Below are 55953 nucleotides of genomic sequence, written 5' to 3' on the forward strand. Positions count from 1 at the left end.
CCTGGCCGGCGTTGTCGCCGTCTGCCTTGCCGGCACCGGTCAGCAGCTTCGCGCCCTTGGACTTGGCCGCCTCGTTCGCGCCTTCCTTCATCTTCACGAAGAAGGGGTTGGTCTCGGTCTTCGTGATCAGGCCGATGATCGGCTGGTCGGCGGCCTGCGCCGCGGGTCCGGCCACCAGCAGGGCGGCAGCGGCGGTGATCGACGAGAGGATCGGCAGGGTCTTCAGGCGCATGGCTTGTCTCCGTTGTGGTGTGGTGAGGTGGCGTATCGGGAACGCGCCGCAAAGTATGGACAGCGGCGTTTAATAAATCAAGTTGATTGATTAATGGAAAACCCTGTAGCCTCCGCGTCCCGCTGGCGGGCAAGCTGGCGTCTTACCTCCTGGAGCGTTCGATGTTCGTGGTGTGTGGCGAAGCCTTGATGGATGTGTTCTCGACCGGCTCGACGCCGACCGGCATCAGCCTGGATGCGCGCATCGGCGGCTCGCCGTTCAACGTCGCGGTCGGGCTGGCGCGGCTGGCGCAGCCGGTGGCGTTCTTCGGCGGCGTGTCGAGCGGCTTCCTCGGCGAGCGGCTGGTGGCGGCGATGCAGGCGGAGCGCGTCGACACGCGGGCGCTGCACGTCAGCAGCGCGCCGACGACGCTGGGCCTGGTCGGGCTCGATGCGGCCGGCGTGCCGTCGTATGCGTTCTACGGGCATGGCGCGGCCGACCGCGAAGTGCCGGTCGAGGCGCTGCAGCGCGTGCCAACCGATGCGACGGTGATCCACGTCGGCTCGTTCAACACCGTCGTCGAGCCGGTGGCCGGCACATTGCGCACGCTGGTCGAGCGCGAACATCGCCGCTGCCTGATCTCGTACGACCCGAACATCCGGCTGAACGTCGAACCCGATGTCGGGCGCTGGCGCGAGCAGTTGCAGTGGATGCTGCCGCGCACGCACCTGCTGAAAGTCAGCGACGAGGACCTGGCGCTGCTGTATCCGGGGGTCGAGCACGAGGCATTGGCGAGGCAGTGGCTGGCGGCCGGCGTCGCGCTGGTGGTGGTGACGCGCGGGGCCCAGGGGGCGATCGGCTGGACCGCGTCGGCGCAGGCCGAGGCAAAGCCGGTGGTGGTGACGGTGATCGACACCGTCGGTGCCGGCGACACCTTCCAGGCGGCGTTGCTGACCTGGCTGGCCGAGCGCGACGCGCTGAACGGCGCGGCGATTGCGGCGCTGGCGTCGGCGCAGCTGGGGCAGGCGCTGGACTTCGCGGCGAAGGCCGCGGCGATCACCTGCTCGCGGCGTGGGGCGGACCTGCCCCGGCGGGATGAACTCTAGAAGCTGAATCCCGGAAGCCGCTGCGCTGCTTCCGGGCCACGGGCATCACACCACGCATCCCCGCGCATCGACCGGCCACACGCCTTCGACGACGCCCTCCGCCAGGCCACCCCTCACCGCGACATAGCGGTCATGCAGGTTGACCGTCGGATCGCAATGTCCCGGCACCAGCCACACGGTGTCGCCCAGCGCCGGCAGCGCATCGCGCCCCGGGTGCAGGATGCCGTGCTCGTCGCCGCCGTTCGCGAACACCAGCTCGCGCTGCCAGGTGCGAGGCAGCCCGCTGTCGATGGCATGCGACTTGTGGCCGGCGTCGACCACCGCATGCGACGCGCCGCGGCTGACCACCTGGCTCTTGACGAACAGCGCGTGCTCGAACACCGGCGCGCCCGGCGTCGGCTGGTTGTCGGCGTAGTCGCGGTCCATGAACAGGTAGCTGCCGGCCTGCAGCTCGCCGCAGACGCCATTGGCCGCCTCGAACGCGAAGCTGCCGGTGCCGGCACCGGTCACCAGCGGGCAGGCGATGCCGGCTGCCGTCACCGACGCCTGCGCGGCCCGCGTCAGCGCGACCGCATGGCGGATCGCCGCCGCGCGCTCGTCGGCGTTGCGCAGGTGCTGGGCCTTGCCGTGGTACGCCTGCAGCCCGGCGAAGCGCAGCCCGTGCGACACCACCTGGTGCGCGAGCGCGCCGGCCGCGGTCGGCGCGACGCCGCAGCGGCCCTGGCCAACGTCGATCTCGACGAACACGTCGAGCGCGCTGCCGGCCGCCTTCAACGCGAGCGCGAGGCGGTCGATGCCGAGCGGCGAATCGACCGCGATCGCGAGCCGGATCCGCCCGGCCAGCGCGGCCACCCGCGCCAGCTTGGCCGCATCGACGATCTCGTTGCTGATGTAGATGTCGCCGACACCGCCGGCCGCGAGCGCCTCGGCCTCCGACAGCTTCTGCACGCAGACGCCGACCGCGCCGGCGGCGATCTGCAGCGCGGCGATGTGAGCGCTCTTGTGCATCTTCGCGTGCGGGCGCAGCTTCAGCCGGTGCTCGCGCGCGAACGTGGCCATGCGCGCCAGGTTGCGCTCCATCGCGTCGAGGTCGATCACCAGCGCCGGCGTCGCAACCGCCGTGACCGGGTCGCCGACCCGTACCCCCGTCATGCCGCGTGGCCCACGCGGTCGGGGATCGCCTGGCCGGTCGCGTTGCCGGGGTCGTCCAGCGCCGGCGCCTCGACGCCGTCGAAATGGTGCGTGTCGTTCCAGCCGACCAGCGTGAAGCCCTCGGGCGTGTAGAGAAGCCGGTTGATGCTCGCATTGCCGAGCTGCCACGAGCGCGGTGCCTGCAGGTCGATGCGGGCGGCGGCGCGGTACAGGCAGTCCATCACGCCGCCGTGCGCGACGATCGCGATGCTGCGGCCGAGGTGCGCCTCGGCCAGCCGCGTCACGGCGCCGACGCAGCGCGCCGACAGCTGCCGCAGGTTCTCGCCGCCTTCGGGGCCGTACTCGGGGTCGCGCTGGCGCCAGCGCAGGCTCTGCTCGGGCCAGCGCGCCTCGATCTCGGCGAAGGTCCAGCCTTCGAAGAGGCCGAAGCTGCGCTCGCGCAGGCCGGCGTCGGCCTGCACCGGCAGCCCGTGCGGCCGCGCGACCGCCTGCGCGGTCTCGAGGGCGCGCTGCAGGTCGCTCGCGAACACCAGGTCGATCTGCTCGTGCGCCAGCGCGGCGCCGAGGCGCCCGGCCTGCCAGCGGCCCTTGTCGTTCAGCGGAATGTCGGTGTGGCCCTGGATGCGGCCATCGACATTCCACGCAGTCTCGCCGTGGCGGATCGCGAGGATGCGGGTCAGTTGCATGGGATCGGTGGCAGGGGCATCAGGCCAGGCGCCGGTTCAGCGTGTAGGTGCCGGACAGCGTGGCCTCGGCCAGCACATGGCGGGCGATCGCGTCGCGCACCTGCGCGCCGGTGAACACGTCGTCGACCGGCGCGCGGTCGATGTCCAGCGCATACAGCGTGAACACGTAGTGGTGCACCAGCGAATCGTTGAACGGCGGGAACGGGCCGTCGTAGCCGAAATACCGGCCGGCCCGCTCGGCGTCGCCGGCGAACCAGCCGGTGTAGTCGTTCAGGCCGTGCCGCGCGCCGTGCAGCGTCTGCGGGCCCGGCTTGCCGCGCGGGGTGAAGCCGCGGCTGAACTCGCCTTCGGCGATGGCCGACAGGCTGGCCGGCAGGTCGACCATCACCCAGTGGAAGAAGTCGACCCGCGGCAGGTCGCTCGGCACCTCGCGGTCGGGCTGGTTCACGTCGTCGCCGCGGCTGGGCACGTCGAAGTCGTGGCAGATCAGCGCCAGCGACTGCGTGCCGGCCGGAACCTCGCTCCAGGCCAGGTGCGGGTTCAGGTTGTCGGAGAAGCCGACACCGGCGCTGCCGTCCAGCCGCCCGGCGGCATGGCGGGCCGGGATGCGGTCCCCGTTGATCCAGCTGTCACTCCACAGTTTCATCGCTGTTCCCTTTCGAACCGCACTCAGACACCCCAGGTGATCTCGGCGTCGGCCGATTGCGAGCGCTTCATCATCTCGACCAGCGGCCAGGCGCGCTGGCGCAGGTTCACGCCGTCGGCCGGCGGCAGCTTCTTGCCGGCGGCCGCGGCCTCCTGCTCGGCCGCCTTGCGCGCCGCCTCGTCCTGCGCGATGGCAGCTTCCAGCGCGCCGATCGCGCCTGGCATCTGCGCCGGCTCGATGATGCCGGTCGCGCCCGGCGTCTTGCCGATCAGGCGCAGCACCTGGTCACCGTTCGGGCCCATCATGATCACGTCGCCGGCCGCCTTCGATTTGAACTTGTAGATCATCGGTACATGTACTCGCGGTTGAACGGGAACCCGGATTGTGCGCCGCGCATCGGGCCGCTGGCCGGATCGCCGTCCGGCCGCGCGGCCAGCATCTGGAACAGCGAGATCCAGCCCTGCTCGAAGCACATCGCGCTGCCGGCGAGGTAGAGCCGGTAGGCGCGCACCACCGATTCGCCGGTCAGCTCGCGCGCCTTGTCGAGCTGCTTCTCGAGCGCGGCGCTCCAGGCCCACAGCGTGCGCGCGTAGTGCGGGCGCAGGTTCTCGGCATCGAGCGGCTCGAGCTGCGATTCGCTCATCACCTTCAGCACGTGCGACATGTGCAGCAGCTCGCCGCCGGGGAAGATGTAGCGCTCGATGAAGTCGCCCATGCCGGCGCCGAGCTGGTCGTTGCGCGTGCTGCCGGCGGTGATGCCGTGGTTCATCAGCAGCCCGCCCGGCTTCAGCAGCCGGCGGATCTTGTCGAAGTAGGCCGGCAGCTGCACATGGCCGACGTGCTCGAACATGCCGACCGACGCGATCTTGTCGAAGGGCTCGTCTTCGGGCAGCTCGCGGTAGTCACGCAGCTCCATCGTGACGCGCCCGCGCAGCCCGCAGCGCTCGATCAGCTGGGTCACGTGGGCATGCTGGTTCTTCGACAGCGTGATGCCGTGCGCCCGCACGCCGTAGTGCTGCGCGGCCCACATCAGCAGCCCGCCCCAGCCGGCGCCGATGTCGAGGAAGCGCTCGCCGTCGCGCAGCATCAGCTTGCGGCAGATGTGGTCGAGCTTGGCCTCCTGCGCCTTCGCGAGCGACAGGCTGCCCTCGCGGAAATACGCGCAGGAGTAGACCTTGCGCGGGTCCAGCCACAGCGCGTAGAAATCGTCCGAGACGTCGTAGTGGAACTGGACCTGCTGGGCGTCGGATTCGGTGCTGTGGCGCGCCCGCGATCGCGCGGCCCGCGTGATGGTGCGCCACCAGGCGAGCGGTGCGCCGCTGGCCTCCGACTTGGTCGGGTCGTCGTCGATCAGCTGGGCGGCGATGGCCATCAGGTCGCGCACCGTGCCGTCGAAATCGAGCCGGCCCTCGACATAGTCCTGCGCAACCCGGCCGACCTGGCCGCCGGCGATGTGCACCAGCGGCGACAGCTCGTTGAGCCGTATCGTCACCGTCGGCTGCGCATGGCCGAGCCGTTGTCCGCCGGGCAGCACCACCGCCATCGGCACACCCAGCGCTTCGACGCGCTGCTCCAGCGTTCGTTCAAGAGGGCTCATCGGGATCCTCCGGGATCCCCAAAATGTAGGGAAAAAACAAACGCCTCGCAGCGTGCGGACTTTTCTGTCCGGCACAACATCCGTCGAAGCGTGTCAGTTCATGTCACGCGGGGTGGACCAGCCGCACGCTGCGGGGCACCGGCGAGCCGTGGCCGATGCGGCCTTCGAAGCTGCCGTGGTCGAGCGCCGGCGCGAACAGGAAGCCCTGGAATTCGTCGCAACCGGCGTCGTGCAGGAACTGCCGCTGCGCCTCCGTCTCGACGCCCTCGGCGATCACGCGCAGGTTCAGCGCCCGGCCGAGCTGGATGATCGCGTTGACGATCGCGACATCGCTGGTGTCGTCGGGCAGGTTCTTGATGAAGCTGCGGTCGATCTTCAGCCGCGCGATCGGGAAGCGCTTCAGGTAGCCCAGGCTCGAATAGCCGGTGCCGAAGTCGTCGATCGCCATCTGCACGCCGAGCTGCTCCAGCGCCTGCAGCCGCTGCAGGGCGCCGGCCGCGTCGTGGATCAGGATCGATTCGGTGAGCTCCAGCTCGAGCAGCCGGGCCGGCAGGCTCGCGCCCTTCAACGCGTCGGCCACGCGGTCGATGAAGTCGGGCTGCTGGAACTGCAGCGCCGAGACGTTGATCGACACCGGCATCTCCAGCCCGTTGGCGCGCCACGCGGCGGCCTGCCGCACTGCCTGCGCCAGCACCCAGTCGCCGATCGGGATGATGAAGCCGCTCTCCTCGGCCACCGGGATGAACTCGCCCGGCGAAACCTCGCCGAGCACCGGGTCGCGCCAGCGGATCAGCGCTTCGGCGCCGATCACCTGGCCGCTCTTCAGGTCGATCTGCGGCTGGTAGTGCAGGCGGAACTGGCCGCTCGCCAGCGCCTGGCGCATCGCATGGTCGATCTGCATCGGCGAGTTGTCGGAGCGCTCGCCGGCATCGCCGCGCGGCTGGTGGAAGCGGAAGCTCGCCCGTCCCGCCTCCTTCATGCGGTGCATCGCGGCGTCGGCGCGGCGCATCAGGTCGTCGGCGCTGTCGCCGTCGGCCGGGCACAGCGCGATGCCGATGCTGCAGGTGACGGTGAAGCTGACGCTGTCGAGCGTGAACGGCCGCGCCATCGCGTCGATCACGCGACGCGCGGTGGCTTCGGCGGTCGCGGCATCGGCCTGGTGCACCAGCAGCACGAACTCGTCGCCGCCCAGCCGCGCAACCGTGTCGACGTTGCGCAGGCTGGCCTTGATGCGGTCGGTGACCTCCAGCAGCACGCGGTCGCCGAAGCCCAGCCCGAGCGTGTCGTTGATCTGCTTGAAGCGGTCGATGTTCAGCACCATCAGCGCGAACGGGTTGCCGCCGCGCTGCGCCATCGCGAGCGCGAACTCGATGCGGTCGGCCAGCAGCCGCCGGTTCGGCAGGCCGGTCAGCGCATCGGTGTGCGACAGCTCCTCGATGCGCGCACTGGCGGCGAGCTTCTCGGTGATGTCGCGGAACGAGAACACGCGGCCGATCGGGTGGCCGCGGGTGCACTGCGGCAGCGTCAGCCGCTCCAGCACGCGGCCGGAATGCAGCGTGAAGACGTCGCTGGTCTGCAGCATCGTCGCTTCCTGGATGGCGGCCAGGCGGCGCTCGTAGTCGGCGCCGTCGACGACACTGCGGCGCATCCAGTCGCGCACCGCTTCGTCGTCGCGCCGGGCCAGCACGTCCTCGGGCAGCGCCCACAGCCCGGCGAAGCGGTGGTTGAAGCTGCGGATGTGGCCCGACAGGTCGGTCACCAGGATGCCGTCGGCGGTCGATTCGAGCGTCGCGCGCAGTTCGGCCAGGCGGGTTTCGAGTTCTTCCTCGGCGGCGCGCTGCGCGCTGCGATCGCGGCAGGTCACCAGGAACAGGCCGTCGCCGATGCGGCTGACGCGGCGCGTCACCGGCAGCAGCCGGCCGCCGGCATCGCGCACCAGCGTGTCGGAGACGATCTGGTCGACCAGCCCGGCCGACGCCTCGCTCCAGAACACCAGGTCTTCAGGTGTCGCGCACAGCTCGGTGGCGCCGCGTCCGCACAGCGACGCGGCGTCGACGCCGAACAGGGTGCCGGCCGCGGCATTCGCCGCGCGGATCCGCAGGCTGCCGGCATCGACCAGCCACACCGCCTCGAGCAGGCCATCGATCAGGTCCTGCATCGGGCCGGCGACCGTCATGCAACGGCCTCGGCGTCCGCGGTGTCCGGCACCTGCTCCGGTTCGAAGAAATAGGCCACGCGGGCACGCGGCGACAGGTAGATCAGCGAGGCCGTCGGCAGCTGCTGCGGCTTCAGGCTGCGGCGGATGCCCAGGCGCGGGGTCTGCTCCAGGTCGAGCATCAGCGCTTCGTCGCGCGGCACCTTCGGGTCGTGCACCAGCACGCGCGGCTTCAGCGGCCGGGTCGAGTTGACCGACACCACCATCGCATAGCGGTCGTCGGTCAGCTGCACCGTCGAGCCGGGCGGGTAGACGCCCATCATGCGGATGAAGGCGCCGAGGATCGCGGTGTCGAACTTGGCCTTGCTCTGCGCGAACAGCGTCGACAGCGCCTCGTGCGGTGTCAGTGCGCGCGACGGCACGTGCGGGTTGCACAGGTTGTCGTAGCGGTTCACCAGCGAGACGATGCGGGCCGCCGTCGTCATGCGGTCGCTGTTGAGCTTGAGCGGAAAGCCGCTGCCGTCGGCATGCTCGTGGTGCTGCGCGATCACCAGCGTCGCGCCCGGTTGCAGGTCCATCTTGCGGGCCAGCGTCACGCCGTGCGTCACGTGCTCCTGGTAAAACTGCGTCTCGGCGCTGGTGAAATGTTCTTCGCGGTGGCGAACGCGGTCCGGGATCTCGATCTTGCCGACGTCGTGCAGCAGCGCGCCGACACCCAGGTCCATCATCTCGGCCTGAGACAGGCCGAAGGTCTTGCCCATCAGCAGCGAGATCACCGCGACGTTGACCGAATGCATCGACGCCTTGTCGCCGATGCCGTCGCTCAGCAGGCGGATGCACAGGTCCTGTGCCGCCAGCATCTTGTCGACGAAGGCCCGGCTCAGCGCCTCGGTGTTCTCGCGCGCCTGCTGCGGCTTCGACGTCACCAGGTCGAGCGACTGCTTGCAGGCCTTGGTGGCTTCGGCGAACTGGCGCTCGCAGACCGCGAGCGAGGCGCGCTCGGCCGCCAGCGCTTCGCGCAGGCGGCGGCGTTCGCCGGCTTCAGGCGATTCGGCGGGAGCGGTCGGTGCAGCAGGCGGGACCGGCGCGGCGGCCGCATCGGCGGCGGCCGCGGGCATCGGCGGCGGGTCGCTCTTGTCCGGGCTCCAGCGCACACGCGGCAGCCCGAGGCTGCGGATCGTCGCGATCTGGTCGGCTGTCGTCAGCTTGAAGCTGCTGAGCGGAAAGGGGTGTGCCATCCAACCGACGTCGAGATGGACGAACATCCCGATGCGCAGTTCCTGGACCTCGATGACCAAAGGGGAGATGGCTTCTTTCATGCGGATGGCGGGCAGCCTCGGACAAGGGTTGCGCGCCGGGTGGCGGGCTTGCGAGGTTTTTCGGCGGCCGGGTGCCTTGACTTGAAGTTCATTATCCCGAGGGACACATGTCCTCACACCTGCTAACTCTGACAGGAAATGGGGGCCGCGGATCGTCTTCCGTGACTTTTACCGCTCTATTCGCGTCGACAGCACGATGGCGGAGGTGGTTCGCTCGACCCCTTCGAGCGCGCCGATGCGGTCGATCAACGCGTCGAGTTCGCCGATCGACTGCGCCGCGACGATCGCGATCAGGTCGAACGGCCCGCTGACCGAATGCAGCACCCGCACCTCGGCGATCTTGCGCAGCGCCGCCTCGATCGCGGCGCTCTGCCGCGGCGCCACGGTGATCAGCACGTGGGCGCGCACCAGCGCGGCTTCGAGTTCGTCGGGCACGACGATCGTGTAGCCGGCGACGACCCGCTGTCGCTCCAGCCGCTCCAGCCGGCTTTGCACCGTGGTGCGCGACAGCGCGAGGCGCCGCGCCAGCTCGGCGGTGGAGGCGCGGGCGTTCTCGCGCAGCAGCGCGAGCAGCGCATGGTCGGTCTTGTCGAGGATGTGTTTGGGCATTTCGTCGGCAGTTGTCGGCGATATGCCGGAATGTGCACTGCGTTTCGTTGAAATTCAAGCTGCCTTTTGATCTCAGTCTCTCGACAATCGCCGTCACTCTCCACAGCACGCGAGGCGGCAATGAAAGACATCCTGGTGATCGGCGGCGGCAAGATCGGCTCCGTCGTGGGGGCCTTGCTGGCCTCGCCTTCTCTTGACAAGTCCGGCGGCGGCGAGCGCTACACGGTGACGGTGGCGGACCGGTCGGCGCCGCAGCTGGCGGACATCGCCACCGAGATGGCCAACATGCCCGGCCTGTCGACGCTGGTGCTCGACGTCAACGATGCCGAGCAATTGCGCCGAGCGCTGCGCGGCCGCTTCGCGGTGCTGAGCGCAGCGCCCTACCACCTGACGGCCAAGGTGGCGCAGGCCGCGCGCGATATCGGCGTGCACTACCTCGACCTCACCGAGGACGTGGCCAGCACCCGGCGCATCCGCGAGCTGGCGGTCGGCGCCGGCACCGCCTTCATCCCGCAGTGCGGGCTGGCACCGGGCTTCATCTCGATCGTCGCGGCCGACCTGGCGCGCGGCTTCGACTCCCTCGACAGCGTGCGCATGCGCGTCGGCGCGCTGCCGGCCTACCCGAGCAACGCGCTGAACTACAACCTGACCTGGAGCACCGAGGGCGTCATCAACGAATACTGCGAGCCCTGCGAGGCGATCGTCGACGGCGTGCAGCGCGAGGTGCCGGCCCTCGAGGAACGCGAGGAGTTCTCGCTCGACGGCGTGCTGTACGAGGCCTTCAACACCTCCGGCGGCCTCGGCACGCTGTGCGAGACGCTGGCCGGCAAGGTGCGCACGCTGAACTACCGCACCATCCGCTACCCGGGCCACGCCGCGATCATGAAGGCGCTGCTGCACGACCTGCGGCTGAAGGACCGGCGCGACGTGCTGAAGGACATCCTGGAGCAGGCGGTGCCGACGACGATGCAGGACGTGGTGATCGTGTTCGTCACCGTCTCCGGCATGAAGGATGGCCGGCTGGTGCAGAACACCTACGCGCGCAAGACCTATGCGCATGTGCTGGCCGGGCGGATGCGCAGCGCGATCCAGATCACCACCGCCAGCAGCCTGTGCGCGATCCTCGACATGCTGGCGAGCGGCCAGCTGCCGCAGCAGGGCTTCGTGCGCCAGGAAGACGTGAAGCTGGCCGATTTCCTGGCCAATCGCTTCGGCCGCGTCTACGCGATGGACGAGATGGCCAAGGCAGCCTGATCGCCCGCCCCGAGGCGCTGCGCGCCTCCCCCTCGAGGGGGCGCCGCCAGAGGTCCGGCAAAGCCGGCCCCCACGGCCGCCGCTTGAAGGTGCCCGGGCGTTGCCGGGCTTTGGGCTGAGCTTTACAATGTTCCAATAAAGAACCACCGTTCGTTAAAAGAACTTTTAACGTCGTTGGCCTTCATGAGGAACGCAATGATCAACAAGCTCTGCGATTCGGTGCAGGACGCGCTGGCCGGCGTGGCCGACGGCGCGACGGTGATGATCGGCGGCTTCGGCGGCGCCGGTCAGCCGGGCGAGTTGATCGACGCGCTGATCGCGCAGGGCGCGCGCGACCTGACCATCGTCAACAACAACGCCGGCAACGGCGAGACGGGGCTGGCGGCGCTGCTCGCGACCGGGCGGGTGCGCAAGATCATCTGCAGCTTTCCGCGCCAGGCCGATTCGCAGGTGTTCGACGGCCTGTACCGCAGCGGCCGCATCGAGCTCGAGCTGGTGCCGCAGGGCAACCTGGCCGAGCGCATCCGCGCGGCCGGTGCCGGCATCGGCGGCTTCTTCACGCCGACCGGCTATGGCACCGAGCTTGCTCGCGGCAAGGAAACGCGCGAGATCGACGGCCGCATGCACGTGCTCGAATCGCCGATCCATGCCGACGTGGCGCTGATCAAGGCCGAGCGCGGCGACCGCTGGGGCAATCTGGTCTACCGCAAGACCGCGCGCAACTTCGGGCCGATCATGGCGATGGCGGCGAAGCTCAGCATCGCGTCGGTGCACGAGGTGGTGGCGCTCGGCGAGCTCGACCCGGAGCACATCGTGACGCCGGGGATCTTCGTGCAGCGGGTCGTGCAGGTGCCGCGCAGCAGCACCGGTCCGGCCGGCTTCAAGCAGGCGGCGTGACAGGCAAAGTGACGGCGATGCAAAAGCTGAATCGAGACCAGATGGCCGCCCGCGTCGCGCGCGACATCCCCGAGGGTGCGTACGTGAACCTCGGCATCGGCCTGCCGACGCTGGTGGCCAACCACCTGCCGCGCGAGCGCGAGGTCTTCCTGCACAGTGAGAACGGCCTGCTCGGCATGGGCCCGGCGCCGGCCGCCGGCGACGAAGATTTCGACCTGATCAATGCCGGCAAGCAGCCGGTGACGCTGCTGGCCGGCGGCGCGTTCTTCCACCATGCCGACAGCTTCGCGATGATGCGCGGCGGCCACCTCGACATCTGCGTGCTCGGTGCGTTCCAGGTGTCGGTGCGCGGCGACCTGGCCAACTGGCACACCGGCGCGCCCGATGCGATCCCCGCGGTCGGCGGCGCGATGGACCTGGCGATCGGCGCGAAGCGCACCTTCGTGATGATGGAGCACCTCACCAAGGCCGGCGAGAGCAAGATCGTCGCCGACTGCAGCTACCCGCTGACCGGCGTGGCCTGCGTCAGCCGCATCTACACCGACCTGGCCGTCATCGACGTGACAGCCGCCGGGCTGAAGGTGGTGGAGACTTTCCACGGCCTGCCCTTCGATGAACTGCAGCGGTTGAGCGGCGTGCCGCTGATCGCCTGAAAGACTCGCAATGCGCCCTGAATCGTTTGACGCGGAGACGGCCGAGCGCCGGGCCGCTCCCAAGCCGGCCGGCATCCCCTCGGGGGATCGGCCGATGTACTCATCAGGCGAGGGGCTGTCATGACCGAAGCATTCATCTGCGATGCGATCCGCACGCCGTTCGGCCGCTACGGCGGCGCGCTGTCGTCGGTGCGCACCGACGACCTCGGCGCGATCCCGCTGAAGGCCTTGATGGCGCGCAACACCGGGGTCGACTGGGAAGCGGTCGACGACGTGCTGTTCGGCTGCGCGAACCAGGCCGGCGAGGACAACCGCAACGTCGCGCGCATGTCGGCGTTGCTCGCCGGCTTGCCGATCGGCGTGCCGGGCATGACGATCAACCGGCTGTGCGGTTCGGGCATGGATGCGGTGGGCACGGCGGCACGCGCGATCCGCAGCGGCGAGGCCGGCCTGATGATCGCCGGCGGTGTCGAGAGCATGAGCCGCGCGCCGTTCGTGATGCCGAAAGCCGACAGCGCGTTCAGCCGCAGCACCGCGATCCACGACACCACCATCGGCTGGCGCTTCGTCAACCGGCTGATGAAGGAGATGCACGGCGTCGATTCGATGCCGGAGACGGCCGAGAACGTGGCCGCCGATTTCGGCATCGAGCGCGACGCGCAGGACCGCATGGCGCTGGCGTCGCAGCGCAAGGCGGTCGCAGCGCAGCAGGCGGGCTTCTTCGATGCCGAGATCACGCCGGTGACGATCGCGCAGAAGAAGGGCGATGCGCTGGTCGTGACGCGCGACGAGCACCCGCGCGAGACCTCGCTGGAGGCCTTGGCGAAGCTGAAGGGCGTGGTGCGCCCGGATGGCACGGTGACGGCCGGCAATGCGTCGGGCGTGAACGACGGGGCGTGCGCGCTGCTGCTGTCGAGCGAGGCCGCGGCGCAGCGCCATGGCCTGACGCCCCGGGCACGCGTGCTCGGCATGGCGACGGCCGGCGTGCCGCCGCGCATCATGGGCATGGGCCCGGCGCCGGCGACGCGGCGGGTGCTCGCGCTGACCGGACTGACGCTTGCGCAGATCGACGTGATCGAGCTGAACGAGGCGTTCGCGGCCCAAGGCCTCGCGGTGCTGCGCGACCTCGGCCTGCAGGACGACGATGCCCGCGTCAACCCGAACGGCGGCGCGATCGCGCTCGGCCACCCGCTGGGCGCCAGCGGCGCGCGGCTGCTGACGACCGCGGTGAACCAGTTGCACCGCAGCGGCGGCCGCTACGCGCTGTGCACGATGTGCATCGGCGTGGGCCAGGGAATTGCGGTGGTGGTCGAGCGGGTCTGATGTCCGTTCGCGCTGAGCAGGGACTGAGCTTGTCGAACGACAAGCTCAGTCCGAACGGTTTTCTTGCCTGGACCGCCAGCGCGGCCACAGCAGGTTCAACGCCAGCCCCGCCATCACCAGTCCCGCGGCGACCAGCTTCCACGCCGGCAGCGATTCCCCGAGCCACCAGGACGAGGCGCCCATGCCGAACACCGGCACCAGCAGCGCCATCGGCGTGATGGTCGCGGCCGGGTGGCGCGCGAGCAGCCAGCCCCACGCCGCATAGCCGAACAGCGTGTTGCCGACCGATTGCCACAGCACCGAGGCCCAGGTCACCGCATCGGCCTGGCGCAGGCCGGCCTCGATCGCCGCGCCGCCTTCGAACCACCACGACAGCAGGAACAGCGGCGGCACCGCGGCGGCGCTGCTCCACACCACGTAGGCGAGCATGTTCACGCGGCCGGCGGCGCGGCTGACGATGTTGCCGCCGGCCCACGACAGTGCGGCGAACAGCACCATCAGCACGCCGGCCACCGTGGTGTCGCCGCCGGTGTGCGAACCGCCGGCGTGTGAACCGATGACGACGATGCCGGCCGCCGCCAGCCCCAGCGCGGCCCACTGGAACGGCCGCACCACCTCGCCGCTGCCGCGCATCGCGAGGCCGATCGTGAAGAACACCTGCGTCTGCACGACCAGCGACGCGAGCCCCGGCGTGATGTGCCCGCGCATCGCGAGGTACAGCACGCCGAACTGGCCGACGCCGATCAGCAGCCCGTAGGCCGCGAGGTTGCGCCACGGCACCGCCGGGCGCGGCAGGAAGAACACCGCCGGCAGCAGCGCGAACGCGAAGCGCAGCGCGGCGAACAGCAGCGGCGGCAGGTGTGCGAGCCCGAGCTTGATGACGACGAAGTTGGTGCCCCAGACCGCGACCACCAGCAGCGCCAGAAAGAAGTGCCGCGCCGGCAGCGGCGCACTCATGCCAGCACCACGCGATTGCGCCCGGCGCCCTTCGCGGCGCGCAGCGCCTGGTCGGCCCGCGCGATGGTGTCGGCCACCGACTCGCCGGCCCGGTGCTCGGTGACGCCGGCCGAGAAGCTGACGTGGATCGGCGGCCCCTGCGCGTCGATCTGCATCGCGAAGATGCGCTCGCGCAGCCGCTCGAGCCCGAGCCGCGCGAGCGAAGCGCGGGTGTCCGACAGCAGCAGCAGGAACTGCTCACCCTGCCAGCGCCCGAGCAGGTCGGAGATGCGGATCACGTTCAGCGCCTCGCGGGCGAAGCGTTTCAGCAGCCGGTCGCCGAACTCGTGGCCCTGCAGGTCGTTGATCTTGCGGAAGCCGTCGAGGTCGATCATCGCGAGGCAGAAGGTGTAGCCGGAGCGCACGCCGCGCTGGCGTTCCTGCTCCATCAGTTCCTGCATGTGGCGGCGGTTGATCAGGCCGGTCATCTCGTCGCGGGTGGCCAGGTCCTGGATGCGCGCGAGCGCGGTCGACAGCTCCTTCTTCTGCCGCCGCATCCGTTCGCGCAGCCGGCTGAGCTGCCCGGCCAGCACCGCGATCGCCGGCACCATGATCGCGATCATGATGAAGTGCCCCCACTCGACGGCCGGCTCGTAGGTGGCCGGGTCGTGCCAGGCCATCGCGGCCATCGTCGCGCCGAACAGCGCCACCGCGAACAGCGCGATGCGCATCACCTGCGACGGCGGCAGCGCGTACATGCTGAACATGAAGATCACCATCAGGATGGGGAAGGCCCCACCGCGGCCTGCGCCGGCCAGCGCGTAGCCGGCGGCGCCGCAGACGATCGCGAACACCATCTGCGGCCGCGTCAGCGCCGGGTCGGGCAGCTTCAGGTTGACCCCGCTGCGGATCACGCCGAAGAAGATCGCGAAACCGCCGACGAGCACCACGCTCCACAACGCCACCGGCCACGCCGGCGCGAGGCTGGCGAACACCAGGTACTGCATGTTGAAAACGCTGCCAAGCACCAGCAGCATCGCGACGCCGCATTGCACGAGCCGCAAGCGCTGCTTGGGTTCGGTGCCGAACACGCGGTCGGCGAGGGAAACGAGGACGGTCCGCACGGGGCGAGAGGTTAGCAGCCTCGCGGCTGCCGGCCTGCCGGCCGCGCGATCAGGCGTTCCAGCGGGTCAGTGCCAGCGCGCCGAGCATGGTGCCGTCGATGGCCGCGTCGCCGACCTGGCAGCGGTGCGCGGGCAGGCACTGCGCCAGCAGCGCGAGGTACGTCGCATTGCGTGCGAGCGGCCCTTCGACGACCACCGGCGACGGCCCGGACAAGGCCTGCACGCGTTCGGCCGTCATCGCGGCGCAGTACCGCGCGGCCAGCGTGGCGCGCTGCACCGGCGCGAGCCGCTGCGGCGCGTGCGAGGTGATGTCGTCGTCGCCGCAGACGACGCGCGGCCCGCTGCCATCGGCCGACGGCCGCGCCTCGATGCCCGCATCGGCCAGCGCCGGCAGGCACGCCAGGTCCGCTGCGTCCGGATCGGCGCCGGCACACAGGGCCGCGTGGTCGCGCCCGCCCATGAACCGCGCAGTCGGCACCGGGTCCTGCGCGACCGACACATTGGCCAGCATGTCGGCCGACAGGTCGAGGCGATCGACCTGGCCGCCGCAGGCCATCACCACGGTCCAGGTGCCCGAGGTCACCAGCGTCATCGCCGGCGAGCGCCGCAGGTGGCGTGCGAGGCAGGCGTTGCTGTCGTGCACGCCGGCATGCACGAGGCAGTCGGTCGGCAGCCCGAGGCGCTGCGCCAGTTCCGGTCGCACCGGGCCCAGCACCTCCCAGGCCGAGCGCAGCGGCGCAAAGCGCCGGTCCCAGCCTTCGGCGCGCGCGAGGCGCGACCAGTGGCGCGTCACCGGGGCCCACAGATGCGTGTGGCATCCCAGCGAACTCGATTCGCTCGCCGCGACGCCGCTCAGGCGCCAGGCCCAGTACTGCGGGTACGGCAGCAAGGTGCTTGCCCGTGCAAATTCGCGCGGGCATTCGCGCGCCAGCCAGTACCAGGGCCGGGCCGCGTTGAGCCCCATCGGCAGATGCGGCGACAGCGTTTCGCGCAGGTCGCCCACGGCGTCGGCGTAGGCATCCCGTTGACTCGCATAGGCATCGAACTCGTAGTCGACGATCGGCAGCACCAGCCCGTTCGCATCGATGGCCGCGAAGGCGGCGCCGTGCGTGCTGGTGATGAGGCGATCGACACGGAACTCCACCGCCAGCGACGCGAGGCTGTTCCACAGCCACGCCTCGATGCCGTCGGTGTCCAGTGCGGCATAGCCGATGGGGCTTTGGACGCTGGCGTTGTCGCGGGTCCGGACGGCGAGGACCTTGTCGCTCGCATCGAGGGCACACAGCTTGACGTGGGTCTTGCCGATGTCGAGCACGACGGCGACGGACGGTTTCATCTCGACCGTCCTCACCCCAGGTGAAACATGGGTGCCAACGCCACGACCCGAGGCGCCAGCGACGGCTCGACCTCCATCAGCTCGGCCATGTGGGCCCACCAGCGCTTCATGACCGGATGCGACGGCAGCTCATCCATCCGGTGATCCACGGGACGGCGCAACACCGCGAACAGCGCCAGGCTCTCCTCGTCGAGAAAGATGCTGTAGTCGCGCACGCCGGCCTCATGCAGCAGCGCGGCCAGCTCCGGCCACAGCGCATCGTGCCGCCGCTTGTACTCCGCCGCGCACCCCGGCTTCAGCGTCATCCGGAACGCGACCTGCTCCATCACAGCAGCACCCGCGGGCCGCGCAGCAGCCGCGGCATCACCATCGAGACGATCAACAGGATGCCGACGATCATCGCCATCACGATGCCCGAGACGTTCGCCATGCCGAGCGCGAAGGTGAACAAGCCCAGCAGCAACACCGCCAGCAGCACGCCGACGATGCTGCCGCGGCCGCCTTCGATCGCGACGCCGCCGAGGATCACCATCGTCACCGCGTCCAGCTCCCAGCCGAGCGCGATGTTCGGCCGCGTGCTGCCGATGCGGCCAGTCAGCAGCACCGCCGCCAGCGCCGCCATCAGGCCGGCGAACACGAACAGCGCGAAGCGGTGGCGGTCGACCTCGATGCCAGAGAAGCGCGAGGCCACCGGGTTCGCGCCGATCGCCACCAGGCGGCGACCGGTCACGGTGCGGTGCAGCAGCACCGCGACGCCCGCCGCCATCAGCAGCAGGATCGCGAACTCGATCGGCACGATCAGCCACGGCAGGCCGACCAGGTCGCCCAGGTAGCCGTTGCCCAGCACCGACAGCGCGTCGGGGTAGCCAGTGATCGCCTGGTCGCCGAGCACCACCAGCGCGATCCCGCGGTACAGCGACAGGCTGCCGATGGTGACGACGATCGACGGCAGGCGCCAGGCAGTGACGAGCCAGCCGTTCAACGCGCCGGCCGCCGCCCCGGTGCCGAACGCGGCCAGCAGCATCAGCGGCAGGCCGGCGCCGGCCTTCATCGCCAAGCCCATCGCCAGCGAGCACAGCGACAGCGTCGCGGCGATCGACAGGTCGATCTCGCCGGCCATGATCAACAGCGCCATCGCGAGGGCCAGCAAGCCCTTCTCGCTGAAGTTGAAGCTGCTGTCGGCCAGCGCGTACGGCGTCATGAAGCCGTCGATGCCGAGGCCGAAGCCGGCCAGCAGCAACACCAGCAGCGCGAGCAGCAGCCGCTCCCACGTTCCGAATGCATGGGTCATGACAGCCCCTCGTCCGATGAAATACCTCGGCCGGTCCCCCGAGGGGACCCGGTCCGGCTTGGGGCGGCCCGGCGCTCGGACCGGATCATGCGGGCACCTCGCGTCGCTCCAGGATCTGCCGGCCGCTGCGCCGCTGCGCACCGGCGTTCACCGCGACCGACACCAGGATCACCACGCCGGCAATCGCCTGCTGCCAGAACGGCGAGACCTGGATCACCGGCAACGCGCCATTGACGACGCCGATGAACAGCACGCCGAGCACCGCGCCGGCGACGCTGCCGACCCCGCCACCGATGCTGACGCCGCCGATCACGCAGGCGGCGATCACCGTCAGCTCGTAGCCGGCCGCCAGTTCGGTGAACGCGATCGCATAGCGGCCGACCCACAGCAGCCCGGCCAGGCCGGCCAGCGCGCCCGACATCGCATACACCAGCAGCAGGCGCCGCCGCAGCGGGATGCCGACATACGCCGCCGCGGTCGGGTTGCCGCCCAGCGCGTAAAGCTCGCGTCCCTCGCGGCGCCAGCGCAGGAACACGGCCATCGCGAGCACCACCGCCGCGGCGATCCACACCAGCGCCGGCAGGCCGGCCCATTGCTCGCGCGGCAGGCCCTTGATGACCGGGTGGATCTGGTGGTCGGAGATCCACGCGCCGTGGCTCGCGACGAAGATCGCGCCGCGGTAGGCCGACAAGGTGCCGAGCGTCACGACGATCGGCGGCAGCTCGAAGAACGTGATCAGCCAGCCGTTGACGAGGCCGAGCAGCGTGCCGATCGCGACCGCCAGCAGCAGCAGCGGCACGACGCCCAGCTGCGGCAGCGCCCGCCCGGCCAGCGCGCACAGCATGCCGGTCAGCGCCAGGTTCGATGCGGCCGACAGGTCGACGCCGCGCGTCAGCAGCACCAGCATCTGGCCCATCACCAGGATCGCGAGGATCGCCGAATCGTTCGCGATGTCGAGCGCGTTGTGCCAGGTCAGGAACACCGGCGCGCGCGCGCCGACCGCCAGCGCGATCGCGGCGATGATGACCAGCAGCGCGAGCTCGCGCGGTCGATCCTTCAGCAGCCTCATGCGGCCAGCTCGCGCAGCTCGAGCGGCGCGTGCGGCCGCGGCGGTGCGGACAGGCCCGACGCCGCGGCCACGACGGCCTCCGCCTCGGCTCCGTCGCGCGCGAACTCGGCCACCTGCCGGCCACGCCGCATCACGATCACGCGGTGCGCCAGGTTCATCACCTCCGGCAGCTCCGACGACACCAGGATCACCGCCAGCCCCTGCGCCACCATCTCGCCGATCAGCTGGTACACCGCCTGCTTCGCACCGACGTCGATGCCCTTGGTCGGCTCGTCGAGGATCACGATGCGCGGGTCCAGCCCCAGCCACTTCGCGATCACCACCTTCTGCTGGTTGCCGCCCGACAGCCCCGCCATCGGCGTGTGCGGCGAACCGGTCTTGATCTGCAGCCGCTCGATCATTCGCCCGCACAACGCCGATTCGCGCAGCGCCGACAGCCACGGCCCGCGCGCGAAACGCGACAGCCCGGCCAGGCTGATGTTGTGCTGCACCGAGAAGCTCAGGATGCCGCCCTGGCGCTGCCGCTCCTCCGGCACGTAGGCGATGCCGGCCGCGATCGCGTCGCCGGCGCGGCCGGGCTTGAAGCGCCGGCCGTCGATCTCGAACTCGCCGCGCGCGTCGGCGTTCAGCCCCATCAACGCGAGCATCGCCTCGCTGCGGCCCGAACCGACCAGCCCGTAGAAGCCGAGGATCTCGCCGCGCCGCAGCTCGAACGACAGGCCGTCGAATTCGCTTGGGTGCGACAGCCCGCGCACCCGCAGCACCACCTCGCCCGGCGGCGCGGCCGGGGCCGGGTAGACCTGCTCGATCGCGCGGCCGGCCATCAGCTTCACCAGCTCGCGCTCGTCGGCCTGCGCGATCGCGCCGCAGCCCACCGACGCACCGTCGCGCAGCACGAGCCAGCGGTCGGCCACCGCGAAGATCTCGTCGAACTTGTGGGTGATGAAGATCACGCCGACGCCCTGCTCGCGCAAGGTGCGCACGAGCCCGTAGAAGTCGCGGATCTCCTGCTGCGACAGCGCGGCCGTCGGCTCGTCGAGGATGACGACCGAGGCCTGTTGCGACAACGCGCGCGCGATCTCCACCAGATGCCGCTCGGCCAGGCTCAGGTCCTTGACGAGCGCCGCCGGCGCGAAGCGCGCGCCGATCTTCGCGAGCACCTGCGCCGCCTGGGCGTGCATCGCCGGCCAGTCGACGAACGGGCCGCGCTGCAGGTGCCGGCCGATGAAGATGTTCTCGGCCACCGACAGCTCGTCGAACATCACCGTTTCCTGGTGGACCGCGACGATGCCGGCGGCCTGCGAGGCCTGCGCATGCGCGAAGCGCCGCACCTGTCCGTCGAGCTCGATCGTGCCCTCGTCCGGCTGCACCACGCCGGTCAGGATCTTCACCAGCGTCGACTTGCCGGCGCCGTTCTCGCCGACCAGCGCGAGCACCTCGCCGCGCTGCAGCTCGAGGTCGACGCCGCGCAATGCGTGCGTCGCCCCGTAGCGCTTGTGGAGGCCGCGCAGGCGCAGCAGCGGGGAGGTCATCGGACGGTTCAGAAGAATTTCGCAAACTTCTCGACGTTGCCGGCGTCGTAGGTGAACGGTTCGGCCATCGCCGCCTCGTTGTTCGCGTCCAGCGCCACCGTGCCGACCCGGCCCAGCGACACCTTCTCGCCGGCCGTGCCCTTGGCCTTGCCGTGCACGAACTGGTGCGCCGCATACACCGCCGAGTAGCCGAGGTCGATCGGGTTCCAGATCGCGAACGACTTCACCGCGCCGCTCTTCACATGGCCGGCCATCTCCGACGGCAGCCCGAGGCCGGTGACGAACAGCGCGCCGACCTTCTTCTCGTCCTGCACTGCCTTCGCCGCGGCCGCGACGCCGACGGTGGTCGGCGCGACGATCGCCTTCAGGTTCGGGTAGCTCTTGAACAGGCCCTGCGCCTCGCGGTAGCTCTTGTCGGTCTGGTCGTCGCCGTAGACGACGCTGACCAGCTTCAGCCCGGTGTACGGCGGCTTCGCGAGCACCTTCTTCATCTCGTCGATCCAGATGTTCTGGTTGGTCGCCTGCGCAGTCGCCGACAGCACCGCGATCTCGCCGTTCGCGCCGATCGCGTCCTGCGTCATCTTGACGAGCTTCTCGCCGATCAGCGCGTTCGACGACGGGTTCAGGTGCATCAGCCGGCCGTCCTTGCGCACGCCGGAATCGAACGACACCACCTTGATGCCGCGCGCCATCGCCTTCTTCAGCGCCGGCACCAATGCGTCCGGATCGTTCGCCGAGATCACGATCGCCTTCACGTTCTGCGCGATCAGCGAGTTGATGATCTCGATCTGCCCTTCGGCGGTCGCCTTGGCCGGGCCGGTGTAGATGATCTCGACGTCCTTCAGCTCCTTGGCCGCTTCCTGCGCGCCCTGGTTGGCGGCGTCGAAGAAGCCGTTGCCCAGGCTCTTGACGACCAGCGCGATCTTGTCGGCGGCCATCGCGCCGGGGGCGAAGGCCGCGCACACCAGCGCGGCCAGCAGGACTTGCAGAGGTTTCTTCACGGGGTTGTCTCCTGATTGGTTTTTGGACTGACGGGGGAACGTGAAATCAAACGATGCCGCTGCTCGGGCCCGAGGCTGGCCGCGCCTCGGCGACCCGCGCGCGGTAGCCGCTCGCGCGGTACGCCGCCACCGGCTCGATCGCGCCGCCGGCCTCCAGCCGCACGCGCTGCAGGATCGGCGTCACATCGGTCTGGAAGGCCTGCTTCAGCGATTGCGCGGCCATCAGCGCGTCGTTGCCGTCCTGGTACGCCGACAAGGCCTGGCGGTCGACGATCAGCGCCTGCGCATAGCAGCGCTGCACGCTGGCGGCGCTGGTCATCAGGCTTTCGATCGGGTCGGTGACGTTGTGCGACTGGTCCAGCATGTAGGCCGGCGCGACATCGGGAGTGAACGACTCTGCGGCGTCGACCAGCTCGTTGAACACGAGGAACAGCTGGAACGGGTTGATGCTGCCGCTGTCGAGGTCGTCGTCGCCGTACTTGCTGTCGTTGAAGTGGAAGCCGGCCAGCTTGCGGGCATGCACCAGCCGCGCGACGATCATCTCGATGTTGACGTTCGGTGCGTGGTGGCCCAGGTCGACCAGGCAGCGCGCCTGGTCGCCCAGCGCCTGCGCGGCCAGCAGGCTCGAACCCCAGTCCTGGATCACCGTCGCGTAGAACGCCGGCTCGAACATCTTGTGCTCGAGGAACATGTGCCAGTCGGCCGGCAGCGCGGCGTAGATGCGCCGCGTGCTGTCGAGGTAGCGCTCGAAACTGCGCCGGAAATGCTGCTGGCCGGGGAAGTTCGCGCCGTCGCCGATCCACACGGTGATCGCGCGGCTGCCGAGCTGGCGGCCGATCTCGATCACCTCCAGGTTGTGCGCGACCGCCTGCGCCCGCACCGCCGCATCGCTGTGCGTCAGGCTGCCGAACTTGTAGCTCAGCGGCTGGCCCTTCTGGTCGGAGAAGGTGTTGGAGTTGACCGCATCGAAGGCCAGCCCGCGCATCGCGGCATGCTCGCGCAGCTCGCCGTAGTCGCTGCACTTGTCCCACGGGAAATGCGGCGACACCGTCGGCGTGCAGCGCGCCAGCTGCTGGATCACGCTGCAGTCCTCGATCTTGTCGAACACGTCGCGCGGCTCGCCGGCCCCGGGGAAGCGCGCGAAGCGGGTGCCGCCGGTGCCGACGCCCCACGACGGCACCGCCACCGCGAAGGCCGCAACCTGCCGGCGCACGGCCTCGATGTCGATGTCGCGCCGCGCGAGCTGCTCGCCGAGCGTGTCGTAGTCGTCGCGCACGCGCTTGGCCAGCGGTGCGTTCTGGGCGTCGATCAGGGTCGTGGCAATCAGCGGCGTGGCCATGTCGTTCTCCTCGGGATTCAACGCGGAAAGGCCGCGAGGTTGCCGGCGTCCACGTTGAGGATGTTGCCGGTCGATTTGGCCGACAAGTCGGAGGCGAAGAAATAGGTGGCTTCCGCGATGTCCTGCGGCAGCACGCTGCGCTTGAGCATCGAGCGGTCGCGGTAGAAGGCCTCCAGTTCTTCTTCGTTGATCTTGTTGGCGGCGGCGCGCTCCTGGCTCCAGCGGCCCGTCCAGATCTTGCTGCCGCGGATCACCGCGTCCGGGTTCACCACGTTGGCGCGGATGCCCAGCGGCGCGCCTTCGAGCGCAAAGCAGCGCGCCAGCTGGATCTCGCTCGCCTTGGCCGCGCAATAGGCCGAGGCCTGGTTGCTCGCGACCATGCCGTTCTTGCTGGCGATGAACACGATGGCGCCGCCGACGCCCTGCGCCTTCATCACGCGGAAGGCCTCGCGGCCGACCAGGAAGTAGCCGGTCGACAGGATCGACTGGTTGCGCATCCACAGCTCGAGCGTGGTGTCCTCGATCGGCGCGGCCGACGCGATGCCGGCGTTCGAGACCAGGATGTCGACCCCGCCGTACTCGATCACCGCCTCGGCGTAGGCGCGCAGCACACCGGCCTCGTCGGTCACGTCGCAGCGCAGCGTGCGCACCACGTCGCGGCCGAAGCGCTTCTGTAGTTCACCGCCGACCTGCTCCAGCGCTTCGCCGTCGATGTCGAGCAGCACCGCGCAGGCGCCTTCGCCGAGCAGGCGTTCGACGATCGCGCGGCCGATGCCGCCGGCCCCGCCGGTCACCAGCGCCACCTGGCCGACCAGCGGCTTCGCCTTCGGCATGCGCTGCAGCTTGGCTTCTTCGAGCAGCCAGTACTCGATGTCGAAGGCCTCCTGCTCCGGCAGCCCGACGTAGCGGTCCAGCGCATCGGCTTCGCGCATCACGTTGATCGCGTTGACGTAGAACTCGCCGGCGATGCGCGCGGTGGCCTTGTCCTTCGCAAGCGAGACCATGCCGACGCCGGGCAGCAGCACGATCACCGGGTTCGGGTCGCGCAGCGCCGGGCTGTCGGGCCGCTTGCAGCGCTCGTAGTAGGCGCTGTAGTCGGCGCGGTAGGCGGCCAGCCGCTCGTCGATCGCGGCGGCGAGCGCCGGGCCGTCGAGTTCGTACAGCGAGTCCGGCAGGATCAGCGGGCGGATCTTGGTGCGCAGGAAATGGTCGGGGCACGAGGTGCCGAGCGCGGCCAGCCGTTCCAGGTCGCGGCTGTCGACGAACTCCTGCACGACGGCCGAGCGGTCGACATGCGCCAGCTTGTGGCCGCTGCGCGAGACCGCGCCGCGCAGCACCGGCAGCAGCCGGGCCAGCAGCGCTTGCTGTTCGTCGCCGGGCAGCGGCTCGCGGGCCGGGCCGCCGAAGCTGACGAGCTTGCGCTCGCGCCGTTCGGCCTGCAGCCACGCCTGGGCTTGGCGGATCACGCCGACGGTGTTCTCGTAGCAGCTGCGGGCGTCGTCGCCCCAGGTGAACAGGCCGTGGCCGGCGAGCACCAGGCCGCGCAGCCCGGGGTGCTCGGCCACGTGGCGTTGCAACTGCAGGCCGAGCTCGAAGCCCGGCCGGCGCCACGGCAGCCAGCCGACGCTGCCGCCGAAGATCGTGTTCGTCAGCGTGCGGCTGTTCTGCATTGCCGCGATCGCGATCACCGCGTCGGGGTGCATGTGGTCGACATGCCGGAACGGCAGGTAGGCATGCAGGGGGGTGTCGATGCTGGCGGCGCGGCCGTTCAGGTTGAAGGTGCAGTGCGGCAGGTAGCCGACCATCTCGTCCTCGTGCTCGGGGCCGCGGTAGATCGCCTGCAGCGCGTTCAGCTTGTCGAGGTAGAGGGTCGAGAAGCCGTCGAGCTTCATCGAGCCGAGGTCGCCGCCGGAGCCCTTGACCCACAGCACCTCCACCGGCTGCTGCGTCAGCGGGTCGCGCTGCAGCAGCTTGGCCGAGGTGTTGCCGCCGCCGTAGTTGGTGATGCGCAGGTCGGAGCCCAGCAGGTTCGAGCGGTACAGCAGGCGGCCGGGTTCGTCCAGGCGCTCGGCGTGGGCGGCGTCCCAGGTCGGGAAGGGGTGGGTCGGTTCGGTCATGGAGACGGAATCTAGGAGCCTCCAGGCATAAGGACAAGCAATGGTTTTTTATTCGGAGGCATTGAATTTCCTGATGCCTCCCAATTCCGCTCGCCCTGAGCCTGTCGAAGCCCCGGTGCAATGCGAGCAGGCTCTTCGACAGGCCCAGGGCGAACGGGAGCGGATGCGGGAAAACGCCGACGCTCGCCACAAGACGGCGGCCCCGCATGCCTCCTCCGGCACCGGGCAGACCCGCGCCATGCCCACATCCCCTAGCCCCGCTTCAACTCGCAATGCGCCAGCCGCGCCCCCTGCTCCAGCACGAACTCCCGGAACGCCGCGTTGACCCCCGCCAGCGTCCCGTCGCGCCGGTGCAGCAGGCACCAGTCGAGCAGCTTGGGCATGCCGACCAGGTCGAGCACCGCCATCCGCCCCGCCGCCAGTTCGATCTGGAAGGCATGCGCCGACATGAAGCTGATGCCCATGCCGGCCATCACCGCCTGCTTGATGGTTTCATTGCCCGACAGCTCCATCGTCACGTTGACCTGCAGCGCCTGCGACTGCAGCAGGTGCTCCAGGAACTGCCGTGTCGCCGACCCCGGCTCGCGGAAGATGAACGGCTCGCCCTTCAGTTCGCTCCACGCGATGCGCCGCTTGCCGGCCAGCGGATGGCCGGGCGCCGCGACGATGCAGTGCGGATGGCGCGCGAACGCCTCGGCCTCGACGTCGGCCTCGGACGGGGGGTAGCCGGCGATCGCGACGTCGATCTGGTGCTCGTTCAGCAGTGCGAGGATGGTGTCGCGCCGGTCCACCGACAGCTTCAGCTTGACCTCGGGGAAGCGCTCGCGGAACGCCATCATCAGCAGCGGCGCGAAGTAGTTGGCCGTCGGCACCACGCCCAGGTGCAGCTGCCCGCGCGTGCTGCCCTCTCCCGAGCTCATCGAGGTCAGCGCGTCCTCGGCCTGGCGGATCGCGCCGAGGATGCCGCGTGCATGGCGCAGCAGTTCGTCGCCGGCATCGGTGAGCTGCAGCCCGCGGCCCTGCTTGCGGAACAGCGGCAGCCCGAGTTCGTCTTCGAGCAGCCGGATCTGCATCGACACCGCCGGCTGCGTCAGGTGCAGCTGCTCGGCGGCCCGCGAATGGCTCAGCGTGGTCGCGGCGGCCTCGAAGGCGCGCAGCTGGCGCAGCGTCAGGTTCTTCATGCCGCGCCGGTCCGCAGGTGGCCGAGCGGCAGCGCGCCGCTCGCCTTCACCTCGCCGAGCGAGAAGCTGGTGTGGATGTCCTTCACGTTCGGCAGGTTCAAGAGCGTCTCGATCGAGAAGCGCGAGAACGCATCGAGGTCGGTCGCCATCACCTGCAGCTCGAAGGTGCCGGCGCCCGAGATGTAGTGGCAGGCGATCACCTCGGGCAGCTGCCGGATCGCGTCTTCGAGCTGGCGGGTCTCGCTGCCGGTGTTGCGGTTCGCGTCGACCCGCACGAAGGCCAGCACGCCGAGGCCGACCTTTCGCCGGTCGAGCTCGGCCCGGTAGCCGGTGATATAGCCCTGCTCCTCCAGCCACTTGACGCGCCGCCACGTCGGCGCGGCCGACAGGCCGATGCGCGCCGCCAGCTCGGTGTTGGACAACCGCGCGTCCTGCTGCAGCTCGCGCAGGATCAGCACGTCGTAGCGGTCGAGGGTGGCGCCATGCGGCTCGGGGGCGTGAACAGGCGAGGGCGAGGTCGCGGTCGGCCTGCTGGTTTTCCCTGATATGGCCTTTTTGAGCGTCATTCACGTCCCCAGGTACGAATGTCAGCAAGATTATTGCGCCGACCCCGCCGGAGCGGGCAAACAAAGAAAGGACTTGCGAAGGCCGAATCCCTACACTGGCCGCTTCCCGCCGACCCGCGCAGCCCGGTGCCGACGCCGCCACGAGCGGCCGACGCGCCTCACCGAAGCACCCCTCCCCCAAGGAGCCCGGACGATGAACGCCCCGCTACCCGAATCCATCCGCAAGGCGCTCGAGAGCGTCTCCCTCGACGACAAGTACAGCCTGGCGACCGGCCGCGCGTTCATGAGCGGCGTGCAGGCGCTGGTGCGGCTGCCGATGCTGCAGCGCACGCGCGATGCGATGGTCGGCCTGAACACCGGCGGCTTCATCAGCGGATACCGCGGCTCGCCGCTCGGCGGCTACGACCAGGCGCTGTGGCAGGCCAAGAAGCACCTGCAGGCGCAGAACATCGTGTTCCAGCCGGGCGTCAACGAAGAGCTCGGCGCGACCGCGGTGTGGGGCACGCAGCAGCTCGACCTGTACCCGCAGACCAAGAAGTTCGACGGCGTGTTCGGCATCTGGTACGGCAAGGGCCCGGGGGTGGACCGCTGCTCCGACGTGTTCAAGCACGCCAACATGGCCGGCACCGCGAAGCACGGCGGCGTGATCGCGCTGGCCGGCGACGACCACATCGCGAAGAGCAGCACCGCGGCGCACCAGAGCGATCACATCTTCAAGGCCTGCGGGTTGCCGGTGTTCTTTCCGTCGAGCGTGCAGGACATCCTCGACATGGGCCTGCATGCGTTCGCGATGAGCCGCTTCGCCGGCGTCTGGTCGGGCATGAAGACGATCCAGGAGATCGTCGAATCGTCGGCCAGCATCAGCGTCGACCCCGACCGCGTGAACATCGTGCTGCCGGAAGACTTCGTGATGCCGGCCGGCGGCCTGCACATCCGCTGGCCCGATGCGCCGCTCGAGCAGGAGGCGCGGCTGATGGACCACAAGTGGTACGCCGCCCTCGCGTACATCCGCGCCAACAAGCTGAACCACAACGTGATCGAGGGCCCGAACGACCGCTTCGGCCTGATCGCCAGCGGCAAGGCCTACAACGACACCCGCCAGGCGCTGCACGACCTGGGGCTGGACGACGACGCCTGCCGGCAACTGGGCATCCGGCTGCACAAGGTCAACGTGGTGTGGCCGCTCGAAGCGACCATCACGCGCGAATTCGCGAAGGGCCTGCAGGAGATCCTGGTCGTCGAGGAGAAGCGCCAGGTCATCGAGTACCAGCTGAAGGAAGAGCTCTACAACTGGCGCCCCGACGTGCGGCCGACCGTGCTCGGCAAGTTCGACGAGGTGGCCGGCGACCAGAGCGGCGGAGAGTGGTCGCAGCCGAACCCGGGCAGCAACTGGCTGCTGCGCGCGCAGGCCGACCTGACGCCGGCGATCATCGCGAAGGCGATCGGCAAGCGGCTGAAGAAGCTTGGCGTCGATGCCGACACCGCGGCGCGCATCGATGCGCGGCTCGCGCTGATCGAGGCCAAGGAGCGCAGCCTCGTCGAGGTGAAGAGCGACGGCGGCGACCGCCTGCCGTTCTTCTGCAGCGGCTGCCCGCACAACACCAGCACCAAGGTGCCCGAAGGCTCGCGCGCGGTGGCCGGCATCGGCTGCCACTACATGGTGGTGTGGATGGACCGCAGCACCAGCACCTTCACGCAGATGGGCGGCGAAGGCGTGCCCTGGGTCGGCCAGGCGCCGTTCACGACCGACGAGCACATCTTCGCGAACCTGGGCGACGGCACCTACTTCCACAGCGGCAGCCTGGCGATCCGCCAGAGCATCGCGGCCGGCGTCAACATCACCTACAAGCTGCTCTACAACGACGCGGTCGCGATGACCGGCGGGCAGCGCGTCGGCGAACGGCCCGAGGGCCATTCGGTGCTGCAGATCATGAACAGCCTGAAGGCCGAAGGCGTGGCCGCGCTGTGCATCGTGACCGACGAGCCCGGGAAGTACGACGGCGCCGCACTGGCGGACGGTGTGCAGGTGTTCCACCGCGACGAGCTCGACCGCATCCAGCGCGAGTACCGCGAACTGAAGGGCACCACCGCGATCATCTACGACCAGACCTGCGCGACCGAGAAGCGCCGCCGCCGCAAGCGCGGCACGATGGTCGAGCCGGCCAAGCGGGTGGTGATCAACGAGCTGGTGTGCGAAGGCTGCGGCGACTGCTCGGTGCAGAGCAACTGCCTGAGCGTCGAGCCGGTCGAGACCGAGTTCGGCCGCAAGCGCCGCATCAACCAGAACACCTGCAACAAGGACTACTCTTGCGTGAAGGGCTTCTGCCCGAGCTTCATCACCGTCGAAGGCGGGCAGCTGAAGAGCGCGAAGAGGGCGTTGCAGGAGCGGCCCGAGCCGTCGCGCATCGCGGTGCCGGAGCCGGTGCTGCCGGTGGCCGAGACCGCCTGGGGCATCGTCGTCGCCGGTGTCGGCGGCACCGGCGTGATCACGATCGGCCAGCTGCTGGGCATGGCCGCGCACCTGGAGGGCAAGGGCATCGTCACGCAGGACTCGGCCGGCCTTGCGCAAAAGGGCGGCAGCACCTGGAGCCACATCCAGATCGCCAACCGCATGGAGGCGATCCACACCACCAAGGTCGGCACCGCCGAGGCCGACCTGGTGATCGCCTGCGACCCGATCGTCGGCGCCAACAAGGCGACGCTCGCGACGCTGCGCGAAGGCCGCAGCTTCGTCGCGCTGAACACGCACGGCTCGCCGACCGCGGCCTTCGTGACCAACCCGGACTGGCAGTTCCCCGGCGCGAACTGCGAGAGCGCGATCGTCGCGGCAGCCGGCGCGGCGCAGGTCGGCATGCTCGATGCCGAAGAACTGGCGGTGCAGCTGGTCGGCGATTCGCTGTACACCAACCCGCTGATGCTGGGCTACGCGTGGCAGAAAGGCCGCGTGCCGCTCGGCCATGCGGCGCTGATGCGCGCGATCGAGCTGAACGGCGTGCAGGTCGACAACAACAAGGCGGCCTTCGAATGGGGCCGGCGCGCGGCGCACGACCTGGCGGCGGTGAAGGCGCTGTTCAAGGCGGCACAGGTGATCGAGTTCGTGCGCAAGAGCGTGAACATCGACGACCTGGTCGCGAAGCGGGTGGAGTTCCTGACCGGCTACCAGGATGCGGCATACGCGGCGCAGTACAAGGCCTTCGTCGAGAAGGTGCGGGCCGCCGAGGCGCCGCTGGGCGGGCACAAGCTGACCGAGAACGTCGCGCGCTACCTGTTCAAGCTGATGGCCTACAAGGACGAATACGAGGTCGCGCGGCTGCACACCGACAAGGGCTTCCTCGACAAGGTGGCGGCGCAGTTCGAAGGCGACTACACGCTGAACTACCACCTGGCGCCGCCGGCCATCGCGAAGAAGAACGAGAAGGGCGAGCTGGTCAAGCAGCGCTTCGGCCCATGGATGCAGACGGCGTTCCGCGTGCTCGCGAAGTTCAAGGGGCTGCGCGGCACCGCGTTCGACCCGTTCGGCCGCACCGACGAGCGCAAGACCGAGCGCGCGCTGATCGGCCAGTACCGCGATTCGATCGATGAAGTGCTGCGCGGGCTGGATGCGCGGACGCTGCCGCTCGCGCTGCAGATCGCACGCATCCCGGAAGACATCCGCGGCTATGGGCATGTGAAGGAGCGGCACCTGGCGGCGGCGATGCCGAAGTGGACCGGGCTGATGGCGCAGTGGCGCGCGGGTGGGGAACAGAAGGCGGCTTGAAGCACGCACCCGGGTCGAGCTGCGCGACACTCGGGGTGGACAGCGTGACCGGTCGACACCGCCGGCCGACGCTGCCGCACCCAGGGAGACAACGGCAAGATGGACCCGACCCGGCGACCGCGTCGCCTCATCGTCATTCCACCGCATCGCCATGGCAAAGGCGCTCCGGCCCCCGCCAGCACGATGCGCCGATTGAAGGCCGCCGCGACCGACCAGCCTCCGGCTGCCCGGCGGACCATCCCGGCACCGCTCAAGCTCGTCACCAGTTCGCCCGCCGACGGCGCGGTGCTGCTGGACATCGGGCACCGCAGCATCGACGAGGTGCGAGCGAATGCGCCGGAGGGCACCAGGCTCGCGCAGGAGCAGTGGTACCGCCTGGAGCGCCCGGCGCGCCCGTGGCACAAGCTCAGTGAACACCTGAAGGCGCCGCGCATCGCGGCCGGCCGGGACCAGGCCTGGACGGTCACGGTCGTCCTGGACGGCACGACCCGGCAGCGGGTCGCCCATGCGTTGGTGACCGTCCTGATCGATGAAGCCAAAGGCACGGGCCTGGAAGCGATGACCGACAGCCGCGGTCGGGTCGCCTTCCGCCTGGGGCGCGGCACGAAGCGCCTGGATGCCGTCGAGGTGGCCCCGCTGCACGGCGGCTGGCCGGCGCGGCTGTCGAATGTGGACGTGACGCGCGGCAGCCTGGAGATTGCCGTGCCGGCCCTGTCGCTGAAGACGCCGGATGCGCGAGGGCTGGTGTACGGCAAGCCCGCCGCTGGCGCCGGCAAGGGGGTCTCGATCGGCGTGGTCGACACCGGCATCGGGCCGCACGACCACCTCAGGCTCGCCGGCGGACGCAACACCACGGCCAGGGAAGCGACGCGGCTGCTGCGCGATGCCGATGGCCACGGCAGCCACGTGGCCGGCGTGATCGCAGCCACCGCCGCCGGCTGGCAACGCGGGGAAGCGGGCGCCGCGGCGCTGTACGCCTATCGGGTGTTCGAGGCCGGCGATCCCTTCGCGTCGACCTTCGCGATCCAGGCGGCCATCAAGCAGGCGGCCGTCGACGGCTGCGACCTGGTCAACCTGAGCCTGGGCGACAGCCTGGCCGATGAAGCGGTGCGCGATGCGGTCGAGTTCGCCTGGGCGCGCGGCTGTGTCTGCCTGGCGGCAGCCGGCAACGACGGCGCCGACGAACTGGACTACCCGGCGCGCCATCCCAAGGTGATCGCGGTGTCCGCCATCGGGCTGGAGAACTCGTGGCCCGCCGGCGCCTACCTGGAATGGACGTTGGGCGAGCCGCGCGGCAAGCCGATCGGCCAGCATGTGCCGTTCTTCGCGCAGTTCTCGAACCGCGGCCGCCAGCAGGGGCTCACCGCGCCGGGCGTGGCGATCGTGTCGACGCTGTTCGGCAACCGCTGGGGCGTGATGTCGGGCACCTCGATGGCCACTCCGGTCGCCACCGGCGTGCTGGCGCGCCGCCTGGCCGGCAGTGCCGTGCTCGGCATGCCTCGCGATGCCCGCCGTTCGGCCGCCATCGTGAAGTTGGCCACGGCACACGCCCAGGACCTCGGATTCCCCGCCCATATGCAAGGCAAGGGCTTGGCGCGATAATCACGGCCATGGCGCGCTTCGTCTTCTTCAACTCCAGCGACGTGGATGCCAAGGCGCTCACGGCGGCGAAGAAGTCGGTGCGTGCCTTGGGTGGCGTCGTCGTCGGCGGAGCCGCCGGCTCGATGCTCGTCGAGGCGCCCCCGACGAAGGCGGCGCAGGTGGCCAAGGCCCTCCCGGGCTGGCACTACGCGCAAGACCGCAAGACGGCCCGCGTGCCCGAGCACACGCCGTTGCAGCGCGCCAAACGGGCCGCCGCCAAGGGCTGACCTCTTCGCTTCCGGCTTCTTCTCGTCACCGCACCCGAAGGTACGGTCCCACCTTGTCCGTCAGCAATTCGACGAGCGCCGGCTCCATGAAGCCGTAGTCATCGGGAATCCCCAGCACGATCACGCGCTTGCCGTTCAGCCAGGGCTTGAACTTGCGTGCCAGCTTGTTGCGGTGCGAGCGCTCCATCACGAAGATCACCTGCGCCCACTGCACCGTGTCGCTGTCCAGCGGGGTCAGCGCCGAGCTGTCGAGCCCGGCCGAGGTGCATTCGACCTCGGGCCACGATGAGAACACCTGCTCGGCCGTCGGGCTGCGCAGGCGGTTCTGGCTGCAGAGGAAGAGCACGCGTCGCATCGCCGGGACCCTCGCTCAGAACTGCAGGAACGTCACCCCCAGCCCGAAGCTCGTCTGCCGGAAGTTGTAGTCCGTCAGCGTCTCGCCATAGCCGCGGAAGGCCTGCAGGTACCAGCGCAAACCGTTGGGCTGGTCGGGGATCACCGGGTAGGTCCACTCGAGCTGCAGCGCGCCGTACTTCACGCCCTGCAGCGTGTTGCGGTACAGCAGCGAGGCGGTCGACTTGCCGCTCGCCCAGTTGAGCTGCGTCTCGCTGCGGCCGCGGTAGTCGACCAGGTCGGGGTTGTTGTCGGTCTCCAGTTTCTCGTTGAAGCGCTGGATCAGGCGCGTGCTCAACGACCAGTTCTCCCGCTCGAAGCCGGCCCCAAGCGATGCGCGGTTCCAGCTGCGCGACAGCGGGTCGGACTGGCCGTTCGACTGGTGCGCGATCCCCAGCTGCACGTAGCGCCATTGCCAGCCGAACGGCAGCCCGCGCCAGGCCCCGGGGACCGGCACCACATAGATCGCCTCCGGTTCATAGTCGCTGTTGCGGAACGGCTTCGAATCCTTGCCGTTCCAGATCTGCCACAACGCCTGCTGTGTGAAGCCGAGCCACAGGTCGCCGCCTTCGAAGCCGACATCCTGCAGCACCTTGGTGCGCAAGGACAGCTGGAACTTCGCCTCGGTGCGCTTGTAGTCCGGCAGCGGCACGGCCGCCTGCGTCGGCGAGCGTGGTTCGCGGTTGATGCGGCTGGTCTGGTGCAGCGGCAACACGTAGTTGGGCTTGTAGCCGACGAAGTTGAAGGTGCCGCGCTTGTCCTCGGGATCGAGCTCCCAGTAGCGCGAGACCAGGCTGCCGCTGCCGACCGGCTGCTGCGCCGGCGGCAGCAGCTGCGCCTTCGGTGCGAGCTGCGAATCGCTGGCGCCTTCGCGGCCGGTGGGCGCCGGGATATCGACGGCCCGGCCGGCCAGCTTGTCGTAGCAGGCGAGGCGATCGGCCGGGGCACCGATCCCGGCGCAGGCGGCCAGGGCGTCGGACTGCGCGAACGCAGTCGACATCGGAAGGATCAGGCTGGCGAGGGCCGCGGCATGACGAAGCTTCGGGATGGGCAATGGCATGCGGCCGCATGGTAAGGGTCGATGGTGAATCTCCGAGCGGCGGGCGCCGGATGGGCGTCCCGCCGCTCGGGTATCACTACTGCATCAATCGACCCGGGGCCTCACCTCAGGGAAGCGTCTTCAGGTGCGCGCCGACCGGCGCCGAGAAGTTGTAGCCGTCGAAGCGGTCCCAGTTGATCGACCAGGTCATCACGCCCCGGAAGGTCGGATACGCCTGGTTCGGGCGCACGCTGCCGCAACCGGTCAGCTTCACCATGCAGTCCACCGCGTTGTTGACGGTGGCCGACGTGACGAAGCCGGAGTTGGCCGAGCGCGGGCCCGACGGCACGCCGAACGCGACCTGGTCCGGGCGCAAGCCGGCGAAGTTGCCAGCCGAGCCGTTCGACAGGCCGAAGCCTTCGATCAGCATCTTGCTGCCGGCCACCAGCATGTCGACCGAGCCTTCCGGATACGGGTTGCCCTGGTACGGCGTGTAGAGCCCGCCGTTGTTGTAGTACTGCACGTGGATGATCGACAGGTCGTTGCGCAGCCCGTCGATGATCGGCAGGTAGGCGCCCCAGATGCTGCCGTACGAGATGAAGCCGCCTTGCACGTACGGCCACTCCGGTGCCATCGACAGGTAGAACTTCGAGCCGACCTTGGCCTTCAGCGCCTTCACCGAGCTGACCAGGTACTGCTGGATCGGCGCGCCTTGCGCCACGCCGTTCTCCAGGTCGAGGTCGATGCCGTCGAAGCCGTACTTCTGGATGATCGCGTACAGGCTGTTCGTGAAGTTCGTGGCCTCGGCCTGCGAGCCGACGCTGACCGAGCCGTTCTGCCCGCCCAGCGACAGCACCACCTTCTTGCCCTTGGCCTTCAGCGCCTTCACGTCGGCGATGAACTGCGCGTCGCTGCCGGCGTTGGAGTCGACCGTGAAGCTGACGTTGCCGCCACCGGCGTTGTCGGCGAACGCGACGACGATCACGTCCCACGCGTCCGGGATCTGGCTCAGCGGGTAGGTGTTGCCGGCCGGGTTGGTGAAGTTGTGCCAGTAGCCGACCAGCGCATGCTTCGCGATGTCGGCCGACGGCGCGGGTGCCGGGGCAGGGGCCGGCGCGGGGGCGGGGGCGGGCGCCGGTGCCGGCGCTGGGGCCGGAGCCGGCGCGGGAGCCGGTGCGGGGGCAGGCGCCGGGGCCGGAGCGGGCGCGCCGTTGCAGTTGGTCGTCGCGGTCCACGGCTGGCCGCTGCCGACCGGGCCGTTGTTGGTCGACGGGTTCTGGCCCTGCGTCCACCAGTTGGCCTTGTAGTTGGTGCCGTTCACGCTGACCAGCGCGCCGCCGTTGTACTGCGTGGCCGCGAGCCACAGCGGGCTGCAGCCGGCCGGTGCCGGGGCCGGGCTCGGCGACGGCGCGGGGGCCGGTGCGGGCGCGGGTGCCGGCGAAGGCGAAGGGGCCGGAGAGGGGGCCGGCGCGGGCGCCGGGGCACCGCTGCTCACGCCGAGGTCGGCCCACAGGCTGGCGGTGGTCGGGTTCCAGCCGGTGCTCGCGTAGTCGGTCTGGCTGACCAGCGCCCGGTAGTCGTGCCCGTTGTACGACACGACGGTGCCGGCGGCGTAGAAGGTGTCGGCCTTCCAGGCGGGGTAGGCAGCGTAGGCGGACACGGCGGCGACGGACGTCGCCAGCGCGGCGAGCAGGCGCAGCTTGTGCGGGGCGTTGAACATGGTGGGATCTCCCTCGGCAGTCGATGAACCCACCTGCACGGCGGGACGGCGTTGCCTGGATTGGCGCATGGAACCAATGCATTACCAGGCAATACCATCGTAATACCAGTAACGGGCTGTGTGAAGGGTGGCGGACCCGCGGCGGAGGGGTTCGAGTCGCGACTGCTCAGAACGGCCAGGTCGCGGCGGCGTAGGCGATCCGGCGGGTCGGCAGCCGCGTGATGGCCGCACCGTCCGGCCCACCGTACCAACGCAGGCCGCCATCGAAGCGCCACCGGTCGCCCTGCCGGCCGAGGGCCGCGGTGACGATGCGCCCGTGGTCGGCCGGCACCAACAGCAAGTCGACCACAGGTTGCCAGCCTTCGTGCTCCCAAGCTGCACGCAGATACACATTTCTGCGGGGCTGCGGCGGGGCCGCGCTGCCGTCGGACCAGGCCTCGGCGGTCAGGCTGAGCTTGCTCTCGCCGGTCCAGGTGGCGCCGACCAGCGCCTGCGTGAGGTGCGACTGCGAAGTCCGCCGGGCCGACGCATGCAGTTCGACGCTGTCGGTCGCGACCCACGAGGTGGCCGCGCCGATGCTGCCTCGCGAATGCTCGCCGACACGCGCGAAGCCATGCCAGTCGGCCGCGCCGATGCGCCGGTACACGCGAGCGGCGACTGCTTCTTCGTCGCCACCCGACGCTGCGTCGCTGCGCGGGTTGACCCACACCAGCGTCCACGCGGTGTCGGCGTCGAAATGCTCGGCCTGCACGACGCCGCGGCCCTGCGGCGTGGTCGGGAGCAGCGTGCGGCGCTGCTCCTGCTGCACCACGTCGTTCGGCCGGAAGCCATGGCCGACGTCCCACGCGACGATCTTGCGGCCGCCACTCCACTGCCACCCCAGCGCCTCGCCCGAGGCATACAGCTCGTTGACCGTGGCGTCGCCGTGCCATTCACCGCCGTTGAACCGCTGCTGCGTCAGCACGACATTCCCGCTGAACGCCTGCCAGTGCCCGCGCAGTTCGGTGTCGAGCGTGTCGGTGCTCGGCGGTGCGGCGCCCTGCACCTGCTCCTGGTGCGCGCGCACCTGCCCGCTGAAACGGTCGTCGGCGAGCGCCGCGCCTGCGAGGACCCACAGCGCAACGATCAAGCGGCCGCCGCGGAACCGGCTTTGCCGGGCCGCTGGCGGCGCCCTCTTGAGGGGGAGGCGCCGCAGGCGCTTCGGGGGTGGGCGATCCATCAATCCAGCGTCGGGTTGCGTGCCAGGAACATCGGGTTCAGCCAGGCCTCGGGAACGCTGCGCGGCGCGCGCGACAGGTAGCGAACCCGCGTCTCCTTGTGGTTGCTCAGCTGGTCGCGCAGCACCATCTCGGTCACCTGTGTCGGGGCGGCAGGTTTGTCGAGCACGAAGGACGCCTGCTTCGCGAGCTTGTCCGACTGCACGTACAGCTCGGCCTTGATCGGCTCGTGCAGCCGGGTGCCCAGCCACAGTTCGATGCGCTGGTAGGTGACGCCCCTGCGGCCGGCCGCGAGGCTCAGGTGAACGCAGGCGGCGTCGCCGCAGCGCTCTTCGCCGACGACGCGGCCGCCGTAGTCGTCGGCCCAGCTCAGCGTCGCGATGTCGCCGGTCGACGCATCGCCCAGCAGCTTCTGCATCGGCGTGATGCGCAGCGGCCGCTGGCTGCCGGGCATCAGCAGCCAGAAGTCGTCGCCCAACATCAACACCTTCTGGCCCTTCTCGGCCGGGCTTTGCATCAGCACCAGCGAGCGGTGGCCGGTTTGCGCGAACACCGTGTAGCGGCGCTCCTTGTCGGGCGAACCGTCGGTGTTGAAGACGGCGATCAGCGTGTCGACCTGCAGGTCGTCGCTGCTCATGCGGAAGCGGTCGGCGGCCTTCAGCAGCGGGGCGACGTCCTGCGCGTGCACCGAGGCGGCGAGCAGGCCGAGCGCGGCCATCAGCAAGCGTTTCATCGAGGACTCCTTCAGGTGTGGGCCAGCGCATCCACCACCGGCGTGTGGACGGTCTTGCGGGCGACCACCGCGGCCGCGGCCATCGCGAGCAGCAGCATCGCGAGCACGGTGGCGGCGACCATCGGCGGGTCGAGCTCGATGGTCAGCGGGTAGCCGCTCGATCGGCCGGGCGGCGGCGGCATCTGCACCGGCACCAGGTACAGCAGCAGCGAGACCGCGCCGGCCAGCGCCGCGCCGAGCAGCGCGCCGGCGCCGCCGAGCAGCATGCCCTCCAGTGCCAGCGTGCGCAGCAGCTGCGACGGCAAGGTGCCGAGCGCGCGCAGCGTGCCGATCTCGCGCGTGCGCTCGATGATGGCCATCGCCATCGCGTTGGCGACGACGAACACCACGATCACGCCGATGATCAGCCCGAGCGCACCGAAGATGCGGTTGTAGAGCTCTCGCACCGAGCGGTAGAAGAAGGCCTGGTCGAGCCAGGTCTGCACGGTGAGCGACGGAAACAGCGCGGCCACGCGGGCTCGCGCCGGCGCGGTCGATTCCATCCGGTCGAGGAACACGCCGAGCGTCGACACCCGCGTCGTGTTCAGCAGCTTCTGCGCAGTCGCGAGGTCGGTGTAGACGAGGCGCTTGTCGATCTCCGGCACGCCGGTCGAGAACACGCCCTTCACGCGCACGTCGAGCGCGTTCAGCGCGCCGTCGGTGGTGCTGGCCAGCAGCGTCAGGCTGCTGCCGGGCACGGCCTTCAGGCTGCGCGCGAGGCCGTCGCCGAGCATCACCTCGGCGCGGTCGGCGCCGGCGAGCACCTCGCCGGCGGTCATCGCGAGGAACGGGCCCTTCACCGCGAACTCGCCATCGGGATCGACGCCGCTGGCCACCATCACGGTCGACTTGTCGCCGTTGCTGACCAGGCCGCTGAACTCCACGCGCGGCAGCACCTGGCGCACCGCGCGGTCGGCCAGCAACTGTGCGCGCAGCGTGGCCGCGTCGTCGAGGCCGTGCTGCAGCGGCGTGTCTTCGTCGGTCGTGAACTGCGCCGGCCGGCCGACGACCAGGTGCCCGCTGCTGCGCGCCGCGGCCTGCGCCAGCGCGTGGTAGGTCGACAGCGCGAAGCCGCCGGCCAGCAGGATGGCCGCGGTGCCGAGCGCCGCGATGCCGATGGTGACCAGCGAGCGGCGGCGGTTGCGCAGCGTGTTCAGCCACGCGAAGCGGAGCCACTTCATTCGATCCTCCCGTCGCGCAGCGCCAGCGTGCGGTCGCAGCGGGTCGTGAGACGCGCATCGTGCGTCGCGATCACGAAAGCGGCGCCTTCGGCATGGCCGCGTTCGCGCATCAGCGCCAGCACCTGGTCGGCGGTGACCGAGTCGAGGCTCGCGGTCGGCTCGTCGGCGATCACCAGCCGAGGCCGCTTGACCAGCGCCCGCGCGATCGCGACCCGCTGCCGCTGCCCGCCCGACAGGGCATCGGGGCGGTGCGCGGCATGGTCCTGCAGGCCGACCGCGTGCAATTGCGCGGCGACCCGCTCGCGTCGCTCGGCCGCCGGCACGCCGGCGAGGAACAGCGGGTAGTCGACGTTCTCGGCCACCGTCATCACCGGCACCAGGTTGAAGCCCTGGAACACGAAGCCGAGCGCGTCGCGGCGCAGCAGCGTGCGCTGCACCTCGTCGAGCCCGGCGACGTCGCGGCCGTCGATCCGGATCTCGCCGCTGTCGGGGGTGTCGATCAGGCCGCACAGGTTCAGGACCGTGCTCTTGCCGCTGCCCGACGGGCCGGTCAGCGCGAGCAGCTCGCCGCGGACCACCGCGAGGTCGACGCCCTGCAGCGCCGGGATCACGTGCGACCCGAGGCGATACGTCTTGCGCACGCCGCGCAGCTCGACGACCGCATTCACGACGGCAAGCCCTGCAGCGCCGCCCGTGCCTGCTCGGCCTGCGGCGCGCCGCGCTGCACCACCTGCTCGTAGAAGCGGCGCGCATCGGCCACGCGGTTCTCCTTCGCGGCCTGCGCGCCGGCGCGCATCCACACCGTGGCCTGGAACGGCAGCGGCGCCTGCGCCAGCAGCGGGCTGGCGAGCACCTCGGCCAGCAGCGCGTTGCCGCGCGCGCCGCGGTGCATGAAGTCGGGCACCGCGAGGAAGGTGCTGGCCGCGACGAAGCGCGTCTCCAGGCTGGCCGGCGTGCCGTGCTGGCCGATCGCATCGTGCGCCGGCGTCAGCAGTGCCAGCGCCTTGTCGAGCATCGCCAGGCCGTCTTCGGCGAAGCTCATCTTCTTCCACGGCAGCATCGTCGTGCGGGCCTTCATCGCGATGGCCGCGCCGCTGTAGGCCATCAGCACCGGGCTCGTCGGCTCGGCCTGCTGCAGCTTGTCGAAGGCCTCGGCCGCGTCGTCGACGGCCGCCTTGTCGCCGGCCATGCCCTGGTTGAAGCGCTGGAACGCCGGCTGGAATTGCGTGTCGGGCGCGGCCTGGCTGGTGCCGATCGCCAGCGTGAGCGTGGCCAGGGCGAGTGCGCGTGGCATGAAGGAAGGGCTCATCGAAGTCTCCGGAGGGTGTCGATGCCGCCCATCGTCCGAGCCCTGGGCCACACACGCAGCCTCGCTGCGACGAAGCGGAACCGGCCGGCGCCAGACGCCGCAACAGTGGCGCGAGCGACGTTCCGTGGCCTAGAATCCACCCGCTTGTCGGGGTGCCGAGGATGCGAATCCAAGGCTGAGAGGGCTTCACCGCCCAACCCGTTGAACCTGATCGGGGTCATCCCCGCGTAGGAAACAGCACTCGGCCACCGGTCCCATCTGCTCAGGCAGGGCACGGTCTCCCAGGCAGGCACACCACCTCTGGAGACCGCATGGCCAAGCAAGCTTCCTCCGTCGACACCGACGAGCTCTCCCGCCGCATCACGCGCACGCCGTTCGCCGGCTCCCGCAAGGTCTACCTCGACGGCAGCCGCCCCGACCTGCGGGTGCCGTTCCGCGAGATCGCGCTGTCCGACACGCTGGTGCAGCAGCCGCAGGGCGAGCCGCTGCGCGAACCGAACCCGCCGCTGCGCGTCTACGACCCGTCGGGCCCGTACACCGATCCGCAGGCCGCGATCGACATCACCCGCGGCCTGCCGCCGCTGCGCCGCGCGTGGATTGCCGACCGCGCCGACACCGACGCGCTGCCGCAGATCAGCAGCGCCTACGGCCGCGGCCGGCTCGACGACCCGGCGCTGGCCGCGCTGCGCATGGCGAATCCGCCGCTGCCGCGCCGCGCGAAGCAAGGCGCCAACGTCTCGCAGATGCACTACGCGCGCCGCGGCCTCGTCACGCCGGAGATGGAGTTCATCGCGCTGCGCGAGAACCTGGTGAAGGCGCAGCTGCGCGAACGCCTCGCGACCGAGCGCCTGCCGCAGCGCGGCCATCCGTTCGGCGCCGCGCTCGCGCAGGACATCACGCCGGAGTTCGTGCGCGGCGAGGTGGCCCGCGGCCGCGCGGTGATCCCGTGCAACATCAACCACCCCGAGAGCGAGCCGATGGTGATCGGCCGCAACTTCCTGGTGAAGGTCAATGCCAACATCGGCAACTCGGCGGTGACCTCGGGCATCGAGGAAGAGGTCGACAAGCTGGTGTGGGCGATCCGCTGGGGCGCCGACACGGTGATGGACCTGTCGACCGGCGAGAACATCCACGAGACCCGCGAGTGGATCCTGCGCAACTCGCCGGTGCCCATCGGCACCGTGCCGATCTACCAGGCGCTCGAGAAGGTGAACGGCCGCGCCGAGGACCTCACCTGGGCGTTGTTCCGCGACACGCTCGTCGAGCAGGCCGAGCAGGGCGTCGACTACTTCACCATCCATGCCGGCGTGCGGCTCGCGCACGTGCCGCTCACCGCGAACCGCCTGACCGGCATCGTCTCGCGCGGCGGCTCGATCATGGCCAAGTGGTGCCTGTCGCACCACCGCGAGAGCTTCCTGTACGAGCACTTCGACGAGATCTGCGAGATCATGAAGGCGTACGACGTCTGCTTCTCGCTCGGCGACGGCCTGCGCCCCGGCTCGATCGCCGATGCGAACGACGACGCCCAGTTCGCCGAACTGGCCACGCTGGGCGAGCTGACGCAGGTGGCCTGGCGGCACGACGTGCAGGTGATGATCGAAGGCCCCGGCCACGTGCCGCTGCAGCTGGTGCAGGAGAACGTCGACAAGCAGCTCGCCGCCTGTGCCGAGGCGCCGTTCTACACGCTCGGGCCGCTGATCACCGACATCTCGCCCGGCTACGACCACATCGCGTCGGCGATGGGCGCGGCCAACATCGGCTGGTATGGCACCGCGATGCTCTGCTACGTGACGCCGAAGGAGCACCTCGGGCTGCCGAACCGCGACGACGTGAAGCAGGGCCTGATCGCCTACAAGATCGCCGCGCATGCGGCCGACCTGGCGAAGGGCTTTCCCGGCGCGCAGATGTGGGACAACGCGGTCTCGAAGGCGCGCTTCGAGTTCCGCTGGGAAGACCAGTTCCGCCTCGCGATCGATCCCGACACCGCGATGGCCTACCACGACGAGACGCTGCCGAAGGAGAACGCGAAGGTCGCGCACTTCTGCTCGATGTGCGGCCCGAAGTTTTGCTCGATGAAGATCAGCCAGGAGGTGCGGGCCTTCGCGCAGCGCGACGCTGCCGCGAAGCCCGTGATCGAGATCCGCCAGGCGATGGACGGCAAGGCCGAAGAGTTCCGCGCGCACGGCGGCGAGCTCTACCTCTGAGCATGGCCACCGACGACGAGGTGCTGATCGCCGGCGCGGGCCTCGCCGGCCGGCTGTGCGCCTGGCGCTATGCGCGCGCCGGCCGCCGGGTGCGGCTGTTCGATGCGGCACGGCGCGACGACACGCGTTCGGCCAGCGCGGTGGCGGCGGCGATGCTGTCGCCGCTGGCCGAGCTGGCGGTGGCCGATGCGCAGGTGCATGCGCTCGCGCAGCAGGCGATGGCGCTGTGGCCCGACTGGCTGCTCGCGCTGCAGGCCGACAGCGGCCGGCCGGTGTACTTCCGGCGCGCCGGCACGCTGGTCGTGGCGCATGCAGCAGACGGCGGCAGCCTCGACCATTTCGAGCGCGTGCTGCGGCACAAGCTGGCGCCCGCGGAGCAGCATGCGATCCAGCGGCTCGACGCGGCCGGCATCGCCGCGCACGAGCCGGCGCTCGACAGCCGCTTCGCCCGCGGCCTGCTGCTGGCCGGCGAGGGGCAGATCGCCAACGACGAGCTGCTCGCTGCCTTGGCGCGCGCGCTCGACCGCTTCCGGGTGCACTGGCACCAGGACGAGCCGGTGCAGCAGCTGCATGCCGGCGGGCTGCGCACCGCGCAGGGCGAGTTCCGCGCGCCGCTGGTGATCGACACCCGCGGCCTCGGTGCGCGCGCCGACTGGCCGGGGCTGCGCGGCGTGCGCGGCGAGATCCTCAGCGTCGAATGCGACGGCATCGCGCTGCAGCGGCCGGTGCGGCTGATGCACCCGCGCTACCAGCTGTACGTGGCGCCGCGGCCGAAGCAGCGCTTCATCGTCGGTGCCACCGAGCTCGAATCGGAAGATGCCGGCCCGCCCAGCCTGCGTTCGGTGCTGGAGCTGGGCAGCGCGCTGTACAGCCTGCACCCGGCCTTTGCCGAAGCGCGCGTGCTGCGCATCGACGCGGCACTGCGGCCGGCGCTCGACGACCACCGGCCGCAGCTGCGCCGGCACGGCGGCGTCTGGCAACTCAACGGGCTGTACCGCCACGGCTACCTGTGCGCGCCGGCGCTGGTCGACCAACTTCTCCAGGAGACGACGACGTGATGACCCCGACGATGACCGAGGTGTCGATGAATGGCCGCCTGCTGCAGACGCCGGCGGCGACGCTGGCCGAGCTGCTGCGGCAGCAAGGCTACGACGCGCAGGCCGCGATGGCCTGCGCGATCAACCGGCAGTTCGTGCCGCGTGCGCGTTGGCCGCTGCAGGCGCTGCAGGCCGGCGACCGCATCGACGTGATCGCACCGGTGACGGGAGGCTGACGATGACCCCCTGGACCCTCGCCGGCACGCCGCTCGCCAGCCGCCTGCTGCTCGGCACTGCGCACTACCCGTCGCCGCAGGTGCTGGCCGATGCGGTGCAGGCCAGCGGCACGCAGGTGCTGACGGTCGGCCTGCGCCGCCTGCAGCCGGAGCACGGCGGCGGCAATGCGTTCTGGCAGCGCGTGCGGGCGCTCGGCTGCCACGTGCTGCCGAACACCGCTGGCTGCCATGGCGCGCAGGAGGCGATCACGCTGGCGCAGATGGCACGCGAGCTGTTCGACACGCCGTGGATCAAGCTCGAGGTGATCGGTGACGACTACACGCTGCAGCCCGACCCGTTCGGCACGCTGGAGGCCGCGCGCGTGCTGGTGCGCGACGGCTTCCAGGTGCTCGCGTACACCACCGACGACCTGGTGCTCGCGCAGCGCCTGCACGAGGCCGGCTGCGCCGCGGTGATGCCTTGGGCCGCGCCGATCGGCACCGGCCGCGGGCCGCAGAACCCGTCGGCGTTGCAGACGCTGCGCTCGCGCTTGCCCGATGCGGTGCTGATCGTCGACGCCGGCCTCGGCCGGCCGTCGCATGCGGCGCAGGTGATGGAGATGGGCTTCGACGCGGTGCTGCTGAACACCGCGGTCGCGCAGGCCGGCGACCCGGTGCGCATGGCGCGCGCGTTCGCGCAGGCGGTCGATGCCGGTCGGCTGGCGTTCGAGGCCACGCCGATGGGCGAGCGGCAGACCGCGCAGGCGTCGACGCCGACGCTGGGCATGCCGTTCTGGCACCAGAGCTGAAAGGGGCGACGCGATGCGACCGTTGTTGACGATCGCCGGGCACGACCCGGTTCATGGGGCCGGCATCACCGCCGACCTGGCGACCTGGCAGGCGATGGGGCTGGCCGGCAGCAGCGTCGTGACCGCGCTGACGGTGCAGGACAGCCGCGGGCTGACCGCGCTGCAGCCGGCGCCCGCCGCGCTGGTGCGCGACGCGCTGCAGGCGCTGCTGCGCGATGGCGAGCCGGCGTCCATCAAGATCGGCATGCTGGGGTCGCTGGAGGTGCTGCGCGAGGTGCACGAGTTCGTCGCGGCGCGGCGCTGCCCGGTGGTGCTCGATCCGGTGCTCGGTGCGACCAACGGCCATGCCAGCCACGATGCCGACCGCACCGAGTGGCTGGTCGCGATGCGCGCGCTGGCGCGCGATGTCGACGTGGTCACGCCGAACCGGCCCGAGGCGCAGCAGCTGGGTGCGCTCGACGGCCCGGCCGCGGTGGTGCTGAAGGGCGGCCATGCCGACGGCGAGCTTGCGATCGACGAGGTGGTCGATGGCGGCCGGCGCGCGTGGCTGTCGACACCGCGCCTGGCCGGGTCGGCCCATGGCAGCGGCTGCGTGTTCTCGGCCGCGCTGGCCGGCGCGCTCGCGCAGGGCTGGGGGGTGTTCGATGCCGCCTGCGTCGCGAAGCTGCGGGTCACCGCCGGCCTGGCGCAGGCACGCGTTGTGGGCCCGGGGCGGCCGAACATGAATGCGGCTGCACTGGCCGACAGCTCGCACCTGCCGGCCTTCCGCTGGGCCGAGCGGCCGCGTGAGGGCGTGGCGACCCCGCTCCCGGCCTTCGCGCCGGTCAGCGGCCTGCTCGGCTTCTACGCGGTGCTGCCGGATGCCGACTGGATCGAGCGCGCGCTCGCGATGGGCGTGCGCACGCTGCAGCTGCGCCTGAAGGCCGGCAGCCTGCCGCCGGCCGAGCTGCACGCGCAGCTGCGCGCGGCGGTGCGGGCGGCGCGCGAGGTGCAGGGCGCGCAGCTCTTCATCAACGACCACTGGCGCGAGGCGCTGGCGCTGGGGGCCTACGGCGTGCACCTCGGGCAGGAGGATGTCGACACCGCCGACCTCGACGCGCTGCGGTCGGCCGGGCTGCGCCTGGGGCTCAGTTCGCACACGCCGCTGGAGATGTGCCGCGCGCATGCGCTGCGCCCGTCGTACATCGCGATCGGGCCGGTCTACCCGACGACGCTGAAGGCGATGGCCTACGAGCCGGTCGGGCTGCAGCGGCTGGCGCAATGGGCGTCGTGGCTGAAGCCGGGCTACCCGGTGGTCGCGATCGGCGGCATCAGCCTGGAGCGGGCGCCGCAGGTGGCTGCCTGCGGCGTCGATTCGATCGCGGTCGTCAGCGCGCTGACGCAGGCGGCGGACCCGCAGGCCGTGGCATCGGCGTTCATGCGCCTGTAGCCCGAATGCCGATCCGGGTCGGTGCGTCCGGGATCGGCCTGCGGGCTACGGCTTCGGCTCGGCGACGAACCCGATGCGGTTCAACCCTGCCTTCTGCACGACGCCGATCAGCTCGGCAACGCGGCCATACGGCACCGTGCGGTCCGCGCGCAGCTGCACTTCGGTGGCCGGGTTCTTCTGTGCCGCCTGCAGGACCTGCGCGGCAAACGCATCGGCCTCCACCGGCTGGTCGCCGACGAAAAGCCGCCCCTGCGCGTCGATCGACACCGCAATGAAATCCGGCGTCTCGCTCGGCGTCGCGGCCTCGGCACGCGGCAGGTCGAGCTTCAGGCTGGAGCTCATCAGCGGCGCGGTGATCATGAAGATGACCAGCAGCACCAGCATCACGTCGATCAGCGGCGTCATGTTGATGTCGCTCATCGGCGTCGGCCCGGCCGTGCGTTCGAGGCGACCGAAGGCCATCGCGGCGAACCCGTCAGGCCTGCGCGGCGACGGCGGCGTCGCGGCGGTGGTCGATCACCATTTCGCGCAGGTCGTGCGCGAAGCCTTCGAGCTCGGCCTCGCAGGCGCCGACGCGCTTGCCGAACACGTTGTAGGCGAGCACCGCGGGAATCGCGACCGCCAAGCCGGCGGCCGTCATCACCAGCGCTTCGCCGACCGGACCCGACACCTTCTCGATCGTGATCGAACCGCCGGCCGAGATGCTCAGCAGCGCGTGGTAGATGCCCCAGACCGTGCCGAACAGGCCGATGAACGGCGCAGTGCTGCCGATCGACGCCAGCAGCACCTGGCCGAACTGCAGTTGCGCGAGCACCGCGTGCAGCGCATCGCGCAAGCGCCGCGTGAGCTGGGATTCGAGCCGGCCGAGGCCTTCGAGCGTGCCGGCCGGCGGCGTCGCGATCGCGGCGTCGAGCAGCGGGCGCAGCACGGCTTCGCGGTCGAACGCGGCCAGTTGTTCGCGGCCGCTGTCGAGCGTCGGCGCGGCCCAGAAGGCCGGCACCGCGCGGGCGATGTCGAGCCGCGCGCGGCGCAGCAGCCAGCCTTTCCAGAAGATCAGCACCCAGGCGCTGACCGACATCAGCAGCAGCAGTGCGGCCACGCTGCGCGTGATCAGGTCGCCCTGCTGCCAGAAGTGCTCGACGCTCGTCATGCGGGCGTGGATGCGGTGCTCACAGGCCCAGCACGTCGTTCATCGAGAACAGCCCGCTCGATCGCGACGCGAGGAACCGGGCCGCCCGCAGGCTGCCCTGCGCGTAGGTGACGCGGCTCGAGCTCTTGTGGGTGATCTCGATGCGCTCGCCGGTGCCGGCGAACAGCACCGTGTGGTCGCCGACGATGTCGCCGCCGCGCATCGTCGCGAAACCGATCGTCGACGGGTCGCGTTCGCCGGTGACGCCTTCGCGGCCGTAGACCGCGCAATCCTTCAGGTTGCGGCCCAGCGCCTTCGCGACCACCTCGCCCATTGCCAGCGCGGTGCCGCTCGGCGCATCGACCTTGTGGCGGTGGTGGGCTTCGAGGATCTCGATGTCGTAGCCTTCGTTCAGCGCGCGTGCGGCCAGGTCGAGCAGCTTGAACGCGACGTTGACGCCGACGCTCATGTTCGGCGACATCATGATCGCGACGTGCCGGGCATGTTCGGCAATCGCGGCCTTCTGGCCGTCGCTGAAGCCGGTGGTGCCGATCACCGCCTTGACACCGAGTTCGCGGCACGCCGCCAGGTGCGCGAGCGTGCCGTCGGGGCGGGTGAAGTCGATCAGCACCTGCGCGTTGGCGAGGCCGGCGCGCAGGTCGTCGGTGATGGCGACGCCGCTGCTGCGGCCGAGCCACGCGGTGGCGTCGTGGCCCAGCGCGGGGGTGCCGGGGCGGTCGAGCGCGCCGGCGAGAACGCAGTCGTCGGCCGCGGCGACCGCTTCGATCAGCATGCGGCCCATCCGGCCGCTGGCGCCCGCGATCGCGATGCGCAATGGAGCCGCGCTGCTCATGAACGCTCGAGCGGCGGATAGGCGCGGACCGGGCCTTCGGGGGCCGACGCGGCAGGCTCGGGCGGCTTCGGCGGCACCGGCAGCGCCTTCAGCTGCTCGTCGGTCAGCGCGAGTGGCGGCGCATTGCGCGAGGTCTTGAAGGTGTCGATCGATTCGACGAATTCGCGTTCGCCGGGCAGCTCGGGGGCGTTGATGCTGACCATCTTGTCGCCGTCGAACAGCACGACGACGCTGCGCTGCTGCGGCTCGGCGCCCTGGCGCTTGATCGTGAAGACGTAGTCCCAGCGGTTCGCATGGAAGGTGTCGGTCAGCAGCGGCGAGCCGAGCACGTCGCGCACCTGGGCGCGGGTCTGGCCCGGCTTCACCAGGGCCACCTGCTCCTTGGTCAGCACGTTGCCCTGCACGACCTCGACGCGGTAGGGCGTGATCACGCCCAGGAAGTTGTCCGAGGATTGCAGCGAACTGCAGCCGGCGACGGACGCCGCGGCTGCCAGCGCCAGGAACGGGAAAGAACGCATGGTGATGTGCGTGCGCGCCGGGAGGCGGGCATCAACCTCGATATGATCCGACGATTCTAGCGGGTGGCCCCGGCTGCCCCGCCCTGCCGTGCCACCGAGAAGCGTCACCGAGATTTGCCATGTCCAACGCCGATGAACTCAAGAGCAGCGGCCTGAAGGCCACGCTGCCCCGCATCAAGATCCTGGACGTGTTCCAGAACACCTCGCAGCGGCACATGACCGCCGAGGACGTCTACAAGGCCTTGCTGGTCGAAGGGGCCGACATCGGACTGGCCACCGTGTACCGCGTGCTGATGCAGTTCGAGCAGGCCGGCATCCTGTCGCGCAACCACTTCGAGTCGGGCAAGGCGGTGTTCGAGCTGAACGAGGGCAAGCACCACGACCACCTGGTCTGCCTCGACTGCGGCAAGGTCGAGGAGTTCTACGACGCCGAGATCGAGAAGCGGCAGAAGAACGTCGCGCACTCGCGCGGCTTCGAGCTGCAGGACCATGCGCTGGCGCTGTACGCGGTGTGCACCAAGAAAAACTGCGAGAACAAGAAGTAACGCGCCGCGAACCCGGCGCTCGGTCAAGCAACGCCCCAGGATCCGGCTCCGCCGGGCCGAGGGGTGGCGCCCGACGGGGGCCGAGCCCGGACATGAACAGTCCTGAGGACTGTTCGCGCCTGGCGAGGGGCTGGGCCTCTGGCCCAGCGCGGCCTGCAAGGCAGGAGCGCAGCGACTGGGGGGGCTAATTGAAGTCCGGGTTCTGCATCGCGCGCTGGTGGCGCTCGATGAACTCTCGGTAGGTGTCGATGCCGCGCAGCTGAAGGATGGTGTTGCGCACCGCGGCTTCGACCAGCACCGCCAGGTTGCGCCCGGCGTCGACCGCGATCACCACCTTGCGCACCGGCACGTTGAGGATGTCCTCGTTCAGCGGCTCGTAGGGCAGGCGCTCGAAGTCGCGGTCCAGTGTCTCCTTGCGCACCAGGTGCACGATCAGCTTCAGCCGCATCTTCCGGCGCACTGCGGTCTCGCCGAAGATCGCCTTGATGTCGAGCAGGCCGATGCCGCGCACCTCCAGCAGGTTCAGCAGCAGTTCCGGGCAGCGGCCTTCGAGCGCTGTCTGCGAGATGCGGAACAGGTCGACCGCATCGTCGGCCACCAGCCCGTGGCCGCGCGAGATCAGCTCCAGCCCCAGCTCGCTCTTGCCGAGGCCCGATTCGCCGGTGAGCAGCACGCCGACGCCGAGGATGTCCATGAACACGCCGTGGCGCGTCGTGCGTTCGGCAAACAGCTGGCTCAGGTAGCCGCGCACCACGTCGATCACGTGGCCGGCCGATTCGTCGGTGACGAACAGCGGGATGTCGGCGCGGTCGCACAGCGCGACCAGCCGGTTCGGCGGGATCTGCTTGTCGGCGACGATCACCACCGGCGGCTCCAGCGTCACGATGCGCTGGATGCGGCGCTCCTGGTCTTCCGGCGACGCGTCCTGCAGGTACGCGACCTCCCGGCGGCCGACGATCTGCACGCGGTATGGGTGGATGTAGTTCAGGTAGCCGACCAGGTCGGCGGCCGATTGCGCGTTGCGCACCGCGGCCTCGTCGAAACGGCGTTCCGGGTGGGCGTGTCCGGCGATCCATTCCCAGCGCAGCGCCGGGCGGTGTTCCTCGAACAGCGCTTCCGCGCTGATGACCGACGGTTTCACGCGAAGGCCCCGGCGAGCCGGCTGTGCGAGGTCATGCGACCGACTTCAGCGGTTCCCAATTGGAGATCAACTCGTGGACGCGCGCCGCCGGGGCCTCGCTCTTCAGGCGCTCGCGCAGCTCGCGCTCGCTGAGCATCTCGGCGATCTCGGACAGGATCTCGAGGTGGCGTTGCGTGGCGGCTTCGGGCACCAGCAGGAAGACCAGCAGGCTGACCGGCTCGTCATCGGGGGCGTCGAACGGAATCGGCTGCTGCACGCGCACGACGGCGGCCAGTGGATTCTTCAGCCCCTTGATGCGGCCGTGCGGGATCGCGACGCCATGGCCCAGGCCGGTGGAACCAAGGCGTTCGCGGGCAAAGAGGTTGTCGGTGACGGTGGCGCGCGCGATGGCGTGCTGGTTCTCGAACAACAGGCCCGCATGCTCGAACGCACGCTTCTTGCTGGTGGCCTCCACGTCGATCAGGACGTTGGTCACGGGGAGAATGGCGGCGAGTCGGTTCATCGGCGGGTCACTTCTGGCCTCGGATGGAGGCATTCATTCGGCGATGTGCCGCGGCGGTATGCCGCGACAGTCTTAACGGGAAATTATAGAAACCGGGTTGACAGCACGGGGCCGGACTGCGTCGCCAGGAGCCAAATTCTGCACGCGGCGCTGCATTGCAGCAACGCGCCGGCGCCGTTTGCGCCGGATGTTGCACCAGGCGCGGGCCAAACCTTGCAGATTCCCTACCGGAAAACCAGGCGGCGCCTGAACGAAAAAGCGGCCCGCAGGCCGCTCGACGGTCGTTTCCGCGGGTGGCGGATTCACAAGGTCGCATCGATCCGCTTGGCAGCCACATGGTGGTGGTCCTGCAGCTTGTCCTTGTGGCGGCAAACCTGCCGGTCCAGCTTGTCCATCAGCTGGTCGATGGCCGCGTAGAGGTCTTCGTGGCAGTTCTCGACGAAGATGTCCTTGCCCTTCACATGCAGCGTGACTTCAGCCTTTTGCCTGCGTTCCTTCTCCTTCAGCTTCTCGACGGATAGCAGCACGTTGATGTCCACCACCTGGTCAAAATGGCGCGTGATCCGGTCCAGCTTGGTAAGCACGTACTCTCTCAGGGCCGGTGTCACCTCAAGGTGATGTCCGCTGATCGTCAAGTTCATGAGATCTCCTTTCGCAGGGGTGGGGGGAAGCTGGGGGAGGGGGTCGCCGTGAACGGCCGGGGCGATGCGTGAGGAGGTGGTGGACCGGGAGGTCGTTGAAACCAGTGTGCACCCGGACGTAGGGTGTGACAAGCAAAAGACACCCGCATGACTGCGGTATCGGGCCCTCGCACTGGACGGCACGGCGAAGGCGTGAGAAGGTCCACGTTTTCAGCGATGTGATAATCCCGCGTTGACCTGAACGTCTGCCGGAGCCCTTGCATGCTGAATGTGTTCACGCTGGTCAACGGCCGGCTGTTTCAGGAAGAAATCGCGAGCGCCGACACGCTGGCCCACGTGACGCCGGTGTGGGTCGACCTCGAAGCGCCGACCCCCGAGGAAAAGAGCTGGATCGCCGAGCATTTCGGCGTGACCATCCCCGAGGACGTGGTCGACGACGACCTGGAAGAATCGGCCCGCTTCTACGAAGAAGACAACGGCGAGCTGCACATCCGCTCCGACTTCCTGATCGATGACGACGAAACCCCGCGCAACGTGCGGGTCGCCTTCATCCTGCACAACAAGGTGCTGTTCTCGATCCACGGCGAAGACCTGCCGGTGTTCCGGTTGCTGCGCCTGCGGGCGCGCCGCATCCCGGCGCTGATCGAGGACGCGAAGGACGTGCTGCTGAAGCTCTACGACGCCGATGCCGAGTACAGCGCCGATGCGCTCGAGGGCATCTACGACAGCCTGGAGGCGGTCGGCGCGCGCGTGCTGAAGAAGGAGATCACCGACAGCGACGCCGCGCTGGTGCTGGCCGCGATCGCGCGCGAGGAGGACCTGAACGGCCGCATCCGCCGCAACGTGATGGACACTCGCCGCGCGGTCAGCTTCATGATGCGCAGCCGCATGCTGAACGCCGAGCAGTTCGAGGAGTCGCGCCAGATCCTGCGCGACATCGACTCGCTGGACAGCCACACCGCGTTCCTGTTCGACAAGATCAACTTCCTGATGGACGCGACGGTCGGCTTCATCAACATCAACCAGAACAAGATCATCAAGCTGTTCTCGGTCGCCAGCGTCGCGCTGCTGCCGCCGACGCTGATCGCCAGCATCTACGGCATGAACTTCAAGATGATGCCGGAGCTGGACTGGTCGCTCGGCTACCCGTATGCGCTGGTGCTGATGCTGCTCAGCGTGGTCGCGCCGTTCTGGTACTTCCGCCGCAAGGGCTGGCTCTGATGACGCCCACCCCCGAGACGCTGCGCGTCTCCCCCTCAAGGGGGCGCGCCCGGTGGACCGGCGGAGCCGGCTCCACGGGCGCCGCTTGATCATGCCGATCAGGCTTCCCGCTTCAGCGTGAATTGCATGACGCCGGTGTTGCCGGTCTCGAAGGCCGCCTCGCAGTACGCGAGGTAGAACTCCCAGGTGCGCATGAAGCGGGTGTCGAAGCCGAGGCGGCGCACGCGCGCGTCCTCGGCCGCGAAGCGCTCGCGCCAGCGGCGCAGCGTCTCGGCATAGTCCTCGCCGAACGACAGCTCGTTGACCACCTTCAGCCCGGCGCGCGCGGCCGCAGCGCGGAAGGCCTGCGGGCTCGGCAGCAGGCCGCCGGGGAAGATGTACTGCTGGATGAAATCGGTCGAGCGCACATAGCGATCGAACAGGTCGTCGCGGATCGTGATGCTCTGGATGCAGGCCCGGCCGCCCGGTTTCAGCTGGCGGCGCAGCATCTCGAAGAAGCCCGGCCAGTAGTCGCGGCCGACCGCCTCGAACATCTCGATCGACACGACGGCGTCGAACGGGCCATCGTCGATGTCGCGGTAATCCTGGTAGCGCAGCTCGCCCGGCAGGCCGGCATCCTTCAGCCGGCGCTGCGCCCAGGCGAGCTGCTCGGCCGACAGCGTCACGCCGGTGACCTGCGCGCTGAACTCGCGCGCCGCGCATTCGGCGAGCGCGCCCCAGCCGCAGCCGACCTCCAGCACCCGGTCGCCGGGCCGCACACCGCATTCGACGAGCGTGCGCCGCATCTTGGCCGCCTGCGCCGCGGGCAGGTCCTGCGTGCGGTTGCCGTCGAACCAGGCGGCGGAGTAGTTCATCGTCGGGTCGAGCCACAGCCGGTAGAACGCGTTGCCGAGGTCGTAGTGCGCATGGATGTTCTTCTTGCTGCCGCGTCGCGAGTTGCGGTTGAACAGGTGGCGCGCCCGGTACAGCAGCGCGCCCCACCAGCGGCCGTAGACCACCGCCTCCATCTCGTCGCGGTTCGCGATGAACAGCTTCAGCAGCGTCGCGAGGTCCGGCGTGCTCCAGTCGCCGGCGATGAAGCTTTCGGCAAAGCCGATGTCGCCGGATCTGAGCGCCGCCGTCGCGGCATTCCAGTTGCGCAGCCGCAGCGCCGCGCGCCATTCACCGTCGTGGCCGACATGCAGTTGTTGGCCGCTGGGCAGCTGGATGTCGAGCGTGCCGTGACGCAGGCGTTCGAGCAGGTGCAGCACCGGGCGAGCGGCCATCGGCACGGTGTCGGGCAGGGTCCGGAGTGCGAAGCTGGTGGAGGATCGAAACGGCATGGGGGGGCTTGGACAACAGGGGGTCAGCGGGTGATGAACCGCGCCGGCGGCGCCGGCTTGCGCACGAAGGGCACGCGCTTGCAGAGCAGCTTCAGCGCCTGCCAGTGGATGCGCGCGACGACGGCCAGCGTCATCAGCGGCATGCCGAAGAAGGCGGCGCGCGCGCTGCAGGCCGTCAGCGGGGCGAGCGTGCCCGAGACGCTGGTGCGGATCAGCGGGCCGTCGTTGTCGTCATGGTCGATGCGGGCGATGGTTCTCATCGGAGAGTTCATACGCGAATCGGCGGCCGGCGGATGCACGCCGCTCAGCATGAAGCGAAAGCGGTAGCGCCCGCGTGGCTCGCAGAACGGCGAGACGTGGAACACCTTGTCGGCCGTCAGCTCGCGGCCCCACGCGAGCGTCGGTCCCTGCAGCAGGTAGCAGTGCCGCTCGTCGAAGGTGTTGTTGACCTCGACGACGATCGCGCCGAGCGCCCCATCGGCGCGGTGGCAGTACCAGAAGCTGACCGGCTTGAAAGTGTGGCCGAGCACCCGCGGCAGGCAGTGCAGCCAGACCTCGCCGCGGGTTTCGTCGTGCAGGCCCTCGGCGGCCAGCAATTCGTCGAGCCAGGCCAGGCAGTCGTCGCGGCCGTCGCCATGGTCGCGGTCGCTGAAGCTGACAAGCCCGAAGCGGTTGCGGTGCAATGCCGGCGACGGCTGCGCGCGCAGGCTGCGCAGCGGCAGCATCAGGAACCAGCTGCGGTAGGCGAAGCGGTTGACCACCGGCCGCAGGCGCGCATGCCGGACTTGGCCGGTGCCGATCAGCGGCTGCGCGGGTGCCGTCACGCGGCGACACCCTGCTCCGCGGCGGCCCACCGTTGGCGCAGGCCGTCGACGACCGCGAGGCCCGACATCAACCCGTCTTCATGGAAGCCGTAGCGCGTCCACGCGCCGCAGAACCAGGTGTGGGCCTGGCCCTGCAGCGTCGGCAGGCGCCGCTGCGCGTCGATCGCGGCCAGGTCGAACACCGGATGGGCGTAGTCGAATTCGCCATGCACCCGGTCGGCCGCCGGCTCGCGCACCGGGTTCAGTGAGACGATCACCGGCTCGCGAAACGGCAGCGGCTGCAGGCGGTTGATCAGGTAGTGCAGGCAGACCGTCGCCTGCTCGCGCGGCAGCTCGGCCGCGCGCTCGTAGTTCCAGGCCGCCCACGCGCGGTGCAGCTGCGGCAGTTGCCGCGTGTCGGTGTGCAGCACTGCGCGGTTGCGCTGGTAGCGGATCGCGCCGAGCAGCGCGCGTTCGGCCGGCGTCGCGTCGTCGAGCAGCGCGAGCGACTGGTCGCTGTGGCAGGCCAGCACCAGCTCGTCGAAGCGCTCGCTGCCGGCATCGGTGCGCACCATCACGCCGGCGCTGCCATGCCCCGGCGGCAGGCGCCGCACGCCGCGCACCGGCGCATTGAGCCGCGCGTCGGCGAGGCGCGGCAGCATCTTCTCGACATAGCGGCGCGCCCCGCCGACCACGGTGAACCAGCACGGCCGATCCGCCACCTGCAGCAGCCCGTGGTTGTGGCAGAAGCGGATCATCGTCGCCATCGGAAAGCGCAGCATCTGCTCGGTCGGGCACGACCAGATGCTGCCGATCATCGGCAGGAAGTAGCCGTCGCGGAACATCGCCGAGAAGCGCTGCGCGTCGAGGAAGTCGCCGATCGACTGCTGCATCTGCCCGTCATCGCCCCGTTCGGCGATGCGGGTGGCCACGCGGTTGAAACGCAGCACCTCGGCCAGCATGCCGAGGAAGCGCGGGCGCAGCAGGTTGCGGCGCTGCGCGAACACGCTGTTCAGGTCGCTGCCGCTCCATTCGAGGCCGGTCGACGGCGCCTGCACCGAGAACGACATCTCGGTCGCAGTGGTCGCGACGCCGAGTTCGGCGAACAGTGCGATCAGCCGCGGGTAGGTGCGTTCGTTGAAGACGAGGAAACCGGTGTCGACGCCGTGCGTGACGCCGTTGAGTGTCAGATCGACGGTGTGCGTGTGCCCGCCGAAATACGGGCCGG

Annotated in this window: 54 protein-coding genes and 1 riboswitch (2 of these 55 only partly in view); of the genes, 15 read left to right on the top strand and 39 right to left on the bottom strand. The window is 70.0% G+C overall.

Annotated elements, in window-relative coordinates; translation table 11 throughout:
• Window positions 1-232, bottom strand: partial view of a sugar ABC transporter substrate-binding protein gene (locus FHT26_RS18925; protein ID WP_168561650.1) — the start only. Its footprint begins 785 nt before the window's first position; only the first 232 of its 1017 coding nucleotides appear in the window; its start codon is at window positions 230-232; the stop codon falls past the left edge of the window.
• A gap of 161 nt (window positions 233-393) precedes the next feature.
• Here FHT26_RS18925 and FHT26_RS18930 point away from each other — a divergent pair, with 161 nt between their 5' ends.
• Window positions 394-1317, top strand: a complete 924-nt coding sequence (locus FHT26_RS18930) for a carbohydrate kinase family protein (RefSeq protein ID WP_168561651.1) — start codon at window positions 394-396, stop codon at window positions 1315-1317.
• 45 nt (window positions 1318-1362) lie between these two features.
• On the opposite strand, the gene FHT26_RS18935 is transcribed toward FHT26_RS18930, so the two are convergent.
• From FHT26_RS18935 to FHT26_RS18970, 8 genes are all read right to left on the bottom strand, one after another.
• Window positions 1363-2469, bottom strand: a complete 1107-nt coding sequence (locus tag FHT26_RS18935) for a DSD1 family PLP-dependent enzyme (RefSeq protein ID WP_168561652.1) — start codon at window positions 2467-2469, stop codon at window positions 1363-1365.
• Window positions 2466-3155 carry a histidine phosphatase family protein gene (locus FHT26_RS18940; protein ID WP_168561653.1) on the bottom strand — a complete coding sequence of 230 codons (690 nt, stop codon included), beginning with the start codon at window positions 3153-3155 and terminating at the stop codon, window positions 2466-2468. The genes FHT26_RS18935 and FHT26_RS18940 overlap by 4 nt, the downstream gene beginning before the upstream one ends.
• Window positions 3156-3174: 19 nt before the next feature.
• A complete protein-coding gene (locus FHT26_RS18945) occupies window positions 3175-3801 on the bottom strand; it encodes a YbhB/YbcL family Raf kinase inhibitor-like protein (RefSeq protein ID WP_168561654.1) in 627 nt (208 codons plus the stop codon).
• Between the two features lie 23 nt (window positions 3802-3824).
• Window positions 3825-4148 carry a DUF1840 domain-containing protein gene (locus FHT26_RS18950; RefSeq protein ID WP_056804389.1) on the bottom strand — a complete coding sequence of 108 codons (324 nt, stop codon included), beginning with the start codon at window positions 4146-4148 and terminating at the stop codon, window positions 3825-3827.
• Window positions 4145-5398 (bottom strand): SAM-dependent methyltransferase, encoded by a 1254-nt coding sequence (locus FHT26_RS18955; RefSeq protein WP_168561655.1) that lies wholly within the window; start codon window positions 5396-5398, stop codon window positions 4145-4147. Before FHT26_RS18955 ends, FHT26_RS18950 begins: the two co-directional genes overlap by 4 nt.
• A 103-nt stretch (window positions 5399-5501) precedes the next feature.
• The gene (locus FHT26_RS18960) at window positions 5502-7574 is read right to left on the bottom strand and encodes a putative bifunctional diguanylate cyclase/phosphodiesterase (protein ID WP_168561656.1); all 2073 of its coding nucleotides are present in this window, start codon (window positions 7572-7574) and stop codon (window positions 5502-5504) included.
• Window positions 7571-8872, bottom strand: coding sequence for a cyclic di-GMP phosphodiesterase (locus FHT26_RS18965; protein ID WP_168561657.1), 1302 nt, complete (start codon window positions 8870-8872; stop codon window positions 7571-7573). Before FHT26_RS18965 ends, FHT26_RS18960 begins: the two co-directional genes overlap by 4 nt.
• A 168-nt stretch (window positions 8873-9040) precedes the next feature.
• Window positions 9041-9481, bottom strand: a complete 441-nt coding sequence (locus tag FHT26_RS18970; RefSeq protein WP_168561658.1) for an Lrp/AsnC family transcriptional regulator — start codon at window positions 9479-9481, stop codon at window positions 9041-9043.
• 120 nt (window positions 9482-9601) lie between these two features.
• Here FHT26_RS18970 and FHT26_RS18975 point away from each other — a divergent pair, with 120 nt between their 5' ends.
• The 4 genes from FHT26_RS18975 (at window position 9602) to pcaF (ending at window position 13608) form a co-directional block, all read left to right on the top strand.
• Window positions 9602-10735, top strand: coding sequence for a saccharopine dehydrogenase family protein (locus FHT26_RS18975; protein ID WP_168561659.1), 1134 nt, complete (start codon window positions 9602-9604; stop codon window positions 10733-10735).
• A 195-nt stretch (window positions 10736-10930) separates the two neighbouring features.
• Window positions 10931-11632: a 3-oxoacid CoA-transferase subunit A gene (locus tag FHT26_RS18980; RefSeq protein ID WP_168561660.1), complete on the top strand. Its 702-nt coding sequence runs from the start codon at window positions 10931-10933 to the stop codon at window positions 11630-11632.
• A gap of 17 nt (window positions 11633-11649) precedes the next feature.
• A complete protein-coding gene (locus tag FHT26_RS18985) occupies window positions 11650-12285 on the top strand; it encodes a 3-oxoacid CoA-transferase subunit B (RefSeq protein ID WP_168561661.1) in 636 nt (211 codons plus the stop codon).
• A gap of 120 nt (window positions 12286-12405) precedes the next feature.
• Window positions 12406-13608, top strand: a complete 1203-nt coding sequence (gene pcaF, locus FHT26_RS18990; RefSeq protein WP_168561662.1) for a 3-oxoadipyl-CoA thiolase — start codon at window positions 12406-12408, stop codon at window positions 13606-13608.
• Between the two features lie 45 nt (window positions 13609-13653).
• On the opposite strand, the gene FHT26_RS18995 is transcribed toward pcaF, so the two are convergent.
• From FHT26_RS18995 to FHT26_RS19050, 12 genes are all read right to left on the bottom strand, one after another.
• Complete coding sequence (locus FHT26_RS18995) at window positions 13654-14553, bottom strand: EamA family transporter (protein WP_490362798.1); 900 nt, start codon at window positions 14551-14553, stop codon at window positions 13654-13656.
• An 8-nt stretch (window positions 14554-14561) separates the two neighbouring features.
• Window positions 14562-15668, bottom strand: a complete 1107-nt coding sequence (locus FHT26_RS19000; protein ID WP_349238177.1) for a GGDEF domain-containing protein — start codon at window positions 15666-15668, stop codon at window positions 14562-14564.
• Window positions 15669-15717: 49 nt separating this feature from the next.
• The gene (locus FHT26_RS19005; RefSeq protein ID WP_168561664.1) at window positions 15718-17004 is read right to left on the bottom strand and encodes an FGGY-family carbohydrate kinase; all 1287 of its coding nucleotides are present in this window, start codon (window positions 17002-17004) and stop codon (window positions 15718-15720) included.
• An 11-nt stretch (window positions 17005-17015) separates the two neighbouring features.
• A complete protein-coding gene (locus FHT26_RS19010) occupies window positions 17016-17330 on the bottom strand; it encodes an L-rhamnose mutarotase (protein ID WP_168561665.1) in 315 nt (104 codons plus the stop codon).
• The gene (locus FHT26_RS19015) at window positions 17330-18295 is read right to left on the bottom strand and encodes an ABC transporter permease (RefSeq protein ID WP_168561666.1); all 966 of its coding nucleotides are present in this window, start codon (window positions 18293-18295) and stop codon (window positions 17330-17332) included. The genes FHT26_RS19010 and FHT26_RS19015 overlap by 1 nt, the downstream gene beginning before the upstream one ends.
• Before the next feature lie 85 nt (window positions 18296-18380).
• The gene (locus FHT26_RS19020) at window positions 18381-19364 is read right to left on the bottom strand and encodes an ABC transporter permease (protein ID WP_168561667.1); all 984 of its coding nucleotides are present in this window, start codon (window positions 19362-19364) and stop codon (window positions 18381-18383) included.
• The gene (locus FHT26_RS19025; RefSeq protein ID WP_168561668.1) at window positions 19361-20896 is read right to left on the bottom strand and encodes a sugar ABC transporter ATP-binding protein; all 1536 of its coding nucleotides are present in this window, start codon (window positions 20894-20896) and stop codon (window positions 19361-19363) included. Before FHT26_RS19025 ends, FHT26_RS19020 begins: the two co-directional genes overlap by 4 nt.
• Window positions 20897-20904: 8 nt before the next feature.
• Window positions 20905-21834: a rhamnose ABC transporter substrate-binding protein gene (gene rhaS, locus FHT26_RS19030; protein ID WP_210427490.1), complete on the bottom strand. Its 930-nt coding sequence runs from the start codon at window positions 21832-21834 to the stop codon at window positions 20905-20907.
• 109 nt (window positions 21835-21943) lie between these two features.
• A complete protein-coding gene (rhaI, locus tag FHT26_RS19035) occupies window positions 21944-23236 on the bottom strand; it encodes an L-rhamnose catabolism isomerase (protein WP_168561669.1) in 1293 nt (430 codons plus the stop codon).
• Between the two features lie 17 nt (window positions 23237-23253).
• Window positions 23254-25353 (bottom strand): bifunctional rhamnulose-1-phosphate aldolase/short-chain dehydrogenase, encoded by a 2100-nt coding sequence (locus FHT26_RS19040; protein ID WP_168561670.1) that lies wholly within the window; start codon window positions 25351-25353, stop codon window positions 23254-23256.
• A 251-nt stretch (window positions 25354-25604) separates the two neighbouring features.
• A complete protein-coding gene (locus tag FHT26_RS19045) occupies window positions 25605-26534 on the bottom strand; it encodes a LysR family transcriptional regulator (RefSeq protein ID WP_168561671.1) in 930 nt (309 codons plus the stop codon).
• Window positions 26531-27100: an Lrp/AsnC family transcriptional regulator gene (locus FHT26_RS19050; RefSeq protein ID WP_168561672.1), complete on the bottom strand. Its 570-nt coding sequence runs from the start codon at window positions 27098-27100 to the stop codon at window positions 26531-26533. Before FHT26_RS19050 ends, FHT26_RS19045 begins: the two co-directional genes overlap by 4 nt.
• Before the next feature lie 193 nt (window positions 27101-27293).
• Between FHT26_RS19050 and FHT26_RS19055 the strand changes: the two genes are divergently transcribed.
• The 3 genes from FHT26_RS19055 (at window position 27294) to FHT26_RS19065 (ending at window position 32725) form a co-directional block, all read left to right on the top strand.
• Entirely contained in the window at window positions 27294-30857 is a 3564-nt protein-coding gene (locus tag FHT26_RS19055) for an indolepyruvate ferredoxin oxidoreductase family protein (RefSeq protein WP_168561673.1), read from the top strand.
• Between the two features lie 183 nt (window positions 30858-31040).
• Window positions 31041-32459, top strand: coding sequence for a S8 family serine peptidase (locus FHT26_RS19060; protein ID WP_168561674.1), 1419 nt, complete (start codon window positions 31041-31043; stop codon window positions 32457-32459).
• Between the two features lie 8 nt (window positions 32460-32467).
• Window positions 32468-32725, top strand: a complete 258-nt coding sequence (locus tag FHT26_RS19065; protein WP_168561675.1) for a hypothetical protein — start codon at window positions 32468-32470, stop codon at window positions 32723-32725.
• Between the two features lie 25 nt (window positions 32726-32750).
• On the opposite strand, the gene FHT26_RS19070 is transcribed toward FHT26_RS19065, so the two are convergent.
• From FHT26_RS19070 to FHT26_RS19105, 8 genes are all read right to left on the bottom strand, one after another.
• Window positions 32751-33080, bottom strand: coding sequence for a low molecular weight protein tyrosine phosphatase family protein (locus FHT26_RS19070; RefSeq protein ID WP_168561676.1), 330 nt, complete (start codon window positions 33078-33080; stop codon window positions 32751-32753).
• Window positions 33081-33095: 15 nt separating this feature from the next.
• On the bottom strand, window positions 33096-34178 hold the full coding sequence (locus FHT26_RS19075; RefSeq protein ID WP_168561677.1) for a phospholipase A: 1083 nt from the start codon (window positions 34176-34178) through the stop codon (window positions 33096-33098).
• 106 nt (window positions 34179-34284) lie between these two features.
• Entirely contained in the window at window positions 34285-35877 is a 1593-nt protein-coding gene (locus FHT26_RS19080) for a chitinase (RefSeq protein WP_168561678.1), read from the bottom strand.
• Window positions 35878-36043: 166 nt separating this feature from the next.
• Window positions 36044-37006 (bottom strand): hypothetical protein, encoded by a 963-nt coding sequence (locus tag FHT26_RS19085; RefSeq protein ID WP_168561679.1) that lies wholly within the window; start codon window positions 37004-37006, stop codon window positions 36044-36046.
• Window positions 37007-37095: 89 nt separating this feature from the next.
• On the bottom strand, window positions 37096-37827 hold the full coding sequence (locus FHT26_RS19090; protein WP_168561680.1) for an outer membrane lipoprotein-sorting protein: 732 nt from the start codon (window positions 37825-37827) through the stop codon (window positions 37096-37098).
• 11 nt (window positions 37828-37838) lie between these two features.
• Entirely contained in the window at window positions 37839-39047 is a 1209-nt protein-coding gene (locus FHT26_RS19095; protein WP_168561681.1) for an ABC transporter permease, read from the bottom strand.
• A complete protein-coding gene (locus FHT26_RS19100; RefSeq protein ID WP_168561682.1) occupies window positions 39044-39715 on the bottom strand; it encodes an ATP-binding cassette domain-containing protein in 672 nt (223 codons plus the stop codon). Before FHT26_RS19100 ends, FHT26_RS19095 begins: the two co-directional genes overlap by 4 nt.
• Window positions 39712-40356, bottom strand: coding sequence for a hypothetical protein (locus tag FHT26_RS19105; protein WP_168561683.1), 645 nt, complete (start codon window positions 40354-40356; stop codon window positions 39712-39714). Before FHT26_RS19105 ends, FHT26_RS19100 begins: the two co-directional genes overlap by 4 nt.
• 138 nt (window positions 40357-40494) lie before the next feature.
• A riboswitch (TPP riboswitch) is annotated at window positions 40495-40607 on the top strand.
• Window positions 40608-40667: 60 nt separating this feature from the next.
• On the opposite strand from FHT26_RS19105, the gene thiC reads away from it, so the two are divergent.
• The 5 genes from thiC to thiE are packed head-to-tail and all read left to right on the top strand — an operon-like array spanning window position 40668 to window position 46050.
• The gene (gene thiC, locus FHT26_RS19110) at window positions 40668-42560 is read left to right on the top strand and encodes a phosphomethylpyrimidine synthase ThiC (protein WP_168561684.1); all 1893 of its coding nucleotides are present in this window, start codon (window positions 40668-40670) and stop codon (window positions 42558-42560) included.
• Between the two features lie 2 nt (window positions 42561-42562).
• Window positions 42563-43618: an FAD-dependent oxidoreductase gene (locus tag FHT26_RS19115; RefSeq protein WP_168561685.1), complete on the top strand. Its 1056-nt coding sequence runs from the start codon at window positions 42563-42565 to the stop codon at window positions 43616-43618.
• A complete protein-coding gene (thiS, locus tag FHT26_RS19120; protein WP_246868005.1) occupies window positions 43618-43833 on the top strand; it encodes a sulfur carrier protein ThiS in 216 nt (71 codons plus the stop codon). The genes FHT26_RS19115 and thiS overlap by 1 nt, the downstream gene beginning before the upstream one ends.
• Before the next feature lie 2 nt (window positions 43834-43835).
• A complete protein-coding gene (locus tag FHT26_RS19125) occupies window positions 43836-44621 on the top strand; it encodes a thiazole synthase (protein ID WP_168561686.1) in 786 nt (261 codons plus the stop codon).
• A gap of 13 nt (window positions 44622-44634) precedes the next feature.
• The gene (gene thiE, locus FHT26_RS19130; protein WP_168561687.1) at window positions 44635-46050 is read left to right on the top strand and encodes a thiamine phosphate synthase; all 1416 of its coding nucleotides are present in this window, start codon (window positions 44635-44637) and stop codon (window positions 46048-46050) included.
• A gap of 45 nt (window positions 46051-46095) precedes the next feature.
• On the opposite strand, the gene FHT26_RS19135 is transcribed toward thiE, so the two are convergent.
• The 4 genes from FHT26_RS19135 to FHT26_RS19150 are packed head-to-tail and all read right to left on the bottom strand — an operon-like array spanning window position 46096 to window position 48550.
• Entirely contained in the window at window positions 46096-46512 is a 417-nt protein-coding gene (locus FHT26_RS19135) for an ExbD/TolR family protein (protein ID WP_168561688.1), read from the bottom strand.
• Between the two features lie 13 nt (window positions 46513-46525).
• On the bottom strand, window positions 46526-47200 hold the full coding sequence (locus FHT26_RS19140) for a MotA/TolQ/ExbB proton channel family protein (protein ID WP_168561689.1): 675 nt from the start codon (window positions 47198-47200) through the stop codon (window positions 46526-46528).
• A 19-nt stretch (window positions 47201-47219) separates the two neighbouring features.
• On the bottom strand, window positions 47220-48032 hold the full coding sequence (gene dapB, locus FHT26_RS19145) for a 4-hydroxy-tetrahydrodipicolinate reductase (RefSeq protein WP_168561690.1): 813 nt from the start codon (window positions 48030-48032) through the stop codon (window positions 47220-47222).
• Entirely contained in the window at window positions 48029-48550 is a 522-nt protein-coding gene (locus FHT26_RS19150; RefSeq protein ID WP_168561691.1) for an outer membrane protein assembly factor BamE, read from the bottom strand. Before FHT26_RS19150 ends, dapB begins: the two co-directional genes overlap by 4 nt.
• A 119-nt stretch (window positions 48551-48669) precedes the next feature.
• Here FHT26_RS19150 and fur point away from each other — a divergent pair, with 119 nt between their 5' ends.
• Window positions 48670-49095, top strand: a complete 426-nt coding sequence (gene fur / locus FHT26_RS19155) for a ferric iron uptake transcriptional regulator (RefSeq protein ID WP_168561692.1) — start codon at window positions 48670-48672, stop codon at window positions 49093-49095.
• Between the two features lie 184 nt (window positions 49096-49279).
• Here the strand turns inward: fur and hprK are convergent, their stop codons facing one another.
• The 3 genes from hprK to hpf all read right to left on the bottom strand — a co-directional run bounded on the left by hprK (window position 49280) and on the right by hpf (window position 51379).
• On the bottom strand, window positions 49280-50236 hold the full coding sequence (hprK, locus tag FHT26_RS19160) for an HPr(Ser) kinase/phosphatase (protein WP_168561693.1): 957 nt from the start codon (window positions 50234-50236) through the stop codon (window positions 49280-49282).
• Between the two features lie 31 nt (window positions 50237-50267).
• Window positions 50268-50738 carry a PTS sugar transporter subunit IIA gene (locus FHT26_RS19165; protein ID WP_168561694.1) on the bottom strand — a complete coding sequence of 157 codons (471 nt, stop codon included), beginning with the start codon at window positions 50736-50738 and terminating at the stop codon, window positions 50268-50270.
• Between the two features lie 302 nt (window positions 50739-51040).
• The gene (hpf, locus tag FHT26_RS19170) at window positions 51041-51379 is read right to left on the bottom strand and encodes a ribosome hibernation-promoting factor, HPF/YfiA family (RefSeq protein ID WP_047501829.1); all 339 of its coding nucleotides are present in this window, start codon (window positions 51377-51379) and stop codon (window positions 51041-51043) included.
• 261 nt (window positions 51380-51640) lie between these two features.
• On the opposite strand from hpf, the gene corA reads away from it, so the two are divergent.
• A complete protein-coding gene (corA, locus tag FHT26_RS19175; protein WP_168561695.1) occupies window positions 51641-52600 on the top strand; it encodes a magnesium/cobalt transporter CorA in 960 nt (319 codons plus the stop codon).
• A 98-nt stretch (window positions 52601-52698) separates the two neighbouring features.
• Here the strand turns inward: corA and FHT26_RS19180 are convergent, their stop codons facing one another.
• The 3 genes in view from FHT26_RS19180 to FHT26_RS19190 are tightly spaced (at most 23 nt apart) and all read right to left on the bottom strand, a layout consistent with a single transcriptional unit that may run on beyond the window.
• The gene (locus FHT26_RS19180; protein ID WP_168561696.1) at window positions 52699-53922 is read right to left on the bottom strand and encodes an SAM-dependent methyltransferase; all 1224 of its coding nucleotides are present in this window, start codon (window positions 53920-53922) and stop codon (window positions 52699-52701) included.
• 23 nt (window positions 53923-53945) lie between these two features.
• Window positions 53946-54746 carry a DUF1365 family protein gene (locus FHT26_RS19185; protein WP_168561697.1) on the bottom strand — a complete coding sequence of 267 codons (801 nt, stop codon included), beginning with the start codon at window positions 54744-54746 and terminating at the stop codon, window positions 53946-53948.
• Window positions 54743-55953: the 3' portion of an NAD(P)/FAD-dependent oxidoreductase gene (locus FHT26_RS19190; protein WP_168561698.1), read on the bottom strand. It continues 91 nt past the right edge of the window; only the last 1211 of its 1302 coding nucleotides appear in the window; its start codon lies beyond the right edge, outside the window; its stop codon occupies window positions 54743-54745. The genes FHT26_RS19185 and FHT26_RS19190 overlap by 4 nt, the downstream gene beginning before the upstream one ends.

Origin of the sequence: Rhizobacter sp. SG703 (genome assembly GCF_012275445.1) — a bacterium.
Lineage (GTDB): Bacteria > Pseudomonadota > Gammaproteobacteria > Burkholderiales > Burkholderiaceae_C > Rhizobacter.

Coding starts and splice junctions, on each gene's coding strand:
- FHT26_RS19045 (WP_168561671.1), bottom strand. CDS start 26,534: ATGAAGAACCTGACGCTGCGCCAGCTGCGCGCCTTCGAGGCCGCCGCG.
- FHT26_RS19150 (WP_168561691.1), bottom strand. CDS start 48,550: ATGCGTTCTTTCCCGTTCCTGGCGCTGGCAGCCGCGGCGTCCGTCGCC.
- FHT26_RS19005 (WP_168561664.1), bottom strand. CDS start 17,004: ATGAAACCGTCCGTCGCCGTCGTGCTCGACATCGGCAAGACCCACGTC.
- FHT26_RS19050 (WP_168561672.1), bottom strand. CDS start 27,100: ATGACGCTCAAAAAGGCCATATCAGGGAAAACCAGCAGGCCGACCGCG.
- FHT26_RS19125 (WP_168561686.1), top strand. CDS start 43,836: ATGACCCCCTGGACCCTCGCCGGCACGCCGCTCGCCAGCCGCCTGCTG.
- FHT26_RS19020 (WP_168561667.1), bottom strand. CDS start 19,364: ATGAGGCTGCTGAAGGATCGACCGCGCGAGCTCGCGCTGCTGGTCATC.
- FHT26_RS19075 (WP_168561677.1), bottom strand. CDS start 34,178: ATGCCATTGCCCATCCCGAAGCTTCGTCATGCCGCGGCCCTCGCCAGC.
- FHT26_RS19070 (WP_168561676.1), bottom strand. CDS start 33,080: ATGCGACGCGTGCTCTTCCTCTGCAGCCAGAACCGCCTGCGCAGCCCG.
- FHT26_RS18930 (WP_168561651.1), top strand. CDS start 394: ATGTTCGTGGTGTGTGGCGAAGCCTTGATGGATGTGTTCTCGACCGGC.
- FHT26_RS18975 (WP_168561659.1), top strand. CDS start 9,602: ATGAAAGACATCCTGGTGATCGGCGGCGGCAAGATCGGCTCCGTCGTG.
- FHT26_RS19065 (WP_168561675.1), top strand. CDS start 32,468: ATGGCGCGCTTCGTCTTCTTCAACTCCAGCGACGTGGATGCCAAGGCG.
- FHT26_RS19040 (WP_168561670.1), bottom strand. CDS start 25,353: ATGACCGAACCGACCCACCCCTTCCCGACCTGGGACGCCGCCCACGCC.
- FHT26_RS18965 (WP_168561657.1), bottom strand. CDS start 8,872: ATGAAAGAAGCCATCTCCCCTTTGGTCATCGAGGTCCAGGAACTGCGC.
- thiS (WP_246868005.1), top strand. CDS start 43,618: ATGACCCCGACGATGACCGAGGTGTCGATGAATGGCCGCCTGCTGCAG.
- FHT26_RS19015 (WP_168561666.1), bottom strand. CDS start 18,295: ATGACCCATGCATTCGGAACGTGGGAGCGGCTGCTGCTCGCGCTGCTG.
- FHT26_RS19060 (WP_168561674.1), top strand. CDS start 31,041: ATGCGCCGATTGAAGGCCGCCGCGACCGACCAGCCTCCGGCTGCCCGG.
- FHT26_RS19095 (WP_168561681.1), bottom strand. CDS start 39,047: ATGAAGTGGCTCCGCTTCGCGTGGCTGAACACGCTGCGCAACCGCCGC.
- FHT26_RS18945 (WP_168561654.1), bottom strand. CDS start 3,801: ATGAAACTGTGGAGTGACAGCTGGATCAACGGGGACCGCATCCCGGCC.
- pcaF (WP_168561662.1), top strand. CDS start 12,406: ATGACCGAAGCATTCATCTGCGATGCGATCCGCACGCCGTTCGGCCGC.
- FHT26_RS19135 (WP_168561688.1), bottom strand. CDS start 46,512: ATGGCCTTCGGTCGCCTCGAACGCACGGCCGGGCCGACGCCGATGAGC.
- FHT26_RS19140 (WP_168561689.1), bottom strand. CDS start 47,200: ATGACGAGCGTCGAGCACTTCTGGCAGCAGGGCGACCTGATCACGCGC.
- FHT26_RS18950 (WP_056804389.1), bottom strand. CDS start 4,148: ATGATCTACAAGTTCAAATCGAAGGCGGCCGGCGACGTGATCATGATG.
- corA (WP_168561695.1), top strand. CDS start 51,641: ATGCTGAATGTGTTCACGCTGGTCAACGGCCGGCTGTTTCAGGAAGAA.
- FHT26_RS18970 (WP_168561658.1), bottom strand. CDS start 9,481: ATGCCCAAACACATCCTCGACAAGACCGACCATGCGCTGCTCGCGCTG.
- FHT26_RS18985 (WP_168561661.1), top strand. CDS start 11,650: ATGCAAAAGCTGAATCGAGACCAGATGGCCGCCCGCGTCGCGCGCGAC.
- FHT26_RS18935 (WP_168561652.1), bottom strand. CDS start 2,469: ATGACGGGGGTACGGGTCGGCGACCCGGTCACGGCGGTTGCGACGCCG.
- FHT26_RS19115 (WP_168561685.1), top strand. CDS start 42,563: ATGGCCACCGACGACGAGGTGCTGATCGCCGGCGCGGGCCTCGCCGGC.
- FHT26_RS19025 (WP_168561668.1), bottom strand. CDS start 20,896: ATGACCTCCCCGCTGCTGCGCCTGCGCGGCCTCCACAAGCGCTACGGG.
- FHT26_RS19090 (WP_168561680.1), bottom strand. CDS start 37,827: ATGAAACGCTTGCTGATGGCCGCGCTCGGCCTGCTCGCCGCCTCGGTG.
- fur (WP_168561692.1), top strand. CDS start 48,670: ATGTCCAACGCCGATGAACTCAAGAGCAGCGGCCTGAAGGCCACGCTG.
- dapB (WP_168561690.1), bottom strand. CDS start 48,032: ATGAGCAGCGCGGCTCCATTGCGCATCGCGATCGCGGGCGCCAGCGGC.
- FHT26_RS19055 (WP_168561673.1), top strand. CDS start 27,294: ATGAACGCCCCGCTACCCGAATCCATCCGCAAGGCGCTCGAGAGCGTC.
- FHT26_RS18960 (WP_168561656.1), bottom strand. CDS start 7,574: ATGACGGTCGCCGGCCCGATGCAGGACCTGATCGATGGCCTGCTCGAG.
- rhaS (WP_210427490.1), bottom strand. CDS start 21,834: ATGGCCGCCGACAAGATCGCGCTGGTCGTCAAGAGCCTGGGCAACGGC.
- thiC (WP_168561684.1), top strand. CDS start 40,668: ATGGCCAAGCAAGCTTCCTCCGTCGACACCGACGAGCTCTCCCGCCGC.
- FHT26_RS18980 (WP_168561660.1), top strand. CDS start 10,931: ATGATCAACAAGCTCTGCGATTCGGTGCAGGACGCGCTGGCCGGCGTG.
- FHT26_RS19180 (WP_168561696.1), bottom strand. CDS start 53,922: ATGCCGTTTCGATCCTCCACCAGCTTCGCACTCCGGACCCTGCCCGAC.
- thiE (WP_168561687.1), top strand. CDS start 44,635: ATGCGACCGTTGTTGACGATCGCCGGGCACGACCCGGTTCATGGGGCC.
- rhaI (WP_168561669.1), bottom strand. CDS start 23,236: ATGGCCACGCCGCTGATTGCCACGACCCTGATCGACGCCCAGAACGCA.
- FHT26_RS18955 (WP_168561655.1), bottom strand. CDS start 5,398: ATGAGCCCTCTTGAACGAACGCTGGAGCAGCGCGTCGAAGCGCTGGGT.
- FHT26_RS19010 (WP_168561665.1), bottom strand. CDS start 17,330: ATGGAGCAGGTCGCGTTCCGGATGACGCTGAAGCCGGGGTGCGCGGCG.
- FHT26_RS18940 (WP_168561653.1), bottom strand. CDS start 3,155: ATGCAACTGACCCGCATCCTCGCGATCCGCCACGGCGAGACTGCGTGG.
- FHT26_RS19080 (WP_168561678.1), bottom strand. CDS start 35,877: ATGTTCAACGCCCCGCACAAGCTGCGCCTGCTCGCCGCGCTGGCGACG.
- FHT26_RS19105 (WP_168561683.1), bottom strand. CDS start 40,356: ATGAGCCCTTCCTTCATGCCACGCGCACTCGCCCTGGCCACGCTCACG.
- FHT26_RS19165 (WP_168561694.1), bottom strand. CDS start 50,738: ATGAACCGACTCGCCGCCATTCTCCCCGTGACCAACGTCCTGATCGAC.
- hpf (WP_047501829.1), bottom strand. CDS start 51,379: ATGAACTTGACGATCAGCGGACATCACCTTGAGGTGACACCGGCCCTG.